36 protein-coding genes (1 of these 36 running past the window's edge) are annotated in these 57671 nt (G+C 58.8%); 10 read left to right on the forward strand and 26 right to left on the reverse strand.

All coding sequences use genetic code 11. From position 1 onward, the window contains the following. Together V9K67_RS23700 and V9K67_RS23705 are read left to right on the forward strand one after the other, a co-directional pair. Window positions 1–244 (forward strand): hypothetical protein (locus tag V9K67_RS23700; RefSeq protein WP_336726974.1); only part of this gene is annotated, 244 nt, incomplete at its 5' end. 314 nt (window positions 245–558) lie between these two features. Then, window positions 559–1149 carry a hypothetical protein gene (locus V9K67_RS23705; protein WP_336726976.1) on the forward strand — a complete coding sequence of 197 codons (591 nt, stop codon included), beginning with the start codon at window positions 559–561 and terminating at the stop codon, window positions 1147–1149. 87 nt (window positions 1150–1236) lie between these two features. Here the strand turns inward: V9K67_RS23705 and V9K67_RS23710 are convergent, their stop codons facing one another. After that, window positions 1237–3063, reverse strand: coding sequence for an SBBP repeat-containing protein (locus tag V9K67_RS23710; RefSeq protein ID WP_336726978.1), 1827 nt, complete (start codon window positions 3061–3063; stop codon window positions 1237–1239). Window positions 3064–3246: 183 nt separating this feature from the next. Then, window positions 3247–4440, reverse strand: coding sequence for a glycoside hydrolase family 88 protein (locus tag V9K67_RS23715; RefSeq protein ID WP_336726981.1), 1194 nt, complete (start codon window positions 4438–4440; stop codon window positions 3247–3249). Window positions 4441–4781: 341 nt separating this feature from the next. On the opposite strand from V9K67_RS23715, the gene V9K67_RS23720 reads away from it, so the two are divergent. Beyond that, the gene (locus V9K67_RS23720) at window positions 4782–6326 is read left to right on the forward strand and encodes a family 43 glycosylhydrolase (protein WP_336726983.1); all 1545 of its coding nucleotides are present in this window, start codon (window positions 4782–4784) and stop codon (window positions 6324–6326) included. Window positions 6327–6369: 43 nt separating this feature from the next. Here the strand turns inward: V9K67_RS23720 and V9K67_RS23725 are convergent, their stop codons facing one another. The 3 genes from V9K67_RS23725 to rbp form a co-directional block, all read right to left on the reverse strand. Next, on the reverse strand, window positions 6370–7440 hold the full coding sequence (locus tag V9K67_RS23725) for a fatty acid desaturase family protein (protein WP_336726985.1): 1071 nt from the start codon (window positions 7438–7440) through the stop codon (window positions 6370–6372). Between the two features lie 215 nt (window positions 7441–7655). Continuing rightward, a complete protein-coding gene (locus tag V9K67_RS23730; protein WP_336726986.1) occupies window positions 7656–8114 on the reverse strand; it encodes a cold-shock protein in 459 nt (152 codons plus the stop codon). Between the two features lie 149 nt (window positions 8115–8263). Further along, complete coding sequence (gene rbp / locus V9K67_RS23735) at window positions 8264–8602, reverse strand: RNA-binding regulator (protein ID WP_336726989.1); 339 nt, start codon at window positions 8600–8602, stop codon at window positions 8264–8266. A 534-nt stretch (window positions 8603–9136) separates the two neighbouring features. On the opposite strand from rbp, the gene V9K67_RS23740 reads away from it, so the two are divergent. The 4 genes from V9K67_RS23740 (at window position 9137) to V9K67_RS23755 (ending at window position 13444) form a co-directional block, all read left to right on the forward strand. Beyond that, complete coding sequence (locus tag V9K67_RS23740; protein ID WP_336726991.1) at window positions 9137–9418, forward strand: short-chain dehydrogenase; 282 nt, start codon at window positions 9137–9139, stop codon at window positions 9416–9418. Between the two features lie 44 nt (window positions 9419–9462). Then, a complete protein-coding gene (locus V9K67_RS23745) occupies window positions 9463–9801 on the forward strand; it encodes an RNA recognition motif domain-containing protein (RefSeq protein ID WP_336726993.1) in 339 nt (112 codons plus the stop codon). 122 nt (window positions 9802–9923) lie between these two features. After that, entirely contained in the window at window positions 9924–10226 is a 303-nt protein-coding gene (locus tag V9K67_RS23750; RefSeq protein ID WP_336726995.1) for a hypothetical protein, read from the forward strand. An 80-nt stretch (window positions 10227–10306) separates the two neighbouring features. Further along, complete coding sequence (locus V9K67_RS23755; protein WP_336726998.1) at window positions 10307–13444, forward strand: DUF6298 domain-containing protein; 3138 nt, start codon at window positions 10307–10309, stop codon at window positions 13442–13444. 314 nt (window positions 13445–13758) lie between these two features. Here the strand turns inward: V9K67_RS23755 and V9K67_RS23760 are convergent, their stop codons facing one another. Together V9K67_RS23760 and V9K67_RS23765 are read right to left on the reverse strand one after the other, a co-directional pair. Next, a complete protein-coding gene (locus tag V9K67_RS23760; RefSeq protein ID WP_336727001.1) occupies window positions 13759–16542 on the reverse strand; it encodes a glycoside hydrolase family 127 protein in 2784 nt (927 codons plus the stop codon). A gap of 121 nt (window positions 16543–16663) precedes the next feature. Then, on the reverse strand, window positions 16664–17542 hold the full coding sequence (locus V9K67_RS23765; protein ID WP_336727003.1) for an AraC family transcriptional regulator: 879 nt from the start codon (window positions 17540–17542) through the stop codon (window positions 16664–16666). Window positions 17543–17827: 285 nt separating this feature from the next. On the opposite strand from V9K67_RS23765, the gene V9K67_RS23770 reads away from it, so the two are divergent. Further along, complete coding sequence (locus V9K67_RS23770) at window positions 17828–19267, forward strand: APC family permease (RefSeq protein ID WP_336727005.1); 1440 nt, start codon at window positions 17828–17830, stop codon at window positions 19265–19267. 158 nt (window positions 19268–19425) lie between these two features. Here the strand turns inward: V9K67_RS23770 and V9K67_RS23775 are convergent, their stop codons facing one another. The 18 genes from V9K67_RS23775 to V9K67_RS23860 all read right to left on the reverse strand — a co-directional run bounded on the left by V9K67_RS23775 (window position 19426) and on the right by V9K67_RS23860 (window position 53782). Then, complete coding sequence (locus V9K67_RS23775) at window positions 19426–21762, reverse strand: S9 family peptidase (protein WP_336727007.1); 2337 nt, start codon at window positions 21760–21762, stop codon at window positions 19426–19428. Between the two features lie 199 nt (window positions 21763–21961). Continuing rightward, entirely contained in the window at window positions 21962–24541 is a 2580-nt protein-coding gene (locus V9K67_RS23780; RefSeq protein WP_336727009.1) for an alpha-L-arabinofuranosidase C-terminal domain-containing protein, read from the reverse strand. A 101-nt stretch (window positions 24542–24642) separates the two neighbouring features. After that, window positions 24643–27051, reverse strand: coding sequence for a glycoside hydrolase family 127 protein (locus V9K67_RS23785; protein ID WP_336727011.1), 2409 nt, complete (start codon window positions 27049–27051; stop codon window positions 24643–24645). Between the two features lie 21 nt (window positions 27052–27072). Continuing rightward, window positions 27073–28044, reverse strand: a complete 972-nt coding sequence (locus tag V9K67_RS23790; RefSeq protein WP_336727013.1) for a hypothetical protein — start codon at window positions 28042–28044, stop codon at window positions 27073–27075. Window positions 28045–28083: 39 nt separating this feature from the next. Further along, complete coding sequence (locus V9K67_RS23795; protein ID WP_336727016.1) at window positions 28084–28755, reverse strand: hypothetical protein; 672 nt, start codon at window positions 28753–28755, stop codon at window positions 28084–28086. Window positions 28756–28773: 18 nt separating this feature from the next. Continuing rightward, complete coding sequence (locus V9K67_RS23800; protein WP_336727019.1) at window positions 28774–30312, reverse strand: RagB/SusD family nutrient uptake outer membrane protein; 1539 nt, start codon at window positions 30310–30312, stop codon at window positions 28774–28776. Between the two features lie 11 nt (window positions 30313–30323). Continuing rightward, entirely contained in the window at window positions 30324–33473 is a 3150-nt protein-coding gene (locus V9K67_RS23805; protein ID WP_336727020.1) for a SusC/RagA family TonB-linked outer membrane protein, read from the reverse strand. A gap of 330 nt (window positions 33474–33803) precedes the next feature. Next, complete coding sequence (locus V9K67_RS23810) at window positions 33804–34733, reverse strand: hypothetical protein (protein ID WP_336727021.1); 930 nt, start codon at window positions 34731–34733, stop codon at window positions 33804–33806. A 101-nt stretch (window positions 34734–34834) separates the two neighbouring features. Beyond that, a complete protein-coding gene (locus tag V9K67_RS23815) occupies window positions 34835–36427 on the reverse strand; it encodes a RagB/SusD family nutrient uptake outer membrane protein (protein ID WP_336727023.1) in 1593 nt (530 codons plus the stop codon). A 20-nt stretch (window positions 36428–36447) separates the two neighbouring features. Beyond that, complete coding sequence (locus V9K67_RS23820; RefSeq protein WP_336727027.1) at window positions 36448–39495, reverse strand: SusC/RagA family TonB-linked outer membrane protein; 3048 nt, start codon at window positions 39493–39495, stop codon at window positions 36448–36450. Window positions 39496–39786: 291 nt separating this feature from the next. Continuing rightward, entirely contained in the window at window positions 39787–41001 is a 1215-nt protein-coding gene (locus V9K67_RS23825) for a cytochrome c3 family protein (RefSeq protein WP_336727030.1), read from the reverse strand. 138 nt (window positions 41002–41139) lie between these two features. Next, the gene (locus V9K67_RS23830) at window positions 41140–42918 is read right to left on the reverse strand and encodes a DUF885 family protein (protein WP_336727033.1); all 1779 of its coding nucleotides are present in this window, start codon (window positions 42916–42918) and stop codon (window positions 41140–41142) included. Window positions 42919–42967: 49 nt separating this feature from the next. Further along, the gene (locus V9K67_RS23835; RefSeq protein WP_336727034.1) at window positions 42968–44212 is read right to left on the reverse strand and encodes an NAD(P)/FAD-dependent oxidoreductase; all 1245 of its coding nucleotides are present in this window, start codon (window positions 44210–44212) and stop codon (window positions 42968–42970) included. A 19-nt stretch (window positions 44213–44231) separates the two neighbouring features. Then, window positions 44232–45233 (reverse strand): 4-hydroxyproline epimerase, encoded by a 1002-nt coding sequence (locus V9K67_RS23840; RefSeq protein WP_336727037.1) that lies wholly within the window; start codon window positions 45231–45233, stop codon window positions 44232–44234. A gap of 152 nt (window positions 45234–45385) precedes the next feature. After that, on the reverse strand, window positions 45386–47005 hold the full coding sequence (locus tag V9K67_RS23845) for an aldehyde dehydrogenase (NADP(+)) (RefSeq protein WP_336727039.1): 1620 nt from the start codon (window positions 47003–47005) through the stop codon (window positions 45386–45388). Continuing rightward, window positions 46989–47933, reverse strand: coding sequence for a dihydrodipicolinate synthase family protein (locus V9K67_RS23850; protein ID WP_336727041.1), 945 nt, complete (start codon window positions 47931–47933; stop codon window positions 46989–46991). The genes V9K67_RS23845 and V9K67_RS23850 overlap by 17 nt, the downstream gene beginning before the upstream one ends. Window positions 47934–48256: 323 nt before the next feature. Continuing rightward, complete coding sequence (locus V9K67_RS23855; protein ID WP_336727044.1) at window positions 48257–50353, reverse strand: RagB/SusD family nutrient uptake outer membrane protein; 2097 nt, start codon at window positions 50351–50353, stop codon at window positions 48257–48259. A gap of 24 nt (window positions 50354–50377) precedes the next feature. Then, the gene (locus V9K67_RS23860) at window positions 50378–53782 is read right to left on the reverse strand and encodes a SusC/RagA family TonB-linked outer membrane protein (protein WP_336727047.1); all 3405 of its coding nucleotides are present in this window, start codon (window positions 53780–53782) and stop codon (window positions 50378–50380) included. Between the two features lie 635 nt (window positions 53783–54417). Between V9K67_RS23860 and V9K67_RS23865 the strand changes: the two genes are divergently transcribed. Further along, the gene (locus V9K67_RS23865) at window positions 54418–54954 is read left to right on the forward strand and encodes a peptidase associated/transthyretin-like domain-containing protein (RefSeq protein WP_336727049.1); all 537 of its coding nucleotides are present in this window, start codon (window positions 54418–54420) and stop codon (window positions 54952–54954) included. 221 nt (window positions 54955–55175) lie between these two features. Here V9K67_RS23865 and V9K67_RS23870 read toward each other — a convergent pair whose 3' ends face one another. Then, on the reverse strand, window positions 55176–56282 hold the full coding sequence (locus V9K67_RS23870; protein WP_336727051.1) for a glycoside hydrolase family 43 protein: 1107 nt from the start codon (window positions 56280–56282) through the stop codon (window positions 55176–55178). Between the two features lie 279 nt (window positions 56283–56561). On the opposite strand from V9K67_RS23870, the gene V9K67_RS23875 reads away from it, so the two are divergent. Continuing rightward, a protein-coding gene (locus tag V9K67_RS23875; RefSeq protein ID WP_336727053.1) for a sialate O-acetylesterase crosses the window boundary here: on the forward strand, window positions 56562–57671 show its 5' portion. It continues 840 nt past the right edge of the window; 1110 of the gene's 1950 nt are visible here — the first part of the coding sequence; it begins with the start codon at window positions 56562–56564; its stop codon lies off the right edge, out of view.

Below are 57671 nucleotides of genomic sequence, written 5' to 3' on the forward strand. Positions count from 1 at the left end.
CAACATGGCCAATGGTACTTCCTGCGTGGTGAAGATGGTACTGAGCGGTTCCAAGAGCCAGACCCGTTACGACGATGTGGTTCCTTACGCCCTCTTTGGCGATAACCGCAGCGGCGACTACTACTCCTGGAGCGCCGGCACCGGAAGCTATACCCTGAAGTCCACCCCTTACTCGGGCACCAAGGACAAAATGGGTGCGGCCATCGGTTCGACCTACTCGGTAAGCTTCACTATCGTGAAATAACTACCCACAGCGGGAAACCGCCCAAACAGATAAAGCAAAGCAGCCCCGCAACGGGCTGCTTTTTTTATGCCGGGCAGGCGCCGGAGGGCCAAAAAATATTATAATTTGATTATCAACCAGTTAACAAAATAACAGGCTTTCAAATGGTTGAGTTCGCTTATAACCGTCCTGCTCTATCCGGCGTAGCTCAGGGGGAATTTAACCCCAACAATGACGGCTTCACCGATTCCCACGGGTGAGGTTACCGCCTCCATAGTAGCTTTGATCCATCAATCAAACACACCCCTTCTGCTAACGAAAAGCGCTGACACCACATGAAAAACAATTTCTTCTCCCCCGCCAAAAACCTCTTCGCCGCCGCCCTCCTTGCCCTTTCCCTGTTTTCCTGCAGCAAAAAAGATTACCTGGAGCCCGCCCCCGGCGCTGACGACAATGCCGTTATTTCCGAACGCGCCATTGCACCCGAAGACACCATGTGGGTCACCCCGGGCCTGCCCATCCCCCAGCCCGTCGACACGAACAGATATATCCACCCTTCGAAGCAGCAGGTGACCAGCTTTACCCTGGTGAATGCCGCTACCCAGAAAGACATTATGACCCTCTCTCCCGATGCCACCATCAGCCTGAGCGAGATCAGGGCCAGCCGGGTAAACTTCCGCGTCAACCTGGCCAATGGCACCGCCACCGTGGTAAAGATCAACCTGATCAGCGGTACCGATAACCGGGAGCGTTACGAAGACAGCCGCCCCTACGCCGTATTCGGCGACGAGTCGGGCCGGTACAATGGCTGGTACGCAAAGCCCGGCCGCTATAACCTGAAAGCTACGCCCCATGCCGGCACCCGCAACAAGGTAGGCGACGCCCTGGGAGCGGAATACAGCCTCTACTTCACTATTGTCAGATAAAGTTGCGCTCCTCCGCAGAAAGCGGGAACGACACCACAAAAAAAGCAGCTCCTTACGGTGCTGCTTTTTTTGTTCCCTGATCCCCCCTTACCGGGCCACGAACAGTTTGCCGGTTTGCACCTGCACCGCCTGCACGGCGCTCCACTTTACCCGGTAATAATAAAGGCCGTTGGCCAGGCCGCCCGCATCGAAGACGGCGGTGTACGTGCCGGCTTTCTGCCCGGCCTGTACCAGGGTGGCCACCTCGCGGCCCACCGCGTCAAAGATCTTTACCGATACCTGCCCGTCCACCGGCAGTGTATAGCCGATGCGGGTAGCGGCAGCAAAGGGGTTGGGTGCGGCAAATGCCCGGAAGCGGCCTGGGGCACCGCCAACGCCCTGGCAGGCTTCGGCCGCCGGGGCCAGGAGGGCAAGGGAAGGTGCGGGGCAGGGGCCCGGCAGGTCGCCGTGGTTCAAATGTTCCGCCAGCGCACTGGCATTGATACAGAGCTCGGTTTTGCCGTTATGGCATACCAGCACCCTGTCGCTCTTAGGGCCGCAGGCCACCACCTGGGCATACTTGATGGTTGCGTAGTCGGCATCGGAAGTGACTCCTTGGCTGAAGCCGGTGATATAGACAAACCCCTGCGCATCCACGGCAATGGCCTGGGCGATATCGGTGCTGCCTCCCGGTCCCCCGTAGCGGACTGCCCACTGCTGCACGCCGCTGTTATTGTACTTAACGGTGGCATAGTCGCCCTCGGCCGAAGATTCGAGCACATTGGCGCTGGTGCCCGTAACATACACGTTGCCCAGGGCATCCAGGGCCAGGGCGTTTGCCTGGTCCACATCCTGGTCGGGCCCGTCATAGCGCGCATCCCACTGCTGCAGGCCGGCAGCATTATATTTTACGGTAGTGAAATCGTCGCCAAAGTCCGAATCGGTGAGGTTGCTGGTGCCGGTAACGTATACATTGCCCGAGGCATCTACGGCAATGTCGGAGGCCCGGTCCGGACCCGTACCCGGGTGGTAGCGCCGCACCCACTGCTCCGCGCCGTCGGCGGCACCATATTTTACAGTAGCATAGGCCGTGCCGCTGCCGCTTTCAAAGCTCTGGCCGGTGACGTACACATACGCATCGTCCAGGGCAAGGGCAAAGGCCTGGTCCTGCGAATTGGCGGCGCTGTTATTGTACCGCATCGTCCACTGCACTACGCCCGCGGTGGAATACTTCAGGGTGGCGTAATCGCCGTCGGTGCCCGTACCGTTGCTGTAGCCGGTCACGTACACGTTGCCCGCATTGTCTACGGCCAGGTCATTGGCGCCGTCGTTGCTGCCGGTGCCGTCATAGACCCGGACCCATTGTTCTGTTCCGGCCGCATCATACTTCACGGTGGCGTAGTCGGAATGGTCAGCGCTCGTGCTGAAGGCGGCTCCTGTCACGTATACGTTGCCGGCGCCATCCACTCCTATGGCCGTAGCCCTGTCGGCGGAACTGCCGGCGCTGCTATACCGGCGTACCCACAGTTCATTTCCGGCGGCATCGTACTTGATGGTGGCATAATCGAAGTTAAAGAAGCCAAGGCCCTGGCTCGACCCGGTCACATATACGTTGCCGGCCGCGTCCACCGCAATGGCGGTAGCCCCGTCGCTGGCGTTGCCGGTGCCGTTGTAGAATTTCACCCACTGCTGCACGCCGGCCGCATTGTATTTAATGGTGGCATAATCCCTGGTGGAAACACTGACGCTGCTGCTGCCGGTCACATACACATTGCCGGCCGCGTCCACGGCAATATCGTTGGCCAGGTCGGCGCCATTGCCCGCGCCGTTAAACCGCTGCACCCAATGGGGCACCACCTGGGCGTGGAGGAAAGACGAAAAAGAAAGAAGGAAAACCAAAAACAGGAGCTTCCTGTGAAAGTACATGCTGCTCATAAAATATACTTTAAGGTGAAAGAAGATCCGTTTATAGGGGGGAAGGCATTCAGGAGGGGAAGGAGGCATTGGGATTTCGGATTTCGGATGTCGGATTTCGGATCCCCTTGACAGTTGAAAGTGTCTTACTCATACGTAAAACTCATTCTGCAGTCAAGGGGATCCGAAATCCCAAATCCGAAATCACCAGGGTTTCTTTTCGTTCAGCTTTTTGCGGCGCAGCAAGGCTTCGAGGTAGTAATAATCGGCATAGCTCAGCGGGGCGTCCACTTCGCTTTCGTTCGGCTTGTGGCCGGTACTGTGCACCAGCAAAAAGCCTTTGGCCTGCCCAATCGGCGCCCGGTAGTGACGCGTCAGGCTTTTGATCATCTTGTCGGCGGCAGCCCGGTAGCGCTTGCCCTGCTGGCTGTAGCGGCTCAGCTCGTACAGGCCCGAAGCGATCACGGCGGCCGCCGAGGCATCGCGGGGCGCTTTGGGAATATCGGGCGCATTGAAGTCCCAGTACGGCACCTTGTCCTTCGGCAGGTGGGGGTGGCCCAGGATAAAGTCGGCGATATGTTCCGCCTGCCGCAGGTAGGCGGAATCGTGGGTTTCGCGGAAGCACATGGTAAAGCCGTAAACGCCCCAGCCCTGCCCGCGGGCCCAGGCCGACTCATGGGCATAGCCCTGGTGGGTGGTGCGCTTCACCACCTTGCCGGTGAGGGTATCGTAGTCTACCACGTGGTACGAGCTGTAGTCGGGGCGGAAGTGGTTCTTCATGGTGGTGGTGGCATGGCTGACGGCGATCCGGTAAAAAGAGGAATCCCCGCTCAGGCGGGTAGCGGCAAACAGCAGCTCGAGGTTCAGCATGTTGTCGATGATCACCGGGAAGCCCCATTTATCGCGGCGGTCCCAGGAGCGCAGCGTGCCCACCACGGGATGGAAGCGGCTGGCCAGGGTGCGGGCCGACTGCACCAGTACCTCCTTGTAGTGCGGGTCGCCGGTGAGGCGGTAGCCGTTGCCCACGCTGCAGTACACCTTGAAGCCCATGTCGTGCGTGGCGCCGTTCCATTGCTCCTGCTCGATGGGAGCGGTAAAGCTGCGGGCCTGCTGCTGCCAGCGGTCCTTGCCGGTGTACTCGTAGAGGTACCACAGCACACCGGGGAAAAAGCCGCTGGTCCAGTCGCGTGAAGGCACCAGCTTCAGCTCCCCGTTTTCCAGCGACCGGGGGGAGACCAGGCCGGCGCTGCCCGGCTTTGCCTTGGCTTTTTGGATCTCGTCCAGCATGACCGCCGTCTGCTTTTCCGCAGCGGCAAACACCCGGGGCAACTTTACTTTTTGGGCCTGCAGCCAGAGGGCTGAGCACAACAAGGCACTGCAGAGAACGTTCCTTTTCATCTATAAGGATTTAGAGCGTTGACGATTCTGAGGTCCGCGTTCAGGAATCCATAGGCGCACGGGTTCACTTGTTCCTTTGTTGACCAACCGGGTACGGGAAGGGATGTTTCTTTTGAGGGGACGGAGTTTTCGGTTACGGCATCTTGTTGGGCCGGGAGAAGAGAGCGCTGCCAGCTCAGGCATTCACCCTTGCCGGTCCAATTTTACACAAAGTAACGATTGCTTTTCCCTTCTCCAAAGACAAAAGCGTTGCCCTGCGCCGGGCGGGGGGTGCAGGGCCGGCTCAACAGGAGCGGGTGGTTTAGCCCGCATTGCCTAAATTGGCCTTCCAACAACAAACGATGAACGCAACGAAAACCCTCCAACGTGCGGCCTGCCTGCTGTTCCTGCTGCACGCGTCCCAGGCGCCCGCCCTGGCCCAGAAAAAGCCCGCAAACGCTTCCGCCCCGGCGGCCCGGGCGGCCGCCTCGTATACCAACCCCGTCCTGGGAGGCGACTATCCCGACCCCTCCATCTTCCGCGACGGGAAGGACTATTACATGACCCACTCCTCCTTCGAGTACTACCCGGGACTGCTGGTATGGCATTCCACCGACCTGGTGCACTGGAAGCGGCTGGCCTTTGCCCTCCAGCGCAATGTCGGCTCGGTCTGGGCCCCCGACCTTATTAAACACAAAGACACCTGGTACATTTATTTCCCAGCCAACAAAACCAACTGGGTGGTGACGGCCCCCTCGCCCCAGGGCCCCTGGTCGGAGCCGGTGGACTTGAAGCTGACCGGCTTTATCGACCCCGGCCACGTGGTGGATAAGGACGGCAAGCGCTACCTGTACCTGTCCAAAGGCTATATCGTCCAGCTGTCCGAGGACGGGCGGTCCACCGTGGGCGAACCCCGCCCGGGCTACCAGGGATGGCAGTACCCGAAGGAATGGAGCACGGAATGCTATTGCCTGGAATCGCCCAAGTCGACGGTGAAGGACGGCTGGTTTTACCAGACGGTGGCCGAAGGCGGCACTGCCGGTCCCGCCACGGCGCACATGGTGGTATCGGGGCGCTCCCGCTCGCCTTTCGGCCCCTGGGAAAACTCGCCCTATAACCCTATTGTACACACGAAAAGCAGGGCCGAGCGCTGGTGGAACCAGGGCCATGGCACGCTGGTGGACGATGTCAACGGCAAGTGGTGGATCTTGTACCATGGTTATGAAAAATACTTCCAGACGCTGGGCCGCCAGACCCTGATGCTGCCCATCGAATGGACGAAGGACGGCTGGTTCCGCGTGCCGGCGGGCGCATCGGCCGAAGCCCCGCTTCCACGACCGGCAGGCGCCGCTTCGCCACAGGCCACGGGCCTGTCGGACGACTTTTCCGGCCCCAGCCTGGGACTGCAGTGGCAGTCATTTAAAAGCCTGCCTGCCGAACGGGTGCAGCTGAAGGACGGCCGCCTGGAAATGACCGCCCGGGGCGCTTCCTTCGACGACAGTCCGCCGCTGCTGGTGAACGCCGCCGACCGCCGCTACGAGGTGCAGGTGGAATATACGTTGGAAGAGGGTGCTACCGCCGGCCTTACGCTTTTTTACAACGAGCAGGGCAACATGCGCATTTCCGTGGATGCGCAGCAGTTCTCCGTTTACAACCAGAAGGCCCGCAAGATCAGCGAAAAGAACGGCCTGGGGAATCATGGTTTTTTGAAGATCCGGAACGACGAGAACGAGATCAGCTTTTATTTCAGCGCCAACGGCACCGACTGGACGCGGGTGGAGCGCTCCATCGACGCCACGGGCTTCAACCACAACATCTTCGGCGGCTTCATGAGCCTGCGTGCCGGCCTCTTTGCCTTTGGTAAGGGCAGGGTACTGTTCGATAATTTCGTGTACAGGAAATTTTGAGGAAGTGCCCGCTCCTTCGATAGCGCGTTGGGGCGGGCGCCTTTTAATTCTTCTGGCCCAGCAGCTTCATGGTACGCACATGCGAAGCAACCGCCGTGGCCAGGCTGGGAAAACAATGATAAGGAAGCTGGAATTTTTGGCAGTGCTCCTCCACGATCTTGCTCAGGGCAGGGTAGTGAATATGGCTGATGCGGGGAAACAGGTGGTGCTCTACCTGGAAGTTCAACCCGCCGGCCAGCCAGGTAATGACCTTGTTGCGGGGTGCAAAATTGGCGGTGGTCCTGATCTGGTGGATAGCCCACTCGGTCTGGATCGTGCGGTCGTCCATGCCTACCGAATCAAACTCAGGCCCTTCCACGGCATGGGCCAGCTGGAATACATACGTGGTGACGATACCGGTGGTAACCCCCATCACCAGGTAACCGGCCAGCCAGGCCAGCGGGCCTACGCTAAGAATGGGCAGGAGGATATAAAAGACCACGTACAGCAGCTTGCTGACCCAAAAGGTGATATGCTCGCTGCGGTCCATGGACTGAAGGGGCGTATTGTGAATTTTGCGGGAAAAATATTTTCGAAAGTCCCCGACGCTGACCCACGTAAAAAGGGTCAAGGCATACAGCAAGGGCAGGTAGCGGTGCTGGTAGCGGTGGATCGGCCGCCACTGCTGGGTGGGACTCTGGCGCAACAGCTTGCTTTGGGCAATGTCGTCATCGGCTCCTTCGATATTGGTATAGGTATGGTGCAGGATATTGTGTTTCTGTTTCCAGAAAAAGGCGTTTCCTCCCATGGCATTCATGGTAAGCCCCAGCAGGTGGTTGATCCATTTGCGGCTGCAGTAACTGCCGTGGCAGGCATCATGCATGACGTTAAAGCCGATACAGGCGATGGCAAAACCCAGCAGGGCACAACCCGGGAGGCGGAGGACGGGGGGCAGGAAACCGGCCAGCAGGGTAATGTACAGGCCGAGGGCCAGCGGCACCAGGATGAGTGTCTTGAGGTACAACCGCCAGTTGCCGGTCTTTTTCAAACCCGTAGTCTTGAAATAGCGCTCTACGGATTGCTTCAGCGACTGGAAAAACTGGTTGTTGGTATTGTTAAAGGTGACTTTTGCCATAGTAAAAGAGTGATAGCCGGCAGTGCTTGCCGACAGCTATGGCATAGCGGCAGGATGCAGGCAGTAGGTAATGGAGAAGGGTGGGAAAATAAGAGGGGTGCCTGCTATTGCCGGGAAAAAACGCGCCGCCAGGAACAGGGCAGGGAACTGCAGGTCCGTTTACCGGGCGAGGGACCGCCCGGCAGCGCGCCTGCCTGCCGGTGCCGCCCGAACCTTTAGCTTGTCTTTTTCTTTACGTTGATCGCATTTGGTCCCCGGGGTCCTTTTTCGGTTTCAAAGGTCACCTGGTCATTTTCCGAAATGCGCTCCTGCAGGTTGTTGACATGAAAAAACACCCGCTCGCCGGTAGCCTGGTCGCTGATGAATCCAAAGCCCTTGGATTCGTTAAAATAGCTGACCACCCCTTTGCGTCCGGGCTCATCCGACTCTTCCTCGGTGTGTTTGGGCACGCCGATTTCGATGTCTTCTACATTGAACACCTTCTTTTTACTTTCATCGGGCGGGGTAGAACTGATGTTGCCGTTCTCATCAATATAGGCCATCATGTCCTCCAGTGATTTGCCCTTGGAGGCGTTGGCTTTGCGCTGTTCTTTTTTTTCTTTTTTTTCTTCCTGCTGCTTCAGCCGTTGTTTTTCTTTTTCCCTTTTGGAATAGGATTCTTTTGATTTTGCCATGCTTGTTTTTTAATCATAAAAAGCTTTCACATAAAGCTCTTCCGGCAGGTTTGCCGGGAATGCCCGCTGCCGCTGCGGTCGCTGCCGGTCCGCGTTGCGGGAAACAAAAAAAGACCTCCGGCTGCCGGAGGTCCCTTCTCAATACGATATTACCAGCGGTTTTTGTTGAAGCCACCGCCGCTTTTGAAGCCGCCGCCGCCGTTGCCGCGGAAGCCACCGCCACCGCCGCTGCGGGCAGGACGATCTTCTTTGGGACGAGCTTCGGTCACCTTGATGTTGCGGCCGTCCAGTGTGCCGTTGTCCAGCTCGGAAATGGCTTTCCGGGCGGCCTCGTCATCACTCATTTCCACGAAGCCGAAGCCGCGGGATTTGCCGGTAAGTTTGTCCGTGATCACTTTAGCGGAGCTAACTTCACCGAATTCTGCGAAAATTTCTCTTAAGTCTTCATCCTGGATATTGAAGCTTAAGTTCGATACATAAATGTTCATGCTTGCTGTTTAAGATATAAATAGATATGAGGAAGGCACGAGTAAGTAAACTACGATGCCGGAAAGCAGAATAATTAACATTTTACTGATGCGAAGCTCAATTTAGCCGGATGAAGATAGGAAATAAACCTAGAACCACAGCCAACAAATTGATAAATTGCCGAACAGGGCCTTGTACTGCAGAGCTTTAAGGTCATTCCCCTACCGGCCCCGCCTGACCGAAAACGGGGAACAGGCCGGCGGCGGGGCCTTGTCCCCGGGGCTTTTGAAGGGGGCAAATAGATGAGTTCGCTTACATTTTATTTGTCCCCCCCGATATTTAAGCCTACCTTCCGGGAGTTTTCGTCTGAGTTTTAGCATCCTGCGCACTGGAGTTACGATCTGTTCCCTTGCACCTGTTTCCTTTTTTGCTGTTTGCTTTACCTCTTGCATTATGTTAGCTACGAAGCTGTTTGCCAGCCTTGTTCCCGGGGGCGTCACCGCCTGCTGTTGGAACAGGGAAACATTCGTTGAACAACCTCAATCATTTGATTTATGAATATTGAAGAAATTGAACAATTCCTGAGCAGGGAGGAGACCCCGGGATCCTTTTGCATCAAGATCTCTTTTAAAAAAAGGGACGCGGTATACGGGCTTTTCGTGAAGGATAATGATTACAACCACCTGAAGTCAAAAAACCTCTGGCGCATCGTTACCCGCACCCATTTTGACCAGTGGCACAAAACCAAGGATATCAACCTGGCCAAGATCTTCAGCGGTTCGGACTTCTCCCGGCTGCTCTTATATAAGGACGCCTTCGAAGAGGAAGTCTCCTGATCCGGCCCCCTTCCGCCCCTATTTTTCACCTGTAAACAGTAATAATGAATATTCGCATTTCCAACCTGGACCCTAAAGTTACCCATGAGCAACTAACAGCATTATTTCAACAGTACGGCCCGGTCAGTGCGGCCGAAGTGGTAACGGATGCGTTTACCGGCCAGCCCCGGGGGTTTGCCTTCGTAGAAATGCCCGACAGCACCGAAGCCCTGAACGCCATTGACCGGTTAAACGGCACCGAACTGGAAAGCCGGGCGCTGACCGTGGCAGAAGCCCCGACCACCGAACGCAAAGGCTCCTACCCCGTAGGCAACAGCCTGTATAAAAATTTCGGCTTTCCCGGCACCCGCCTGAAGAAAAAAGGCTCGAAAAAGAGGTATTAATCCCCGGCATCCGTATGTTCCTTTGCCCCTGGCACCCTGGCCGCACGGACGGCAACAACCACCCATCCGGTGGCCGGGGAGGAAAACGGTGGCGCAGGCGCACGTTCTTTAATTGACCGATCATGACCAACAGCATGGAATCCCTGAAGGTAGAATTTAACAACCGGGCCAGCAGCGTATTTTTTACAACATTCAGCAGTTTTCAAACGTCCATCGCCTCGCTGGACCGACAGGGCGATGAGAACGTTTTCCAGCAACTGCGCGGCCGGTACGCCACCCTGCTCCAACAGCAGCTGGAAGGTATTGCCCGGGAGCTGATCAGCAGAAGCCAGGCGGAGCCCGGCACCGCCCGCCTGAAGGAAGCCCTTCCTACCATGATCCTGGAGTACACCAACGATTTCTGCCGGAAAATAAACAGCCTGTAACGGCCGGGCGGCAGCCTGCACTCCCTACTTTACCCTTATTTTAGCGGGGCCATTACAGGCTTCTAAACCCCGCTGATAACATGATTGCACACCCTGCCAGAACCCTGGCGGCCGCTCTGCTGCTGGCCGCTTCCCCCGTCTTTTCCTTTGCCCAGCCCTCTTCGGATACAACAGCTCCTATCCGGATCGGACCGGGAGGCACCCTCAGCTACACCGCCACTACCAAAGGCGACCGGGTCCCCGACTTCTCCTTTTGCGGCTACCGCCTGTCCGAAGCGCCAATCCCCGACGTACCGGTGAAAGTAGTCGTGCCGGCCCTGAAGGGCGACGCCACCCAAAAAATTCAGGCCGCCCTCGACTATGTGGCCTCCCTGCCGCCGGGCAAAGACGGCTTCCGCGGGGCGGTGCTGCTCCAAAAAGGCACCTTCGAGCTGGAAGGCTCGCTCTACCTCCGCACTTCCGGCGTGGTGCTCCGGGGCAGCGGCTCCCAAAAGGACGGAACGGTGCTGGTGGCTACGGGCACGGACCGCGAAACCCTGATCCGCATCACCGGTACGGACGACCGCAAAACGGAAGCGCCAATACCGGTGGCGCACACTTATTTTCCCGTAAACACCATCCAGCTCACCTTTACCAACGCCCATACCTTCAAGGTGGGCGATGCCGTGCTGGTGACCCGGCCCTCCACCAAAGAATGGATCGAAAAGCTGGGCGCCGACAAGATCGGCACTTTTGTAGATTACCCCCTGACCAAATGGGAACCCGGCGACGCCGACCTGCGGTGGTACCGCACCGTAACGGCCGTCAGCCCCACCGCCATCACGCTCGACGCCCCGCTCACCAATGCCCTGGATGGGGCCTATGGCGGCGGCACGGTGGCCCGCTACGCCTGGCCCGGCCAGCTCCGCAATGTAGGAGTGGAAAACCTGCGGTGCACCTCCGCCTTCGATGCGGCCCACCCCAGGGACGAGAACCACCGCTGGATGGCCATCACCCTCGACAATGTTCGCGACGCCTGGGTGCGCCGGGTAGTGGCGGAGCACTTCGTCAGTTCGGCCGTAGCGGTTTGGGAAACCGCCCACCGCATTACGGTGGAGGACTGCAAGTCCCTGGCCCCCGTAGGGGAAGCGGGCGCCTACCGCCGCATGTCGTTTCACAGCCTGGGCCAGCAGGTGCTGTTCCAGCGCTGTTTTTCCCAATACGGCTACCACCCTTTTTCCACAGGGTTTACAGCGGCCGGTCCCAATGCCTTTGTGCAGTGCTATGCCTCCCTGCCCCTGAACTTCAGCGGCGCCCTGGGCGGCTGGGCCACCGGTGTGCTGTTCGACAAGGTGACGGTAGACGGCGGCAACATCAGCTTTGCCTACCGCGACGTGGACGGGCAGGGTGGCGGCTGGACGGCAGCCAACTCCATGGCCTGGCAGTGCCGGGCCGCCCAGCTGCACCTGGCGGCCCCGCCCACGGCGCAAAACTGGGCCTACGGCAGCTGGGCGCAGGGCTACGGCAACGGCCGCCACGAGCAGCCCCGCTCCTTCCTGAAGCCCGAAAGCCTTTTTTATGCCCAGCTGGAAGCCCGCACCGGCCGGAAGTCGCCCGAAGCGGAAAAAATCCTCGTCTACGAAACGGACCGCACCGCCGCCCCCTCCCCTGCCCTGGCAGCCGAACTGAGCCGCCGCTCGCGCCTGCCCGACCTGACGATGGACGCCTGGATCGACAGCATGATCGCCCAATACCCGATCCACAACAATGTATCGGGAGCAAAACCCCTGGAAGCCATCGGTGGGAAACCAGCGCCTGACCAAGCGCCAACGGCGCCAGCGGTAGCGCTTGCTAACGGCTGGATCGTCAGCGGCAAGGGCGTGCTGGCCGGCCGCAAGGGACGCACCTCGCTCTGGCGCGGCAACACCCGCCCCAAAGAGGTGGCCACGGCCGCCCCCAACCTGGTGCGGTTCGTGCCGGGCCGCACCGGCAGGGGCCTGACCGACGACCTGGATACGGTGGTCGCCGACATGATCCGCTCCCACACCGTTGCCTTCCAAAGCTTTCCCGCCCTCTGGTACGAGCGCCGCCGCGACGACCATGCCCGCACCCGCCGGGCGGATGCCGACGTATGGGCGCCTTTTTACGAACAGCCCTTCAGCCGCAGCGGCCAGGGCGAGGCCTTCGACCGCCTGAGCCGCTACGACCTGACCCAATGGAACTCCTGGTACTGGCTGCGCCTGCAGCGCTTTGCCGGCCTGGCCGACCAGAAAGGACTGCTCTACATACAGGAGCATTACCTGCAGCACAACATCATCGAGGAAGGCGCCCACTGGGCCGACTATCCCTGGCGCTCGGCCAACAACATCAACAACACGGGCTTTGCCGAGAACACCGCCTATGCCGGGGACAAACGGGTATACATGGCCGAAGAATTTTACGACACCTCCCACCCGGTACGCCGGCAGCTGCACCGGGCCTATATCCGCAAAAGTCTCGACAACTTTAAAGGCAATACCAACATCATCCACCACCTCGGGCTGGAGTATACCGGCCCGCTGCACTTTGTCCAGTTCTGGCTGGACGTGATCGGCGAATGGGAACGGGAGCACGGGCAGGACGTGAAGGTGCTGCTGCCGGGCACCAAAGATGTGCAGGACGCCATCCTGGCCGACCCCCTGCGCGCCGCCCTGGTGGACGGCATCGACGTGCTGCAGTGGCAGTACCGCAGGGACGGCAGCCTGTTTGCCCCGGCAGGCGGGCAAAGCCTGGCCACCCGCCAGATCGCCCGCATCATGGAGGTGGGCGAAACTTCCTGGGAACAGATCTACCGGGCGGTCAGCGAGTTCCGCAACAAATACCCCGGTAAAGCCATCGTGTACTCCCGCGGGGGCGCCCCCCTGTCCGAATGGGCCGCCTTCATGGGCGGCGGCTCGCTGGCCCACCTGCCGCCCATTGCGGACAAAGCTTTTTACGCGGCGGCCGCCCAAATGGCCCCGCTGCCGGTAACGAACGCTGCCGCCCCGCAATACGTGCTGGGCAAGCCAGGTACCGGCTACATCCTCTTCAGCCCTTCCGGCAAGGTGCAACTAACTATAACAGGTGATAAAAACACCTACCGCATCCAATGGATCAACCCCGCAACAGGGGCCCTCATTCCTGCCGCAAAAAAGAAAGTTTCCGGCGGCGAAGTGACCGCCCCGTTCAACGGGCCGGCCGTAGCCTGGCTGGTGAAGTAGACCCTATAAGTAGTGCGATCATTCTGGCCGCTGAAATACAGGCGGCCACACAATAATCAGACTGTCATGCCGAACGCAGTGAGGCATCTCCCCGGGGCACGAAATGCTTTTTCCAGATACAGGAAAGCCCGCCTGCGAATAGATGCAGCTTTTCTATCCCGGGGAGATGCCTCACTGCGTTCGGCATGACAGTTTTAAAGGTGGTCGCCAGCTTTATAATTGTTGCCCAAAAAGCTTTCCTAAAAACAAAAGCGCCCTGTAGAAACAGGGCGCGGCGATTGCTTGTCTGAAAGTATGCTTGTACGTTTTGCTTTTTATTTTTCCTTGATCCATACGGCGGAAGCTGGCCCCCGGTTGATCACCGGCTGTGGCGGCTCATTGGGCCGCGTGGGCTGCGTAGCTCTTTCGGATTGCGGGTAAGGCGTGGGCTGCAGGCGGTTGAGGCGGGCGAAGTTGGGAATGGCCAGCAGCGGCGTGCCGTCATACCAGGTGCCCTTGATCACCATCACCCCCCTCAGGAAGTCGGGCCGCCATTCGGCCTTCAGCGGCGCGGAGCCGATGGCCTGGTCGATATTGGGCTGGTCGGCCTTTTCCACGTTGTACACCAGGGGCCCGTAGCGCAGCGCCACCCGGTCGCGGTCGGCTTCAATACGATCGTCGGCTTTCACCTTCTGGATCTCCATGGGCAGCTCCAGCTCGATCTTATCGCCCTTCTTCCACACCCGGCGGATCAGGGCATAGCCGTTGACGATCTTCGGCGACACGGACTTGCCGTTTACCGACAGCGATTTCAGTCCCTGCACCTGCGGCGTGGGCGTATACAGCTCGCTGGTGGTGCGGTTGGGCACCCGTACATACACCGTAAATTCTTTGGAAGCTTCGGGGTTCACCACCATGGATACCTTGCCGCTCCAGGGATAGTCGGTCTTCTGCACCATTTCCACGTTGGTGCCCACCACTCTTTCTACTTTGATGGTGCTGCCCACGAACATATTCACGTACAGGCCGTCGTTGCCGGTGACATAGGTCCAGGTGGGGATCATCAGCAGCGTACGGGGGATGTTGCCCACGCAGCAGGGACATACGTGCCACTCGTAGCGGGCCTGCGAGGAAGAAAGCGGGTTGGTATAGGTAAAATGCTTTCCTTCCAGGTCCAGGGAACCCAGCAGGGCATTGTACATCGTTTCTTCATAAAGGTCGGCATACTTGGCGTCGTGGTAGGCCAGGTTCATCTTGTACTGGAAGAAGATCAGGCCGGCGCTGGAGCAGGACTCGCAATAGGCGCTGTTGCGCAGCGAATAGTTGCCGCCAAAGCCTTCCGAGGTCTCACCGCTGCCGATGCCGCCGGTGAGGTAATATTTTTTGTTGACCATGTTGCTCCACAGCGACATCACGGCGCTCTGGTAGTCCACGTCGCCGGTTTCGGCGGCCACGTCGGCCATGGCCGAATAGTTATAGGTGGCCCGTACGGCATGGCCCACGGCCTCGTACTGCTGCTGCACCGGCACATGGCTCTGGTCGTACTCGCTGCCGTCGCGGCGGCTGTCGAGCAGGAACTTCGCCAGGCTGATGTAGCTGTCGCCGTGGCTGCCCTTGCCTTCCATGTCGTTCACGAAGCGGCCGAAGCGTACCAGGGCCTGCTCCATTTCCTGGTGGCCGTCGTACCAGTCTTTTTTACCCGGGCCGATGTTGGCCACCCAGCAGTCGGCCAGCTTTTTGGCCGCATTGTACAGGCGTTTGTCCCTGCCTTCGGTAAGGGTGTAGTGGTTGATGGCCGATTCGATGAAGTAGCCGGCTACATACCCTTCGTGGTCGCCGCGGTTGCGGGGCGACCAGCGCTGCTGCCAGCGGGCGGTATCGCGGAGCGTAAAGGCGGTTTGCAAATAACCGTCCGGCTCCTGGGCCGCCAGGATGATGGGGATCCATTTGTCCAGGGTCTTTTTCATCTTTTCCTGGGCGGCGATGATCTCCTTGTCGCCCTGCGGATCGACCATCAGGGCAATGCACATCGACTCCACGGTCTGGTGCACCCAGGCGTTGGAGAATACATAACCCTTGTGGCGGGCGTGGGCTTCACCGCGGTTGGCCTTGGCGGCTTCAATGAAGTTGTCGATGCCGCCTTCGCCGGAAGTGAGGTCGGTGCGCTCGCACTGGTCGATGCAGAAGGGGATCCAGTTGGTGATCATGGCCTTGGCCCGGTCGTTCCACAGCTTCGAGTCAATTTTATAGCGTTTGGTGTACACCACGTCCAGGCGTTTTTCTTTGGGCGGCTGGTGCACTTTTACTTTGAGGGTAGAGGCGGCATTGAGCTTGCCTTCGGCGGCTTTCAGCTGCAGCACGTATTCGCCGGGGGCGGAAAACGTAGCCGTGGCTTCTTTCGAGCCGGTATTGCTGAAGGATACATTGCCGGGGCCGGACAGCTTGCTCCAGGCCAGCTTTTCCACGGGGGTCACGGACTTCACCATTCCCGACAGGTAGGTCTTGCCGCCCGTCATCACGTCGCGGTCGCCGCCGGCGGTCACCACGGGCGGGTGGGCGGGCGAGTTGGCGGAAGGAAATACGATCCACTCCAGCAGGGTGGCGGTGCTGCGGTCGGCCGAATCCAGCTCCACGCGCAGGCGGGTAGTAGTCACCTCGTCGAAGGTGGTGGCATTGAGCTGGTTGTTGGTCCGTCCCAGGCCCGAGGCATTTTTCACCGGCACAAAGCTGTTGCCGTCCCAGTACTGGATGCGGTAGGCTTCGGGCAGGCGCAGGTTACTGTTATAGTTCCACCAGAAAAGAGCCACCTCTTTTGTGCTGACGGGCTGGCTCCATTCGTACTGCACCCACATGTTCGAGCGGGGCATGACGCGGTTGCCGCCGCCCCGGCGGTTGCCGGTATTGGTGGGCGCCAGGCCGTCGTTGAGGCCGTTGAGGGGGGCGCCATAGCGGACCGAGCTGGAGGTATTGGCCACCACTGCCAGGTTGGGACGGGTGGTCAGCGGCGGGGTGCCGCCTGCCTGGGCCGGGCCGGAAGGCATTTGGGCCCCTGCAGGCAGGGACGCGGCGGCCGCCAGCAGGGAGACGGCGCCCATACGTAAGAATCGTATAGCTTTCATGCGGTTCATTTAAAGGGACAATGAAATAGTGACGTGAGCAGAGATTAAAGCTACACGGGAACAGGAAAACACACTGCTCATTTCTTTGCTGATAGTTACCGGATTTTACCTCACCCCCGGCCTAATTCAAATTACTCATATACGAAGCAATGTATTCGCGGGGCGACTTGCCGGTGGCGGATTTGAACACCCGGTTGAAGTTGGTGATGCTATTGAAACCGCAGTCGTAGGCCACGGAGGAAACGCTGTCGTAGCCGCCTTCAATGAGCTTTTTACAGGCTTCGTTGATGCGGACCTCGTTCAGGAACGACACAAAGGTCAGCTGGGTGTGCTTTTTAAAGTAGCGGCAGAAAGCCTGGGGCGTCATGTAGGCCGCCTCGGCCACTTCTTCCAGCGTCAGGTCGCGGTTGTAATTCTGCAAAATGTAATTATAGACGTTGCTGATCCGCATGCCTTCGTAGTCGCTGAGCGACTTGCGCTCCGTTCCCGGCGTCAGGGGGTTGACGTTCTCCAGGGTGCTGAGGGATTTCAGCAGCTGGAAAAACTGCATCAGCTGGTCCAGGCCGCTGGCGTATTTCATGCTCAGGATCTTGGCGGAAATGTCGGCGAAGGAGGAGGGCGGGATCTTGAACCCGTTGTAAAAACTGGAGAAAAAAGCGTGCACGTTTTTCAGCTCGGGCAGCTCGAACAGGGAGGCCAGCTTACCCTTGGTGCTGAAGAAAATGGTCAGCGACTCCACCCTTTTGTTGCCCTTGGCCGAAAAATAGGACGGGTCGCTTTTGAATACATGGGGCACATTGGCGCCGATCAGGTAGATCTCGTTGGCCCCGAAGGCATGCATGTGGTTCCCCACCAGCAGGGTACCCTCTCCTTTCTGGATCAGGGTGATCTGGATCTCCTCATGGCGGTGCAAATGGGGGTAAAAATACTCCAGCACTTCGTCTTTAACGATGACAGTTTTGTCGTGCGATACAGGGATGGTGAATGGCAATACTTTCATTAGTCGATGGTTTTCAATGGTAAAACGGGAAGGCATCCAATTTACTTAAATTAACCTTAATAAACGTTAAAGCCTTGCAGAGATGCGAAAATATGCGTAGTAGTGGGCAAAATCCGGTTAAAATGCGGCTCCGAAACCTGTTTTGGGTTAAAATACGGGCATCCTCCCGGGGGCCTGCCGGTTAAAATCCGGCCGAAAATCCTCTCCAACCGGTTAATGGACGGTCAATGGGGCTCCGCCGGATTGGCTACCTTCCGGCCCTAACGAAAACTTTGGAATTGCCTTATGTCTACCTCCTCCTTCAAACCTTCCTTGAAACTGCTGGATGCGACCATGATCGTCGCCGGCTCCATGATCGGCTCGGGCATCTTTATCGTCAGCGCCGACATCACCCGCAACGTGGGCAGCAGCGGCTGGCTGATCGCCGTATGGCTCCTTACCGGGTTCATGACCTTAACGGCGGCCCTGAGCTATGGCGAACTAAGTGCCCTATTCCCCCGCGCCGGCGGCCAGTATGTTTACTTAAAAGAAGCCTATAATCCCCTCATCGGCTTTTTGTACGGCTGGAGCTTTTTCACCGTCATCCAGACGGCCACCATCGCCGCCGTGGGGGTGGCGTTTGCCAAGTTCACCGCCTACCTCCTGCCCTTCCTCAGCGAGGATCGGGTGGCCCTGCGCATCGGCTCTTTGGCGGTATCGCCGGCCCAACTGCTCTCAATCGGGGTCATTACGTTGCTTACCTACATCAATACCCGCGGCATCAAAAGCGGCAAGATGATCCAGACCACCTTTACGCTGGCCAAGCTCCTGAGCATCTTCGCCCTGCTGGCTTTCGGGCTGACCGCCTTCAATGCCGACGTATGGCAGGCCAACTGGAGCCGCCCCTGGAGCCTGCAGCCCCTGAACCCCGGCGGCGGCACGTCGGCCTACACCACCATGGCCGCCCTGGGCGCCATCGCCGCCGCCATGGTGGGCACCATCTTCAGCAGCGACTCGTGGAACAACGTCACCTTCATTGCCGGGGAGGTGCGCAACCCCAAACGCAACATCGGCCTCAGCCTGTTTCTCGGCACCCTGGTGGTGACCCTGCTCTATATCGCTACCAATATGGTGTATACGGCGGTGCTGCCCCTGCACGAAATTGCCACTGCCGACAAGGACCGCGTGGCGGTAACGGCCGCCCGGAATATTTTCGGCAATGCCGGCACCATCACCATCGCCCTGATGATCATGGTCTCCACCTTCGGCTGCAACAACGGCATTATCCTGGCCGGCGCCCGGGTGTATTATACCATGGCCACCGACGGCCTGTTCTTCAGAAAGGTGGGCACACTGAATAAAAATGCGGTTCCCGGCTATGCCCTCTGGATGCAGTGCCTCATTGCCTGCGGCTGGTGCCTGAGCGGCCGCTATGGCGACCTGCTCGACATGATCTCCTTCGTGGTGGTGGGCTTTTACATGCTGACCATCGCGGGCATCTTCGTCCTGCGCAAAAAGCGCCCCCATGCCGACCGGCCCTACAAGGCGTTTGGCTACCCCGTGCTGCCCATCCTGTACATCCTTATGGGTCTGGCCTTCTGCAGCCTGCTGATCGTGTACAAGCCCAAATTCACCTGGCCGGGCCTGATCATCACGCTCCTCGGCATCCCGGTCTATTACCTGGCAGTAGCCACCTCACCCCCGGCCCCTCTCCATCTGGAGAGGGGTGCCCAAACCAGCAGCTGATCCTACTGGTGGGGACAAATAAGTAATCCTAAAAGCAGAAAAGCCTTTTCCAGATCGGAAAAGGCTTTTCTGCTTTTAGTTATTTCCTACTACAAACCAGTAGAAAAAGATTCAAGTTCGGGCACCCCTCTCCAGATGGAGAGGGGCCGGGGGTGAGGCTATAACTCATTGCTGTTGCGGTTGGGCGGATCTACGGCCAGCAGGTTTTTGACGAAGAAATCCCGCTTCTTCTTGCGGCCATAAGGGCCGCCGTCGCCATGGCCCATGCCGGGGACGGTCAGGAAGTCGAAGGATTTACCTGATTGGATCAGGGCATCAGCCAGGCGGTAGGTCGATTCGGGCGGCACGTTGGTATCGGCCTCGCCCACGATCAGCAGCACCTGGCCCTGCAGCTTGTGCGCATTGGTGATGTTCGATTGCTCGTCGTAATGGCTGGCCACGGGGTAGCCCATCCACTGCTCGTTCCACCACTGCTTGTCGATGCGGTTGTCGTGGCAGCCGCAGGCCGACACGGCGGCCTTGTAAAATTCCGGGTGGAACAGCAGGCCGCCCATGGCATTCTGTCCGCCGGCGGAGGTGCCGTACAGGCCTACGCGGGAAGTATCTACATAGGGATATTTATCCGCCAGTGCCCTGATCCAGGCGATGCGGTCGGGGAAGCCCGCGTCGGCCAGGTTCTTCCAGCACACGTCATGAAAAGCCTTGGAGCGGTTGGCCGTGCCCATGCCGTCGCTTTGCACCACGATAAATCCCAGCTCGGCCAGGCTTTGCATCTCGCCGTAGCTCATAAAGCTTTTGGGCACGAAGGCATCCTGCGGACCGGCATAGATGTTTTCAATGACAGGGTAGCGCTTTTGCGGGTCGAAGTTGCGGGGGCGGCAGACCACGCCCCAGATGTCGGTCTGGCCGTCGCGGCCCTTGGCACGAAACACCTCGGGCAGGCGGATGCCGGTAGCCAGGTAAGCCGAGATGTCGGCCTTTTCCAGCTGCATCACCAGCTTGCCGTCGGCCGTGCGGCGCAGTTCGGTCACCGGCGCCACGTGGGGCTGCGAGTAGGTATCGACAAAATATTTGCGGTCGGGCGAAAACGTTACCTGGTGGTGGCCTTCGGCGGGGGTCAGCTCCACCAGTCCTTTGCCGTCCAGCCCAACGCGGTAGTAATGGACATTGTACGGGTCTTCGCCTGGGTTGCGGCCGCTGGCGGAGAACCAGACCTCGCGTTTCTTTTCGTCCACGCTGTCGACGTTGCGCACCACCCATTCGCCTTTGGTAATAGGCTTTATGGCGGCCGACAGGCCGTCCACCAGGTACAGCTGGCGCCAGCCGTCCTTTTCGGTCAGCCAGACGATCTCGTTGGTGTTTTGCAGGTAATGGGTAAAGATGCGCTGCTCGTAAATGAAGGTGTTGGTCTTTTCCTCCACGATGTTGCGGGTGGCGCCGGTGAGGGCGTCCACTTCGATGATGCGGAAGCGCTGGTGGCCACGGTCGGCCTTTTCGTACGTAAAGTAGCGGTTGTCGCTTGGACGCCAGCGGGGGTAGGGCATGCCCAGAAAATCGTGCTTTTCGGTCTGCACCTTCAGGGGCTTGCCGCCCTGCAACGAAAACACGAACATTTCGTAAGAAGTGAATTCATCGCCCGGCTGCGCATACCGCTGCGACTTCAACTGCCCCCGGGTGGTGTTGGCCACGGAGCTCAGGACGTAGTACACCTCCTTTTGCTCGCGGGGATCGATGCGGTAGCCGAGAAAGTATTTGCTGTCGGGCGACCAGATGATGGAGCCATAGGGCCGCTCTTTGGTGCCGTCGGTGGTGAAGCGCTGTTCGGCGCCGCCCGCCTTCGGGCGCAGGTATACGTCGTGGTCTTTGATGAAGGCCACCCACTGCTGGTTGGGCGAAACGCTGTCGCCTTTGATGTAATTGAGGTTCCAGCGGCTGTAGGGCCTAAAGCCGCTGCCGTAGGCTCCTCTCCTGCCCGGGCGGTCGTCATCGGCTTCCACGGGACGGTCCAGGGCAGAACAGGCATAGGTGGTGAGGTCGCACTTCCAGTATTGGTCGTTCAGGCGGAAGGTGATGGCTTTCCCTTCGAACGCCAAATCTGACAGGCGCAGCCTGCTGCCGTCCACCGGTTTGCCGGAGGCCTTGGCAAGAGCGCCCGCCAGACGGGTGGCGTCGAAGGCCGGCTGCTTTTTGCCGGTGGCGGCATCCACGTAGATGTATTCGGCGGTGCTGTCCTTCAAAAAGTTGCGGTACCAGAAGCTTCTGCCGCCGGCCTGCCAGTGGGCCTGCACGCCGGTCTTGAATACGGTATTTTTGGCCACGCTGTCCATCAGGGCGGCCTGGCGGTAGCGGTCCAATATCTCGGCATGCGAGGGGCGGTAAGCGGCCATGGCGGCCGGTGCCGGCGCCTGGTCGGCCAGGGGGCCGGACTGCGCCTCCGCAGCGCCCGCCAGGGCGGTAAAGAAACTGAGGGTGAGTGCTAACTTTTTATGATGCATGGTTCGAACGGTTTATAGATGATCCAGGTAACAATTTTTTGAAATTACCCTCATTGCGCCAAGGGCAATTTACCTTTTTTAACTCCTGTTGGTTAAGATTTGACTTTTTCACCGTAAGAAAATAAAAATGGGCGTACGCCATTCCCGTGCCCGGGAGATGACATACGCCCATTCATAAAAAAGCATTTTCTCTTTTAGCTTACTTCGACGCTACGCCTTTCCAGCTTTTGTCTTTTACCCGCAGTACCGATATGGACAGGGGTTTGAACTCCATTTCATATTTTTCCGAAATACCGGTAAGGGCGGATTGCTGCGGCACGTACTTCTGCGGCTCGTCGAGCGAATTCTCGGCCTCGTCCGATTCGGCGGAGAGCGTGTACAGCCGGGCGGAAGCGCCGGGCTGCAGGCCGTTGAACTGCAGGGTGGTCTTGTACGGCTGCTGCGAGGCATTCACCACCTTTACGATCACGTCGCCGGTCTGCTGGTCGCGGCCGGCAATGCTGAAGAACTGCTGCGGCTCTGTATAGGTCATGAGCAGCTGGCCATCGAGGTAGCAATCCACCTTGTCGAGGCCCACCTCCAGGGTAATGTCGTACCAGCGGCCCGTTTCGATGGGCGCAGGCAGCCGTTTCTGGGCGTTCAGGTCGGCCACGTTCATGCCGCCGCTTACCGATTCGAAGACCGCGTTGGCATTCACATACGAGCCGATATGGGCCCGCAGCATGCTGTTGTCGTCCTTCACGGCAAAGGGAATGATAAAGGCATTGGTGGCCTTGCTGGTTTTCCGGGCCTTTACCTTCAGGGTGTAGGTATCGAACTTTTTGCCGGCCAGCCAGGCAAAGCGCTGCGCTCCCATGGCCGTCTGCGCCAGGGCGCTGTCCTTCACCACCCAGGTGCCCCTCACCTTTTTCCATTCGTCGGAGCGGTTGATGAAGTCGCTGGCGTACACCACCTTACCGTCCTGGATGATTTGCAGGTCCTTGAATTCCGATTCGGTATCCCAGGTAGCCAGGCCCACGCTGCCGCCGAACAGGGGCACCTTTTTGGCGGGCGGCGCCACCCTGGTTTCGGTGCGGAAGTTCCGGTCGGAGCGGTGGTCGTTGAATAATTTGATGGTGTAGTACGAAATACGGCCGAAGCTGCGGGAGGCGTCAAAGTTGATCAGGTTCACCGGCCAGTCCACGTCGTTGACGTTCACGAACAGGGGCGCATAACTGGACATCTTCACCAGGTCGCCGTTGCGCTCCATGGCCATGATGTAGACCGCGTCGCTCAGGGCGGCCCGCATGTTGCCGCGGCCCACGCCGGAGTTGGTGGCGTATTCGCCTACGTACATGTCCCAGTCGCCTCTTTTGTATTTGTCAAAATGGTCGTAGTTGCGCATCGACCAGTTGGCGGCCTTGTAGGCGTGTTCGTCGGCAAAGTCCACGTGCTGCATGCTGTCGAGGGTGCGTTTGTTCACATCGCCGATGCCCATGCTGGCCAGGATCTTCAGCTGCGGGTATTTCTTCTTGATGGCATCATAGAACCAGTTGTAACGGCGGGCATAGCGGGGGCCCGACTGCTCGTTGCCGATCTCGATGTATTTCAGCGGAAAGGGCTGCGGATGACCGTTGGCGGCGCGCACCCTGCCCCATTTGGAGGTGGCGGGCCCGATGGCGTACTCGATGCCGTCGAGGATGTCGGTGATGATGGAGTCCACGCCTTCGTCGGGGATAAAGGTGCCGCTGCGCATCTCGCAGCCCACGCCGGCATTGAACACGTAGAGGGCGTCGGACTTGATGTCCTCGCAAAATTGCAGGAACTCGTGGTAGCCAAAGCCGTCGCTGGACCAGTAACCCCAGGGGCTGTAGGTGCCGGGGCGCTTTTCCACGGGGCCGATGCTGCGCTTCCAGTTGGGCGCGCTTTCGACGTTGATGCCTTCGACGAAACAGCCGCCCGGCCAGCGGATGAAGGAGGGCTTCAGGTCGGCCAGGTACTGGGCCAGGTCGGCCCGCATGCCGTTGGGCCGGTTCTTAAAGGTTTTGGCGGGGAAGAGCGACACGTGGTCCAGCCAGACGGTGCCGGTGCCGCCGAAGTTCACCAGGAACTTCGCCTTCGCCTCGTCGGCTGTGGCTTTGAGGGCGCAAGTGTATTTCTTCCAGTCCGCGCCGCCGAGGGAGGCGAATTTGTAACTGCCCAGGACGGCGCCGTCGGGGCCTTGCAGCGAAACGGTCAGCGGTCCTTTGTAGCCCGCGGTACGGGCATAAAAGGTCAGGTTGTAGGTATCGCCTTTGGTGGTGCGGATACCCCAGAAGCCGTCGTTCACCAGGTTGTTCTTCCCGGCTGCGTCGAGGCGGTTGACGGATACTTTCAAAGAATTGGGCGTGGCTGCGTTGAGGGGCTTTTCCTGCGTCAGCGCCAACTGGATATCGGCCCCTTCGCCGGCCTGCAGCGACCAGGCGGGCCAGGGGTTGCTGATGCCCCAGCGCATGCGCCAGCCGTTGGGACTGTTATCGCGGGAAGCGAAATGCGGGCTGCGGTTGGGAATCAGGAAGCCGTTTTCCAGGCTGGTGGCCGGCGGCAGGCGCGACTCCTCGAAGCCGCGGTTCTGAATGAGTTCGGCGTACAGACCGCCTTCGCCGCCATGGCTGATCTCTTCGAAAAAGATGCCGTGGAGCGTGGGTTCCACCCGGGCGCCCAGCTGGCCGGCATCGATGGTGATGGTGGCTTGTTGCTGGCTGTGCGCCGCGGCAAAGGACAGCAGGCAGGCAGCAGCCAAAGAAGATATTTTTTTCATCGGGAAAAATATTAGGGTCAATAGACAATGTTTTACGTTGGCCTGCGTAAAACCTCTCCCCCGGTCTCTCCTTTGGCGAGACCGGGGGAGAGGTTTTATACCTACTTCACTACCCATTCGTGCACGCCGGTCGAATGCTTTTCGGGCAGCTGCACTTCCAGGCGCAGGGCGGTGGTTTTAACGGGCTCGAAGGAAACAGAGTTGAATTTGTCTTTGGCAGTTTCATAAGCGGTGGTGGGAGTTACGGGCACCCACTCGCTGTCTTTTTTATACAATATTCTCCAGGAGGACGGCAGGCGGCAGCCGCCGAAGGGACTGTCGTCGTACCAGTACACCTGCGCCTGGGAAACGGTCTGTTCCCGGGCGAAGTCGTACTGCATCCACTCCTTCGTATTGTTCTTCGGCCACCAGTGCTGGTAGGTGTTGTTCTGGTCGGCCGAGTTCATGGGCTCCACCTGGTCGTTCACCCCCATGTTGGCGCGGGCATTGGGCGAAGAGGACGTCACCTTGCTGGTGGCGGCAATGGTGGGCGCCGGCTTGGGCTTGGCGGCAGACTCCTCGTAGGGGATCCATACCATCATCTCGCCCGGTCCGCGGTTGTTCCAGGTGTAGTACGGGATGGCCGTCACCTCCTGTTCGGACTTTAGAAGGGCATCGGTATTCAGCTGGCGTTTGGCGCTGGAGCCACGGGCGGTAAGCACCAGGGCGCCATTCATAAAGTCTTTTTTATAAGCGGCGGTGAAGGGGGCGTCCCTGGCGACCATAATGTTCTGCACCAGGCTGTCCTTGTTGTCAAAGCCTTCGAGGCAGAACATCAGCGGTCCGCGCTGCAGGGCAAAGCGGCCGTTGTCGTCCTTTACGTTCTCATGGGCCAGCACTTTCTCCACTTCCATCGGCAGGTCCAAAACGACCTTGTCACCTTTGGACCATTTGCGGTTCAGCACGGCATAGCCTTTTTCCATTTTATAGGCTACGGGCTTGCCGTTCAGCAACAGGGTTACCGGGCGCTTGCCGGCGTCCAGGAAGCGGTACAGGTCGCCGGTCAGGGGCTGCTGCTGCGCCCAGCCGGGAATGCGGATGCGCAGGGTGAAGGCGCTGCTTTTGGCGGGCTCCAGCGCCAGGGCCACCTTGCCTTCCCAGGGATACTCGGTTTCCTGCTTGATCTTCACGTCGCCGCCGGGCAGCTGGACGGTGGAGGTATTGCTCATGAACAGGTTGACGTACAGGTCGTTCTTATTTTTCGCATATACATAGCCGGGAACCGACGGCAAAAAGCGGGTCATGTTGGAGATGCAGCAGGCGCAGCCAAACCAGGCGCTGCGCTGGTGCTGCCCCATGGAGGCCAGCGGGTTGGGATAAAAGAAGCGGTTGCCGCTCAGGGAAATGCCCGACAGCAGACCGTTGTACAGCGTGCGCTCCAGCACGTCGATGTACCGGGCATCCCCGTGCAGCAGGAACATGCGGCTGTTCCAGTACACGTTGGCAATGGAAGCGCAGGTTTCGGCATAGGCCGACATATTGGGCAGCTGGTAGGCTTTGCCAAAGGCTTCGCCCGCCCCGGTGGCGCCGATGCCGCCGGTGACGTACAGTTTTTTGCCCACCACATCGCCCCAGATGGCGTCGATGGCTTTCAGGTAACGCTGGTCGCCGGTGAGGGCGGCAATGTCCGCCATGCCGGTGTACATGTAGGTGGCCCGGACGGCATGGCCGACGGCCTCGTTCTGCTCCACTACTTTCTTGTTGCCCTGGTGATAAGCCGCCCCTTTGGGCCCGCGCACGTCCAGGAAAAACTTGGCCAGGTCGAGGTATTCTTTTTTACCGGTGGCCCGGTACATCTTGGCCAGGCCCAGTTCCACGATCTGGTGGCCGGGATAGTGTTCCACCTTGCCCCAGCCAAAGTCTTTTACCAGCAGGTCGGCGTTTTTGATGGCCACGTCGAGCAGGCTGCGCTTGCCGGTGGCCTTGTGGTGGGCCACGGCGGCTTCGAACAGGTGGCCCGAGTTATACAGCTCGTGGCTCAGGTCCTCTTCCTTTTCCCAGCGTTGGGCGCCCAGCCAAGGGTGCGGCCTGGCGGCCTTGACCGAGCGGAAGGTGTACAGGTAGCCGTCGGGCTCCTGGGCCGCCGCGATGTGGGAAATCAACGTATCGAGGTAGGCCGCAAGCCGCGGATTCGGCTTTACCTGCAGGGCATAGGAAGCGCCTTCGATGACCTTGTAAATGTCGGTATCGTCAAAAGGGTATTCGGTCAGCTTGTCCCCGGAAAGCTGGTGGGCCGCCCGCAGGAAGTTGTCGATGCGGCCGGTGGTACGGCATTTGTCCAGCACGTAGGGGATGGTGACGCTGGCATTCATTTCCATCTTGGGCGTCCAGAAATGATCATGCACGTGCACCTGGGTAAAATCCACGGGCTGAATGGGGTAGTCGGCGCCTTTCTGGGCCAGGGCCACGCCGCCGGAGAGCAGCACGGACGCCAGGCCCAGGGCGGCCTTCTTGGTTCTATGTAAAAGCATATTTATAGGATCGTTTGTCAATTACTTTTTCGCGGCAATATTGATCTTGTTCGTAATGATCCAGGTACCGCTGACGAAGGGCACGCCGTCGCTGGGGTACAGGCGCACGCCGAACTCGGGGTTGAGGTTCAGGTTCATGTCATTTTTGGTATCCGGGATCCGGTACGAACAGGTGTAGGCGTTGTTCAGAGTGAACAGCGGGAAGGTAGGCGTTTTGGCCGGGTATTCCTGCACAAAGGCCGTATCGGTCTTCACCACCGGGTAGTAGGGATCGAACTGGCCGAAGTGGTAGCGCAGGTTGGTGGGCAGGCTTACGCGGGGGAGCACCTCTCCTGCATTGGGGTTGAAGACCATGCCGTTCTTGTCCACGAACTTGATGATCACCCGGTTGGGACCGTCCAGGCGCTGGGCCGTCACCGTAATGGCGGCGGCGGGCTGGTTGGCAAAAGTCAGCTCCTGGTTGGGCGTGGAGGTGCTCAGGAACTGGCGGGTGATGGAGGAAGGCACCGAAGGCGTAATGCGCACCTTGGCGATGTTGTTCATGACGATCTTGCTGCGCACGTTCGACACTTCGATGTCGAAGTCGTAGGTGCCGGTATCCACGAAGGCCGAGGCGGGGGTTACCTCCAGGCGGCCGCCGACGGCATTCACGTTAAAGGGTTTGTACAGGGCGGTTCCCAGCTTGGTTTTCAGCTGGTCGAGGGTGGTGTCGGTGGAACGCACTTCCGCTTTGTACACGGCGATCTCGTATTCTTTGGTCAGGGCCTCCACCGACTTGCCCGACAGGCTGCGGATGGCCAGCAGCTTTACCTGTAGGGGCTGGGAGGAGCCGTCGGCCTCCAGCGGGGCCGAGGTGGTCACCCTGCCTTTGACGGCCGTAAAGGGATTGGCCCGGTAAAAGAGCTTGTTGCTTAAAAAGCCTTCGTGCACTTTGGAGCAGCCGGCAAAAGCCGTTGCCATCAGGCTTCCGAAAAGTATATAGCGAAATTTCATGTGACAAGTTTTAAGAATGAAGGAAGGATACGGGGCCGCTTAGAACCGTACAAACGGATGGGTGTTGGCCAGCACGTGCAGGGTTTTGGCGCCGTTGGCCGTTTGAATGCCCGTGGTCTGGCACAGCACTTTTATATCGATCTCGCTGGCCGGCGGCACGGTTCCGGGCTCGTCCAGCGTGCCCCGCACTTTTACCAGGTACAGCAGGTAGGTGGGCGCATTGGTGCGCTCGGTGTAGGTATTGGCGGTTTGCAGCTCTTTAAAAACGCCCATGGCAGTCTTGCCCAGGCTGCTGTATGCCTGCGGCAGTTGCGCGGGCAGCTCCTGCAGGGAGAGCTTTTCCGAGAACATATACTGGCGTACCGAATCGGCCGTGATGTACTTGTACAGGCTGTCGAGGGAATAGTCGGCGGCAGCGTTGGTGGCCTGCCGTTCCAACCTCCGGTCATCCAGGTACCTTTTGATGGAATAATCGGTGGGGGCGAAAAAGGTAGCCGAATTATTCACTTCCTCTTTCAGGTTGTATTTGTCGATCACCTGCACCAGGGTGTCGAACAGTTGCCAGGGATGCTGCTTCAGGTAGTCGTACGTGCTCAGGGGCGTTTTCGGATCGTGCACGCCGCTGTCGGTGAGGTAGTCGGCCTTTTTGCAGGAAACTGTCAGCAGCAGCGCTCCGATAAAGGGCAGGATCAGTCGGGAATATCTTTTCATAAAGAAGTTTTGCGGTGGTTACATTTTATCACTCCAGAAAGGGGTTTGGGCCAGCCCGGGATTGACCTGGATCAGGATGGGGTCGATAGGCCAGTAATACTTGCCGGCCTGGAACTGGGCGTCGTCCATGCGGTTGATGCCGGTGCTGCCGTTGAATTTCAGGATGCCGGTCTTGCGGCCCAGGCGCACCAGATCGTAAAAGCGGTGGCCTTCCAGGAACAGCTCGCGTCCTCTTTCGTCGATAATGGCCTCGAACAGGTTGTTGTCGGCGGCGGCGGAGGCGGATACGTTGTTCAGTGCCCGGATTTCGTCCAGGATGGTGCGGGCCTCGCCGAAAGCGCCCGTGGCGGCCAGGGCTTCGGCCTTCAGCAGCTTGATGTCCGGCAGGCGGAAGATGATCATGTTGTTCAGGCTGATGGGCGAGGTATTGTTCGGACCCGTGTATACGATATTGGAATACTTGATGGTGATGGGATCGGAAGTACCCCAGAAAGCGAAACCGTTCTTGCGGCGGTAGTCGTTGCTGTCGGCATTTTCGGGGAAAAAGCCGCCCAGGGTTACGCGGTCCAGCGGGAAGTGCACATTGTTGTTCTGTCCCACCAGGTAGGGCGCCTTCAGGGTACGGAAAGCCACGTTGTTGATGATGGTGCCGTAAGCGGTGCTGCCGCCGGCGCCTTCGTTGTTGGCGTTCTGGGCGATCTCGAAAATGCCTTCCGAAGAATTGCCTTTGAAGATGCCCAGGTAGCCGGTGCCGGTGCTGCGGTTGGCATAGGAGTAGCCGCCTTTGGCGATCACGGAGTCAGCGGCCGGGATCACTTTGGCATAATCGCCCTTCCAGGCCTGCACATGGGCCAGCAGCGCATAGGCGGCGCCGCGGCTGACGCGGATGGCACGGCTGCTGGTAGCGCCGGGCTTCCAGGTCATTTTGGCAATGGCCGCTTCCAGGTCCCTGATTACCAGGTTCAGCACCTCGGCCTGGGGGCGGCGGGGCAGTTGCTCGGCCTTGGCCGCGTCTTCCACCGACTCGGTCACCAGGGGCACGTCGCCCCATACGCGGGCCATGTAGAAGTAGGTGAAAGCGCGCAGGAAGTACGCTTCACCCAGCAGCGCATCCCTGGCCTCGGCCTTGTTGGCCGAAGTGAATTTGTCCACGGGAACCTCCGGGATATATTTCAGGCAACGGTTGGCCTGGTCGATGGCGCGGTAGAAGTTGTCCCAGCGGCGCAGGCGGATCATGGCCCGGTGCAGTTCGGTGGGGGCTACGAAATAGTTCCACTCCATGCGGTTCAGTTGCTGGTAATCTTCCCCGGCAGCCGGCACCACGAATTCATCGGTGGCAAAGTCGCCGTAGTAGTAATGGGCAAAACCCATTTCGTTCAGGGCGGTACGCACCAGGGCGTACGTACCGGCGATGGAATTGTTGGCCTCACCCTCGGTGGTCCAGAAGTTCTGGTCGGTGGCCTGGTTGATGGGTTTGCGGTCGAGGAATTTCTGGCAGGAACTGAACACGCCTGCCACCGCAAAGGAAAGTATGGTAGCGAAGAAAATTCTTTTCATGATGCTTGTTTTTAAAATTGAACATCTAAGCCAAAAGTGAATTTTTTCGGCAGGGGATAATCGTTGCCGTTGGTATATCCGTCGGGGGAAACCAGCTCGGGATCCGGCACGGTGGCATTGTAAAACACACGCAGGTTATCCATGACGCTGTACACGCTGAGGCCTTTGAGTCTTAATCTTTTCGCCACTTTTTCGGGGAACGCATAACTGAGGTTTACGTTCTTGATCCGGAAGAAGGAGGCATCCTCGATAAACATGCTCTGGGCGATATGCCATTTGTCGATGTTGTTACCGAACAGGGAAGGGAAATAGGCCTTATCGCCGGTGTTGCGCCAGAAATCCAGCCCGCCGAAATCTGCTGCCGGCCCGGAGTTGGGGCCCCAGTTGGTGAAGGGGGCGCTCGCAGATCCGTTCAACTTATCGGACAGGTAGCCGTTCCACAACTTCCGGCCCTGGATAAAGGTGCAGAGCACGCTTACATTGAAACCTTTGTAGCCCAATTGGTTGATGATACCGCCGTATACCCTTGTTTGGGGGTCGCCCATGTTGATCTTGTCGATGTTCTCGATGTTGTAATCGCCGTTCACATCACGCTTGGCGCCATCGCCGGCGCCGAACATATTGCCGCCGAACCATTTGACGCGCTGACCGGTCAGCGGATCCACCGGCACATCGTCAACGCTCGGATAGATCTGCGGAATATCCCAGGCCAGGAAGCCGTACAGGGGCTGGCCGATGGTGAGGGTGCGCTGCAGCCAGGGTTGGCCGAAGACAAAATCGCGGTTGCCGGCCGGCAGCTTGGTCACCATGTTCTGGTTGAAGGCAATGTTGAAGGTTGTATTCCAGCGGAAGGACGACTTCGGCGCCAGGTTGCGGGTGGTCAGGGTCAGCTCCACGCCCTGGTTGCGCACATCCACGTAGTTGTTCTTGGCGGTGGTGTAGCCGGTGGTGGTGGGCACGGGGATATTGAACACCAGCTCGCGGGAGTCTTTGATGTAATAATCCGCGGCCAGGGTGATGCGGTCCTTGAAGAAGCCGGCATCCAGGCCGAAGTTCGACTGCGGCGTTTTTTCCCAACTGATGTTGGCGGCGGGAGCGGCAGCACCATAATTCGGAGTTACGGCCGTCGTACCGTTGTAGGTAATGACGTTGCCGGCGGCACCTGAACCCAAAGACGAACCGGCATAACGCACGTCGGTGATCAACTGGCGGTATTGCTCGTAGTAGCCGCCCGGGTCGCGGCCGGTGAGGCCGTAGCTGGCACGCAACTTCAGGAAGGAAACAAGGGAACGGAAGCGGTCGAAGAAAGGCTCCTCGGACACGTTCCAGCGGGCCGACACGGCCGGGAAGGAGCCCCAGCGGCTGTCTTTGGAATAGCGTGAAGAAGCGTCCCGGCGGTAACTTCCGTCCACACCGTACTTTCCTTTATAATCGTAGCCCACGCGGGCGAAGGCCGATACGCGGCTGCGGTCTTCAAAGAAGGTGGAAGCACTGAGCGAAGGGCCGGCAGGAACACCCTGCACCATCTGGATGGCGTCGAAGGGAATGCCGTTCGCCTGGATGTTCGTGCTGTTGATGGTATTTTCCTCCACGCCCTGACCAATGAGACCTGTAAACGTATGGTCGTTGATTTCTTTGGTATACGTCAGGTAGTTCTCGATCTCCCACCGCCGGCTGTTGGAAGAAGAATGAATAGCGTCGGACCGGTTGTTGGTAGTGACGCTGCGGTGCCGCAGGTAATCGCGGCGGCCGAAGTTATAGTTATAGGAAAGCGAGGAAGTAAAGGTCAGTTTCGGAAGAAGTGTGGCGATCAGCCGTGTATTTCCGTTCACCGAGGTGGTGCGGTCGTCGTCGCGCACGCCTTCGTTCCTGCCTTCGTAGTTCTTTTTCACTTCGTCGGTGATCTGCCAGAAAGAGGAAGGGAAGTTGGAAACGGTAAAGGGGTAAATGTTGCCGTTGCCGGGTCCGTGCGTCGCCTTGGTCAGACCGACATACAGGTCGGAAGTCACTTCAATGCCTTTATAGGGCTTCACCGATAAAAACAGGCGGGGCGTGGAGCGGGTGAGCGAGTAGCCGCGCATGATGCCGTCTTCCTGGTAGCGGTTCAGCGAAATGCGGTAGGCAAAGCGCTCTTCGGCGGCGCCGATGTTCAGGTCCACGTTTTTGATCAGGGCGTTGCGCAGGAACAGGCCCTGCCAGTCCACGTTGTTGTTGAAGGCGGGGTTAAGACTGTCGGTCAAAAACTGGCTGATGCCCCCCAGTTGCGTATAAGTGCCGCCGGCTTTCAACAGGTCCATCTTTTTCCTTCTTTCATCGGCACCTACCAGCACCGGCTTCATAGCCGGCTTGGTGGACAGGCCCGCATAGGCCGACACGCGGAACTGGGGACGGCCGCCCTTGGGGCGCTTGGTTTTGATGATGATCACGCCGTTGGCCGCACGGGCGCCGTAGATGGCGGCCGCGGAAGCGTCCTTCAGCACGTCTACCGACTCGATATCATTGGGGTTGATAGCCTGCAGGGGGTTGGCGTTGCCGTAGGCCGAGCGCACATCGCTCACATCGAACACCACGCCGTCGATCACGTAAAGCGGGGTGCTGATGCCGTTGCCGGAAGCGGCGTCCACGCTGGTATTGCCGCGGATGTTGACGATATTGTTGGCCCCGGGTTCGCCGGAGATGCTCAATATATTCAGACCGGCCACCCGGCCCTGCAGCATCTGGTCGAAGGTGGGATAAGGCACGTTCTCAAAATCTTTTCCTTTAACGGTGGAGATGGCGGCGGTGGCGTTGCGGCGCTGCACCGACTGGTAGCCGATCACCACCACGTCGTCCATGGCGCGGGAGCCTTCCTCGAGGTACACGGCCACATTGCCCTGGCTGTTGATCCGGATCTCCTGTTTGGCAAAGCCTACATAGGAGATTTCCAGGGTGGCATTTTTGTTGGCGACTTTCAGGGTGAAGTTCCCGTTTTCGTCGGTCATGGCGGCCTCGGGGGAGTTTTTCACCTGCACGGTGGCGCCTACAACGGGTTTATTGTCTTTTTTGTCCAGCACTTTGCCGGTGATGGCGGTCTGCCCGTACGCCGCCATGCCCAGGCCAATGTAAAGAAGGGAGGAGACCAGCATTTTTGCCGGCTTTTTAAACGCCCATTTACGCTTCATATCGTTCGATTGTAAGTTGGAGAATCGGTTTCGGAAAGGGCAATAAAGGGCCGGCTCTCCTTTTGGAAAAGGAAAGGCCGGAACAGCATATGCCCCGCATGGTTTGCGTGGTCAGGAACCGATCAAAAGAAAGCGAGCAGGCTCAGCGAGGTAAGCAGGTAGTTCATACGGCAATCGTTGTTTTACTTGTTAAGAATTGATAAGAGGGAGAGAGCGGCGCGTCACCGCGGGTAATTTTCCTATGGCTTTTGTCAAATTTATTCTTAACTAAATAAATTCTCTTACCGCGATTTAGCTGATTCTTACCATATTTTAACCAGCGATAGCGGTTTAGGCGGAACCGTTTTTCGGGCGGGCTGCCGGCCGGATGTTGCGGCCATGGTAGACGTCGGCGGGAATATGGTGCCCGATATACACGCGTTCGAGCAACTGATAGAGCGTGGGGTCGTAGGCGTTCAGGTCATCGGGCGATTGCACCCGGGTGGCGCCGTCATAAAACTCATAGTTGGACCAGAACCACCATTGCGTTCCTTCGGCCCAGTATTCGGCCACGGTATTGATGGCATATTGCCCTTTATAGAGCCCTTTTGATTTGGCAGCCTGATAAGCGGTCTCGATCTCTTTATGCAGCGCCGGATCGGCCGTACGCAGGGCGCCCATGATGTTGTGGCTGAACTCGTGCACCAGGATGTTCTCGCCGTAATAACGGGTGCCGGCGTACCCCAAAAGATTTTCTTCGGCGCAGGAGGTCACGGTGCCGCCCATGCCCCTTGCCCGCCGGTTCCAGTACTCCCGGTCCGAGAGGGAAGCAATGCCGCCGGGTTTGTCATAGTTTTCCCGTTCGCCGGGCGTCAGCCTCGGATCGTTGCGTTCGGGCTTTTTCCAGTGGCGCCGCTCGGGCAGGTCCGTCTCCATTTCGGTTTGGGCCATCACCAGCACCCGGGCCTTGCGGCGCACCAGCTCCTGCCGCACATCCGGCCGTTTTGCCAGCATATAGTTCACAATGTCGCGGGCCATCAGCAGGGCGCCGCCGGGCACCTTCCGCGACGATACAATCGGGATGCCGAAGGCATCGGCATGTTTTTGATAAAACGTATCCAGCCCCAGGGCTGCCGGCGGCGCGGCGACCATGGCCTGCTCGTAAGCCGCTACCAGCGGTGCAGCGGCAGCTGTTTCCGTTACCGGCGCAGCCGCCTGCTTTACCCCGGAACACGACACCAGGAATAGAAAAGGAAGGGCCAGAACTTGCGCGTGTTTCATGCTTGTTTTCATTGAATGGAAGTTACAATTAGGTCTTATAAAAAAAAGCTCCCGCATGCCACAGCAAGCGGGAGAGCGAAATCCGACATCCGAAATGATCATCAGTTATATCCCTGGTTTTGTTTCAGGTTGGGGTTTTTGACCAACTCGGCTTCCGGAAGCGGGAACAGGGCTTTGTAGGCGGCGGAAGGACGGTGGTTGAACCAGGTTTTGGTATGGAACACCCCAAAGCGGATCAGGTCCTGGCGGCGGCGGCCTTCGGCGGCAAACTCCCATCCCAGTTCATCGAGGAAGCGTCCGTATTGGATGTCCGCCCCGCCCTGCTGCTCGGTGATGGTGCCGTTGGCGTTCCAGTAGCCATACTGGTAGGAGCTGCCCTGCGCCAGCTGGGCGCCGGTAACGGTGGCCTTGGCGGGGTTGGACTTGAAGGCCCGCTGCCGCACCTGGGTTACGATCTGGGCGGCTTCGTCGGCCCTGCCGGTCCGCAACAGGCATTCGGCTTTCATCATCAGCACGTCGGCAAAGCGCACCAGCGGATAGTCTACGCTCAGGGCACCGTTAGCACCCGGCTTGATCTCGTATTTGCCGATGCGGAAGCCCTGGTTGCTGGCAGCCAGCGCCAGGCCGTCCACATGCTTCGTATAGTCGATGACCAGCGCACCGGTGGTAGCGTTCATCTGCGGTCCCTGGATCCAGGTATCCTTCAGGCGGCTGTCATCCGGGTCGTAGGTGTTGATGAATTGCGGAACGGCGCAGTTGCCGCCCCAGGGCTGGGCCGCCATGCTGTAGACGAAACGCTGCACGGGGTCCAGGGTTTTCATGTGCAGGTTGAACTGGGTGGCCTGGATCTCATCGTACGGTACCGCCAGCACCAGTTCTTTGGAATTCTGGTTCTCGGTGCGGAAAGGTGCCTTGTAATCCCCTTCCAGCACGTAGCGGTTGGGAGCGGCGGCAATGATGTCGTTGCACTCCTGGAGGCATCTTTCCCATTGCGGCGCGCCGGTATAGACGCCTGCATTCAGAAAAACCTTGGCCAGGATGGCCTTGGCCGCCCACTTGTTAAAACGGCCATAGGTGGTCTTGTCGGCCTCCTCGCTTAACAGGGGAATGCTCTCCGTCAGCTCCTTGACCACGAAGTCGTATACCTGCTGCCGGGTGCTTTGTTTGGGCACCGTAGCGTCCTTGAAGTTGGTGACAATGGGCACGTTGCCGTGGTTATCGAGCAGGTTGTAATAATAGTAGGCCCGTGCCGCTTTCATTTCGGCAATGATGTTTTCCTTGCCGGCCACAACGGGCACCTCGCCGGACTCGATCTGGTAGATCACCCGGTTGGCGTTGTTGATCCCGTTATAGCTGTTGTTCCAAAGGTTGTTGGGCTGGCTCTGCACCTGGTTCCAGGAATGCTGGTGCATGCGCTGGTAGGTACCCCCGTCGTACCAGCCGTTGGGACGGGCAGGGGTTACGATCTCATCGGCCGATTCTTCCTGCAGATCAAAGTTGCCGTGCCAGGAAGCATGCATGGGGCGCAGCACCGTGTACACCGGGGCAATGACGGCGGGTATGTCTTTTTCGGTAGGCTGGAATTCCTCCGCCAGCACGCGGTCGTAAACCGTTTCATCTAATTTGGTGCATCCTCCCAGCGTTGCTGTCACACCCAACAGGGCTATAAAGAAATGAGCTGTTTTCTTTTTCATGATGGCATCAGTTAAAAGTCTTAGAATGTAAAGTTTCCTCCCAGGGTAAACATGCGGGTAGTGGGGTATTTATCGCGGTCGTCGATACCCGGCGACAGGCCCAGGCGGTTTACCTCGGGGTCAATGCCGGAATAACCGGTAATGGTCAGCAGGTTCAGGCCGGCAACGTACACCCGGGCGTTTTTGAGGATCTTGCTGCCCTTTGTATTCAGGGTATATCCCAGGCTGACGTTGTCGATTTTCAGGTGGTCGCCCTGCTCGATGTAGTACGACACATAAGCCAGATCGGCGAAGATGGGCGTTTTGCCGTAAACCGGGTCAAAGGCCGACTTCAGCATGTTGTACTGGTTGATCTTGGGGTTGGCGTAAAACATTTTCTGGAAGTTCAGGATCTGGTAGCCGAAGGCGCCGCGCATGTTGATGTTCAGGTCCCACTGCTTGAACCGGAAGCTGTTGTTCCAGCCCAGGATATGCTTCGGCACGCCGTTACCCAGGACTTTCTTGTCCAGCGGAGTGGAATTCTTCATGGATTTCGGCTTGCCGTCCTCTCCTTCAATGATCCAGGTGGAATCGGCAGCGATATCGACCGACTTATAGCCAAAGAACGTTCCGATGGGGCCGCCCACAAAGTTGCGGTGCGTGCTTTCCTGGATGGGTTCGCCGGTACCGCCTGCGTTCAGGTAGTCGATGGCTTTGGGCGAGATATCCGCCTTCAGCGACAGCAGCGTATTGCGGTTGGTCGAGTACGTGATATTGGAGCTCCATTCGAAGTCTTTCTTTTTCACGGGCAGCACGTTCACCAGCACTTCCAGGCCACGGTTGCGCATCTCCGCCGCGTTGTACAGCATTGAGCCGGACAGGTAGGGCGGCGTGGGCACCGAGTAGTTGTACAGCATGTCACGGGTATCGCGCTGGTAGGCGTCGACGCTGCCGCTGATACGATTGTTCAGCACGGCAAAGTCCAACCCGAAGTTCCATTCCAGTTTCTTCTCCCAGCGCAGGTTGGGGTTGGGGTTGGAGGTGGGAGCGATCTGCTGGATCCAGTTGCCGTTGTACAGGAAACGGGAACCGTAGGTGAGGGTGATCAGCGACAGGTAAGGCGAATTGGGAATGGTACCGGTAATGCCGTAGCCGGCGCGCAGCTTCAGGTCGTTAACGGCCTTCACGTTTTCCATAAATGCTTCCCGGTTGATGCGCCAGCCCAGGGACACGGCCGGGAAGTTGCCCCACTGGTAGTTCTTCCCGAACTTGGAGGAGCCTTCGTGCCGCAGGCTGGCCATAGCCATGTAGCGGTCGTTAAAGGCATAGTTCAGGCGTCCGAAAAAGCCGATCAGCTTCCAATCTTCCTTATTGCTGCTCATGCCGGTGGCGCCCAGCGGCGATACCCGGCCCCTCAGGGCAAAGGCATCGCCGGCGCCCAGGTTGTTGTAGGTAAACAGGTCGGAAGGGAAGTTGGAGTTCTGTGCGGAAAACCCTTCTTCCGCGGCATACTGGTAGCTGTAGCCCCCCAGTGCGGTAATGCGGTGGTCGCCGATCGTGCGGGCATAATCGGTGGTGAATTCCAGCAGCTCGTCGCGGTTAAGGCCGGTGCTGCGGGAAGCACTTCCCGGACGGTTTCCGTCCACGGAGGCCCGGTGGTTCCAGGTTTCGTAATAACCGCTCAGGGCGTTGGTTTTGTTGCCCGACACCAGCAGCTTCATGTTCAGGTCCTTGATGGGCGAAAAGGTCACGCTCCCGTTCAGGCGCAGTTCCGAGATCCGGTTTTCGCCTTGTGTTTCCTCGATGGAGCGCAGGGGGTTGTCGTAGAAATAAACGTTGCGCTCGTACCAGTCGCCGGTGGTGGTATAGATCGGCTCCGTCGGGTTGCGGATCAGGGCCTGGCGGTAGATATAGCTATAGTTAGCACCGGAATAGCTTTTACGCGACCGGTTAATGAGGTTGGCGTTGAATTTCAGCTTGTTGTTGAACATCGAGTGGCTGATGTCCACGCGGGCCACCAGCTGCCGGTTGTCGGACTTTAGGAAGAGTCCCTCCATGTCGCGGTAGTTCAGCGAGGCGGTATAGCTGGTTTGCGCATTGCCGCCCTGGAGCGACAGGTTGTGGGTATGGCTGATGGGGGTGCGGGTGATGACATCGAGCCAGTCGGTGCTGGAGCCGAATTCGTCATTAGTACCGGCCAGGTTGCTGTAGCCCGGCGCGTTGGGGTCTTTGTCCTGGTTAAAGCCGGCTACCCCCTGGGAGGTGAGGCGGCGGTAATCCTCGGCATTCAGGAACTCCATCTTCCGGGCAATGGACTGTACACTGACGTTGCCGTTGTAGGTAAGCACCGGGGCCCGGTTGCCGCCCTTCCTTTTCACGGTAGTGATAAGGATCACACCGTTGGTGCCGCGGGTACCATAGATGGCGGCGGCCGACCCGTCCTTCAATACATCGATGGACTCGATATCTTCCGGTGCTACGGTGTTCAGGCTGCCGGGAATGCCATCGATCAGCACCAGGGGCGTGGAACCGCCAATAAGGCTGTTGGTGCCCCGCAGCTGGATCTGGCTGGCAGCAGTGGGGTCACCGCTGGTAGTGGCCACCGATACGCCCGCCACTTTTCCCTGGATCAGCTGGCCCGCGTCCCGGGCAACGCCCTGGGTAAAATCGTCGGCTTTTACCGTGGCTACGGCGCTGGTCACTTCTTTTCGTTTTTGCGTTCCATAACCGATGACGACCACCTCGTTTAAGTTGGATGCTTCCTTGTTCAACTGGATGCTGATGGAGGTGCGGTTCTTTACGGCGATCTCCTGGGCCGCATAACCGGCATAAGAAACGAGCAGGGTACCGTTGTCGGAGACGCTGAGGCTGAACTTACCGCTGTCGTCGGTAGTGGCGCCCTGTTTCGTGCCCTTCACCAGGATGGTGGCGCCGGATAAGGGTTCATTGGTTTTGGCATCGGTAATGAGACCATTTACCGTGATTACTTTTTTATGATAAGCGGCACCTGGAGTGCGGTAACGGGCATACGCCTGGGACTGTCCCAGCAAGACCCCGGCGGCCAAAAATCGGACAAAGACTTTTTTCATATGCAAGAATCCGTTGTTTAAAAAATGTTTGTTAGACATTTAAAGTTAGAAACAAGGCATTCCTGCGGTGATAAGCATTTTATCAAAGTCTTCCCGGATTTTAACCCTTCCGGGTCTTCTATTTTACTGGCGCAGAATCGCTTAGAAGAAACACTTATTTAAGGCTAAATATGTGGCTACGTACAAGGCCTGACGTAAAACCTCTCCCCCGGTTTCGCCTTGGCGAAACCGGGGGAGAGGTTTTACGCCAGACTGAACAGGAAATGAATATTTACAATTCCTTGCACCTGACTAGTGGCTACGGGGTGAGGTCTCCGGGTAAACCGAAATATAATGCGTGCGCACTTTGTTGGGCGTGGGACTGGCCTGCCCGTTGGAGAGGAGTGTAATTAATTTGGAGGGCCGGGCCGGCATATGGCAGTCGATGCAGTTTTGGGTAATGGAAGCACCCAGGGCGGGTGCCATCTTGCAGAAGTTGTGCGCCGCCTCGCTGTGGCAGGTCATGCAGCGCTGCGAAAAAGCAGCCAGGTTGTCCCGCTCCTTTACGTGCGGATCGTGGCAGGTGGCGCAATCCATCGTTTTACTTTTTATAAAACATTGACTGGCCGTCAGCAGCTGGTACTGGTTGCCGTGCACGTCTATATCGGCCACATTCACCGGGGCGGCCGGCGGGAAAAACCGGTTGGCCAGCGTGTCACCGGGGCGGAAGGCGAAGGTGGACCGGCGGGTGGCCTGCAGGCCCGAATGGCAGACAGCGCACCCATCGAGCTTCATCTGCCTCGATAAGGAAGCATAGGTTTTGATGAACTTCGCCTGCTTTTCCTGCGGATGCTCCTCATGGTAATCCACGTGCCGGGCCGCGGGCCCGTGGCAGCGCTCGCAGTCGATGCCGTATACGATTTTCTGCCGGTCGAAATGATCGATATAAAATTCACCGGCCGGCTCCATTGTGGTCCGCTTGATATAGGAGCTGTGGCACTCGAAGCAGCCGATGGGAATGTTGCGGTCGAACCGCACCTGGCGGGGCGGGTAATTGGGACTGTTGGCCCAGCTGTGCGCCGGCACGAAATAAGAGACCGGGAGTTGGAACACCTTGTCGTCGTACCAGTACAAAAAGGTCTGGGCCTTGCGTCCCGAGCCCACGACGATATCGAAGCGGCTGGCCTGCTGTTCCTGCCCCTGGCTGTAGGCCACCTGGTACAGGGCGCTGTCGCGTTCCTCCATCGCCACCTTTACGCCGGGCCGGTAAACATATTCATTGTGCGGGGCGGCAAAACTGCCGCCGATGGCGCTCTTCGAAGCGATGGCGGAGGTCTTGTTGTGGGCGGCATCTAAATAAGAAGTATGAATATCCTTATGGCAGCGGGCGCAGGCGGCGGCGCCCGCAAAGGCAGAGCCCCGGGGGTCGGTACCGGCCCTCTTTTTCTGCATGCACTGCGAAAACAGGAGGATGAGGCCGAATAAAAGAAAACCGGCAAAGAAGATGCGTCTGTTGGTGTGAAACATAGGGGGCAAGCGATGGATGAAAGATAGGAGAATTAAAGGGCCAAAAAAAGGATTGATCCCGGGGGACCAATCCTTTACCATAAAACCCAACGAATGAAAAAAACAATGAATGAAAAAAAGCAATGGGGCTAATGGCCCTTAATTTTTTGCGAGCTGTTCCTGCTTGTAAAATTTCCAGGCCGTTTTGTGCTCCTCCTGCAGGGGCTGGTTAGTGAGGATGGCCCGGATCATTTCCACCGGCATGGCGTTGAGGCGCATGACGGCGTCGTGGTATTGCTTGTAGGTCATCTTGCCGCTGTCGACCAGCTCCTTTTTGAGGGCATAGAACTGGCGGCCGCCGGTGAGGTAGGCCAGTTGGTAGAGGGGCGGGTAGCGGCCCTCGAACGAACGGCGCACCTCTCCTTCCGCATTGGCGCGCTCGTGGCCGACACGGTCTACCAGGAAGTCGATGCATTGCTGCGGCGTCCACTTGCCCATATGGTAGTTGAGCGAAAAGATGATGCGGGCGCAGCGGTGCATGTGCCAGAACAGCATGCCGATGCGGTCCTCGGGTCCCTGGGGAAACTTCATGTCCCACAGCAGCAGCTCCCAGTACAGGGCCCAGCCTTCGGTCCAGAAGGGTGTGCCGAAGTTGCGGTAAGTGCGGTAGCGGCTGTTCATGAAGGCCTGCAGGTTGTGGCCGGCGATCAGCTCGTGGTGCACCGTGGCACGGGAGAAGTGGGGGTTGTTGCCCCGCATGCTCATAAGCCGGTCTTCCTCGCTCATGGTGTTGGTGGGATACGAGATGCTGATCTCGTTGCCGCCGGTAAAGAACGGATTCACCAGCTGGCGCTCGGGCGTCATCATGATCATGCCCCAGGTTTCCTCGGCCAGCGGCGGAATGGTAATGAGGTCGTGCTTTTTTAAAAAGCCCACCGATTCGTTATACAGCTTCAATATGGCTTCGGGCTGCTTGCCGGCGGGCACATAGGTATTTTTGACCTTTTCCAGGGCCGCCTTCCAGTCGTTGCCAAAACCCATTTCTTTGGAAGCTTTGAGCATTTCGGCATCGCACCAGGCAAACTCCCGGTTGGCCTCTTCGATGAGTTCCTCGGGGCTGTAAGGAATCATCTCGTACTGCAGCTGGCGTACCAGCTCCTCGCGGCCCACCGGCTGGCCCACGATGCCGCTTTTGTCGGCGGGACTGATGCCTTTGATCTTGCCTTTGAACAGGCCGGCATAGGCCGTCAGGGCGCTATCGAGCTGCCTGTACGACTGGGGAACCCACCAGGTGAACATCGGGTCGTAGCCGTTGTAGAATTCGTATACGCTTCCCAGTGACTTTTTGATACTGGCCAGGGCGTCGCCGGCCGCGTAGATGGACGGCAGCCCGAGGTTCTTTTCCTCTTTCAGTTTGGCCGAAAGGGCGCCGATCTCTTTGACGGCGGCAAACCATTCCCGCGCCACTTTCTCGGCTTCGGGCTGGGCGCCGCGCCGGCGGCCTTTTTCCAGCGCGTAGATGGAGGGGGCAAAGGGCATCCAGGATTTTATCTTATCGTATTCTTTGGCGTCCTCCGCCGATTGCCGCAGCTTTTCTTTTACGTCGCGGCGGAACAGGATGTAGTCGGCCTTGCATTCCTGCGACAGGGAGGAAAAACGGATGGCGTCCAGCTTTTTGAGGTAATCCTGGTGCAGCTGGTCTAGGCGCTCCCTTTTTTCGGGCGAGCCGCCCTCCTGCCCGCCGCCGCCACGGAAGCTGTTGCTGGCAGGCGAATAAAAGCGCACCAGGGCGCGGTAGTCGGCATTGTAATGCTGTATCAGCTGGGGCACCTCCTGGCAGGGCACGTAGTCGCCGGCCGGTGCCTGCGCCCTGGCCGCGAGGCCGAAGACGGCACCGCAAAGCAGCGTGAATAGTTTTGGATGATTCCGCTTGGTCATAGTATTGTTTTACCGGAATTAAAAATATTAAAGGGCAGAATGCCCCGCCCTAGGAAAAGCGTTCGGGGTCGAAGCGGGAGATGTCTACCGCGGGGCGCTGGCCGTTGGCCAGGGAGGCCACCACCTTGCCCGTGGCGGGACCGAGGCTCATGCCCATCATGGAGTGGCCGCCGGCGATCACCAGGTTGTTGATCTTCCGCGACATGCCCAGGTAGGGCAGGCCGTCCGGCGAACAGGGACGGAAGCCGTACCAGACATCCTTTTCCTGCGGCCGCTCCAGGCGCATGGAGGGGAAGTATTTAGGTACCGACTCGAGGATGCCCTGCACGCGGCGGGGGTTGACCCGGTCGTTTACCGGCCCGATCTCCATGGTACCGCCGTAGCGCATCTGCCCGTTCATGGGCGTGATGGCCACCCGGGCTTCGCAGAGGATGGCCGGGATATTCAGTTTCTGCAACGGACGGCTGTAGGTAAACGAATAGCCTTTGCCCGGCATCAGGGGGATGCCCAGCTTCGCCATTTTCGCCAGCTGCGGCAGCCACGAGCCGCCGGCCATCACCACCAGGTCGGCCTCGTACGACCAGTGCGGGGTCACCACTTTTTTGATTTCACCCCTGCCCATCTCCAGGGCTTTTACGGGGCTGTTCCCGATGATCTTCACGCCGGCGGCCCTCAGGTAGCGCATCAGCTGCGGAATCAGCTGGTTGGGATGCAGGTGGGCATCGCAGCGGTAGTGCACGGCGCCCAGGATATCGAGCTCCGTGTCGGGCTCCAGCTGCTGCACCTGCTGGCGGTCCAGCACGGCCACGTCCAGTCCCATGCCCCGGGCCTTGTGCGCCAGGTGGGCTTCCTCCTCGGCTACCTTGGGCGTTTTGTAATACATCAGGATGCCCTTTTTTTCCAGGGCGAAGTCGAAGCCCGCCTCCTGCTGCCACTCCTCGTACAGGCTTTTGCTATAGAGGTTGAGTGCCAGCAGGGGCGCCGCCGACCCTTCCACGTGGCGGGGGGTGGCGCTGCGCATGAACTTCCATCCCCACGACAGCAGTTCGGGGTTCAGGGAAGGGCGTACGTAAAAGGGGCTTTTGCTGTCGAACATCCAGCGGATGCCCTGGGCCACCATGCCGGGGGCTGCCAGGGGCACAAAATGGCTGGGCACGATCATACCCAGGTTGCCGTAGGAACAGCTGTCGGACAGGTCGTTGCGGTCGAAGACCGTCACTTCCCAGCCGCTTTGCTGCAGGTAGTAGGCGGTACTCAGTCCAATGATGCCGCCACCGATAACGATTGCTTTCATAGAGGGCCTTGGGGTTTGGTTAAAGTACCTGGAATCCGTGTGCGTAGGGATCGTCGTCGTCGATGATGATGGTATTGTAACCGGTGATCATCGCCCATCCTTCAATGCTCGGAACGATAGCGGGTTTGCCGCCGACAGTGGTCTCCTCCTCGATGCGCCCGATGAACTGCGAGCCGATGATGCTTTCGTGCACAAATTGGTCGCCCTTTTTCAGCTTGCCTTTGGCATACCACTGGGCCATGCGGGCCGAGGTGCCGGTGCCGCAGGGCGAGCGGTCGATGGCCTTGTCGCCGTAGAACACCGCGTTGCGGGCATGGGCGCCTTCGTTGATCGTAGCGCCGGTCCACAGCATGTGGCTCAGGCCGTTGATATGTTCGTTCTCGGGATGTACAAAGCTGTATTTTTCGTTCAGGCGCTTGCGGCAAACGCGGCTCCACGAGATCAGCTGGTCGGCGGTAAAATGCTCCATGCCGGGAAAGGCCTCCTGCGGGTCCACAATCGCGTAAAAGTTGCCGCCATAGGCCACGTCCACTTTGATGGTGCCGAGCCCGGGGCAGTCCACCTCCAGGCCTTCGGCTGCCAGGAAGGATTTGACGTTGGTGAGCTTTACGGATTTTACCTTTTTGCCTTCCTGTTTGTATTCGATCAGCACCAGTCCCGCCGGGGCCTCCATGCGCAGCAGGCCGGGGGTTTTGGGGGTCACCAGCCCTTCTTCGATGGCGATGGTGATGGTGCCGATGGTGCCGTGCCCGCACATGGGCAGGCAGCCGCTGGTTTCGATAAACAATACCGCCACATCATTCTGGGGGTCGTGCGGGGGATAAAGAATGCTGCCGCTCATCATGTCGTGGCCGCGGGGCTCGAACATCAGGCCTTTGCGGATCCAGTCGAATTCCTGTAGAAAATGCAGCCGTTTTTCCATCATGGTGTCGCCCTTCAGCAGGGGACCGCCGCCGGCTACCAGCCGCACGGGGTTGCCACAGGTATGCGCATCCACGCAGAAGAATTTTTTAGAAGCCATACTCGGTTTTCATATAGTCGGTGAAACAATCGTGTTGGTGGCAAAATAATGATTTTCACTGAATTATAATGGCGCTGAGGAATTGGCTCATTAGTTAATTGGTTAATTAGGGGGCAGTACTTAGGAGCGACACGCCAACCGTCAGGGCCCAATTAACCAATTAACGAATTAACTAATTCCTCCTGTCCCAGGGCTTCTCTTGTCCAGCGTCCATTCACTTTCCTCAGGAGACCCAACGGATTGCTGTTCTTCAGGGCATCGGGCAGGAGGGCTTCGGGACAGTCCTGGTAACAAACCGGGCGCACGAACCGCCGGATGGCCTCGGCCCCGACGGAGGTGCTGCGGGCATCGGTAGTGGCCGGGAAGGGGCCGCCATGCACCATGGCATGACACACTTCCACCCCGGTAGGCACCCCGTTGAACAGGAGGCGACCCACCTTGCCGGTGAGCGCATCGATGCAGCCGGCGTATTCCTCCAGGTCCGCAGGCGTACCCATGACGGTGCCGGTCAGCTGGCCGCCCAGGGCTTGCAGCACCTGCAGCAGCTCGGACCGGTCGCGGCAGGTGACCACCAGCGAGCTGGGTCCGAAGACCTCGTGCTGCAGCACGGGGTTGGCGATAAAGTCCGCGGCCCGCACCTGCAATAAGGCAGCCGTTGCTTTATAGGAGGCCCGGGCATCCCCGCCCGGCACCAGGGAGGTGACGCCCGGTTGCTGTTGCAGCTCCTCCCGCCCTGTATAGTAGCTGTTGCAGATGCCGGCATGGAGCATGGTGGTTTCGGGCGCCGCTTCCAGCAGCCCTGCCAGGGTATGCAGGAAGGTTTGCGCAGCCGCGCTTTCGGGCAGCAGCAGCAGGCCCGGGTTGGTGCAGAACTGGCCCGCGCCCAGGGTGATGGAGCCGGCCAGCTGGCGGGCTACCTGCTCGCCCGCTTCCGCCAGCTTTTGGGGCAGCAGCAACACGGGGTTGATGCTGCTCATTTCCGCATAAACGGGAATGGGTTCGCTGCGGTCCGAGGTGGCCGTTTTATAGAGGGCCATGCCCGCGCGGAACGAACCGGTAAAGCCGATGGCTTTGATGCCGGGATGCCTGGCCAGGGCCTGCCCCAGCTCCGCCCCCTCCCCTACCAGGGAGGCAAAAACGCCTTCGGGCATGCCGCACTTTTGGACAGCGCGCAGCACGGCCCGGGTCACCAGCTCGTTGGTGCCCAGGTGGGCCTCATGCGCCTTGACGATCACCGGGCAGCCGGCTGCCAGGGCCGAAGCCGTATCGCCGCCGGCGGTGGAAAAGGCCAGCGGGAAGTTGCTGGCCCCGAACACCGCCACCGGTCCCAGGGGCAGGAGCGTTTTGCGCAGGTCGGCCCGCGGCAGCGGCTGGCGATCGGGCAGGGCGGTATCGATGACCGCTTCGGTCCAGGAGCCTTCGCGCAGCAGGTCGGCAAACAGGCGCAGCTGGCCCATGGTGCGGGCCCGCTCGCCGGTAAGCCGCGCCTCGGGCAGGCCGCTTTCCAGCGCCGCCCGCTGCACCAGTACCGCCCCGATGGCCCAGATCTCCTCGGCGATGGTTTCCAGGAAAACCGCCCGCTGCTCGAAGGTCGTGTGCCGGTAGGGTTCGAAGGCAGCGGTAGCCTTCGCCACGGCGGCTTCTATTTCTTCAGCGGTGGCCACCGGATAGGTTTCGGGCAGCAGCTGCTGCGTGGCCGTACTGAAGACCTGCAGCCGGCGGGTGCTTTCCGTGCCGGCTGCAGCGCCTGTTAAATTATGCCCACTGTACATGTTCCAGGGGTTGAAGGTTGAGGTAATCGGGTAATGCGGGCCGGTTTTCGAGGGCGGCGGCCACGGTGGCCAGCACGCGTTCGCGCTCCTTGCCCTCTATGGTCAGGCGGGGCGCCCGCACCGTTTCGGTGCCGATGCCGGTCAGGGAGGCGGCCAGCTTGATGTACTGTACCAGCTTGGGGTGGATATCGAGTTCCAGCACGGGCAGGAACCAGCGGTAAATTTTGAGGGCTTCCTGGTGGTAGCCGGCCTTTACGAGGCGGTAGATGGCCACGGTTTCGCGGGGAAAGGCATCCACCAGCCCGGCTACCCAGCCGTCGGCGCCCATGCACAGGCTTTCCATGGCCAGCGGATCCACGCCGCAAAGGATGCGGAAGCGGTTGCCGAAGCGGTTGATCATCCGCGTTACATTCGACACGTCGCGGGTAGATTCCTTCACGGCCCGGATGTTGGGGATTTTGGCCAGCTCCTCGAACATGTCCAGGGTGACCATAATTTTATAATCCACGGGGTTGTTGTAGATCATGATGGGCAGGGAGGTGCTGGCGGCCACGGCTTTAAAGAATTCGAGGGTTTCGCGGCTGTCGGCGTTGTAGCGCATGGGGGGCAGCAGCATGAGGCCGTCGGCGCCATAGCTTTCGGCTTCCCTGGCGGCCTGTACGGCGCCTTTGGTGGTTTGCTCCGCAATGTTCATGATCACCGAAATATGTTCGGGTACCAGCTCCTTGGTATACAGCAGCAGGTCGTTCTTTTCCTTGTGCGACAGGCTGCTGGCTTCGCCCAGCGAGCCGCCCAGGATGATGCCGTCCACGCCGGCTTCCAGCTGCGCCTGCAGGTTCAGTTTATAGGTCGGGAAGTCGATGGAATCATCACTTTTGAAGGGAGTAAGGATGGCGGGATAGACGCCTTTCCAGGTCACGTTGCCCATATCTTATTTTTTTAATTTTTTCAATAAACCAAAAATAGCCGGGCAGGCGGGCAAGCGGTTTTCAGCAATTAATGCATAGTAAACATATTTTAACCAGTTTACCTCACCCCCGAGCCTCACCCCCGTCCCCTCTCCATGTGGAGAGGGGTGCCCCATCTACAGTCTTTTCCTACGGGTTGGAAGTAGGGCATAATAAAAGCAGAAAAGCCTTTTCCTGAACGGAAAAGGCTTTTCTGTTTAAGATGTACCTATATTTCAAACCAGCAGGAAAAGCTACTGATTTGGGCACCCCTCTCCACATGGAGAGGGGCCGGGAGGGGGCTTTACTGCTGTGCGAAGCCGTAGCCGTTGGAAATGCGACCGTTGGATTTGGCAATGGTTTCGGCCGACAGGGGCAGCAGGTAGCGCGGCGGCACGCCGGAAGCTACATAGGCATCGGAATATCCCTTGAAGATGCTGGTGGTGTACTGGGCTTCGTTGGCCACGATAGCGGCGCCCCAGGCAGTTTTCACATAACCGTCCTTAACCAGGTCGGCAGCTTCCTGGCTCCGGTGGTCGATGCGCCGGAAAAGCCCCTTGATGGCCAGGCTGCGGTTGCCCGAAGCGGCCGTACCGATAGAGGTCCACTGGTCGCAGTTGCCGCGCCAGCTGGGGAAGCGCACCGGGTAGGTGGCGTCGGTTTCGGCCACGTTGCACTGGGTGGTCAGCATCTTGGTCATACCCAGGCTGGAAACGTTTACCTTTTTCACATAAATGGAATCAGGGATGGTATTGCCATTAGCAAAGGTATAAGAGCCTTTGGACCGCAGGTCGGCCACCATGGCTTTTTGCAGGTCGCGCAGGGCCTTGATCTTGGCCGGCAGCTTGCCGGTGCGGATCAGGTCGTCGCGGCGCAGGCCTTCGCCGGCGAATTCCAGCTTGCGTTCCTGCAGGATCGCTTCCTTCAGGGCATCACCCGACAGGGGATTGATGTAGCCGTCTACCTTGGCGGTTTGGTCGGCGGCGGCAAAGGCGCGGGTCCTTACCTTTTTCAGCTCCGCCTTGGCCGAAGACTCGTCGCCCAGCTCGGCATAGGCTTCCGCCAGCATCAGGATCACATCGGCCATCCGCATCTGGGTCCAGTTCACGCCCGAGGCACGCTGGGCGGCGGTCCAGGGTTTGGTCATGCGGCTTTCGTCCCATTTGTTGTTGGAAAGACCGCCCTTCTCCCGCGAGCCGGGGGCAAAGTCGATCATCGTTTCCGAGGCGTTGCCGCTGTTGGAGGTAACGGTGACGGTCACATCGCGGCGCAGGTCTTTGGGATCATAATCGCCGTAGTAAAAAGCGGGGTGCATGCGGCTCTGGCCATACGACTTACAGGGATAGGCGTTGGAGCCGCCACCACCCGAAGGACGGCCAAAGGCATAGGGGCGCTCGGAGAACTGGCCCTGGGTTTCGCCGACCTCGAACAGCGATTCGGGGCTTACCAGCAGGTCCATGTTGTACTGGAAGTTGCGCTGGAAGGGGTTGTTGTAGTCCGCGCCGCGGCCGTCGGTAACGATCAGGTAAGCCGAGCCGGGAGCGTCCACGCAGGCCTTCAGGTAGGTCTTAGCGGTCTCATAGAATTTTTTGTAGTCGGTGCGGCGCACGTATTTCGACTTCCACATTTCGGTGCCGAGCTGGGTAAACTGCACGCTGCCATAATCGAAATCGGTGCGGCGGGTGCTGTAACCACCGGCAAACAGGGCGATCTTACCAATCAGGGCCTGGGCGAAGGTGCGGGAGAAGCGTTCGGCGGTGATGCTGCCCTCGCCCAGGCGGTACATCAGGGGCTCCACCTTTTTGAGGTTCTCGATCTCACCTTCGTAGATCAGGTCCCGCGACACCAGCTTGGCGCTGTCGGCTTCCGCCGGCGTGGCGAAGGCTTTGGAGAAGTAGGGCACGTCGCCGAAATAACGGATCAGGTTATGGTACGCAAAGGCGCGGAATACGGCCGCCTCGCCGTACAGCTGGGTCCAGTCGTTGGGCTTGCCCGCCGTCACGGCACTTTTATAATCTTCCTTTTGGGCAATGGCGTCCATGATAATGTTGGCACGGGTCACCACCTTGTACAGGTTTGCCCAGCCGTCCACCGAGGAGGCGTAGTTAATGGATATTTCGGAAGCGTACAGGCCCTCGGGGATGTGCCGCGTCTGGGCGTCGTAGCCCTCGGGGTGGGTTTCGGCGTCGGAGCCCACTACGTCCAGGTCGTAAAACAGGCCGTTGTTGCCGCCGCGCCAGATCTCGTAACCGCCGGCCAGCACCTTGAAGGTTTCGCTGGGCGAAGAGAAGACGAAGTCCTGGTCCACGGACGAAGGCGACTGCACGTCCAAAAAGCTTTTTTTGCAGGAGGCGCCGGTCAGCAGGACCGTGCCCAAACATATATAGAGGAGATTTTTCATGACAAGAAGAGTGTTCGTTATGTTTTAGAATTCAATGTTGAGGCCGGCAGTGAAGGAACGGGCACGGGGATAAGCGCCCCAGTCCAGGCCGGGGGTCGGGTAGCCGGTACCGCCCTGGTTCATGTTGGTGTTCACTTCCGGATCGAGGCCTGGGTAGTTGGTAAACGTCAGGGCGTTGTAGATGGCACCGTAGACGCGCAGGCGGTTGATCCGCATTTTCTTCACCACGCCTTCGGGCAGGTTGTAGCCCAGGGTCACGGTGTTCAGGCGCAGGAAGGAGCCGTCCTGGATACCCATGGTCGACACTACGGGGTTCTCGTGGTAAGGCAGGAAGGTGGTGGCGCCGGCGTTCAGGGCGTCCAGGGCCGCCGGGTCGAGCACTTTCTGGATCTGGCCGTTCTGCACGTCGAAGATCTTATAGGCGGTGGACAGGTAGTTCAGGCGGTTGCGGTACAGGCCGTCTTCCTTGCTGCCGTAGAAGGCGGCGAGGTAGTTGGCGTTGTAAATCTGGTTGCCGTACACCCAGTTGAAGTTCAGGGCCAGGTCGAAGCTCTTGTAGGTAGCATTCACGCTGAGGCCGCCGGTGTGCTTCGGGTTCATGTCGCCGATGACGGTGGCATCCTTGTCGTCGATCACGCCGTCGTTGTTGCGGTCCTTGAACTTCACCACGCCGGGGTAGGCCACCTGTCCGCCGGGTTTGTTGGCGGTGGTGCCGTACACGGTGCCGATGATGCCCGAGCCGATGTCGGCCACGCCCTTTTTGAGGGTATACACGCCGTTGGCATAGGTGAAGTCGGCAGTGGTATACCAGCCGTCATACACAAAGCCGCGCACCTGGCCTACCGGCTTGCCCACTTCCAGGATATAGTCGCCGGTATTGGGCTGCTGGCCGGAGGAGCCCCAGCCGGTTTTGTACAGGCCGGTCACGCCGGGGCTCAGCTCGTCGATGCGGCCGCGGTTCACGTTGACGTTGACGTTGGCGGTCAGGGTGAAGTCTTTCGTATGGATGAGGTCGGATCCCAGCGACAGCTCGACGCCGCGATTGCTGGTGCTGCTGACGTTTTGGAACTGGTAGTCGAAGCCGGTGGTCGGGCTGATCTTGGCCTTCATCAGCAGGTTCTTGCTGGAGTTCTGGTACACGTCCAGAGTACCGTAGAGGCGGCGTTTAAAGAACGAAAAGTCGAGGCCCAGGTTGCGGGTAACGGTGGTTTCCCAGATCAGGTCGGGGTTGGGCATGATGCTGCCGGGGACATAGGAGGCCTGCTGCTGTTCGCCGGTGGAGAAGCGGGTGAGGCCGCTGGACGACCATTGCGCCTTCCACTGGGTGGCATCGATGGCGTCGTTGCCCACGGCGCCGTAGGAGGCCCGAAGCTTCAGGTTGTCCAGCCAGCGCACGTCCTTCAAAAAGTCTTCGTTGCTCATGCGCCAGGCAACGGCGCCGGCCGGGAAATAACCCCTGCGGTGGTTGGACGAAAACTTCGAGGAAGCGTCGGCCCGGAAGGTACCGGAAACCAGGTACTTGTCCATCAGGCTATAGTTCAGCCGGCCGAATAAGGAATTCAGGCGGACGGCGGGCGATACGCTGGAGCCGATGCCGAAGTTAATGGGGTTGGTACCGGTCAGGTACTGGTTCATCATGGCAAAGGCACGTTCCGAATCGAAGGATACGGGGTAGCGGTTGCCATACATATTGATGCCTTCGCCATAGGAGTTCATCAATTCCTGGCCGGCGGTCATGCTCAGGCTATGGTCTTCGCCCAGGCCGGTTACCTGGTAGTTCAGGGTGTTCACCCAGCGCAGGCTCCAGCCGGCATCGCTGGAAATAGAGGCGTTACCCGAAAAGGTTTTGTTGCCCGCGTTGTCGAGGTAGTCGTTGTAGACAGCGCCCGACCAGGTTTTGTTGCGGTGCCAGTAGCGGTTCAGGCCCAGTTCGGAGCGGGCGGAAAGGCCCTTGATAATGGTCCAGGTAAGGGCGGTATTGGCGCGCATGGACTGTTGGTTCACCCAGGGCTGGTAGTCTTTCATGCGCTCTACGGGGTTGTAGCGGTCCTGCAGCACCACATCGTACAGGCCCAGCTGCGTATTCTTTGTATCGTCCAGTTCGCCCAGGACGTCCTGGCGGGCGATGGGGCGGAACAGGTAAGCCGACGACAGGATAGAGCCGCGGCCGGTGGTGGTGCCTTCGTCGCTCATCTTGCGGATGTCGGTATAACGGGTATCCAGCGAGAGGCTCAGCTTCTCGGTCAGCTTCTGGTCCAGCTTAAAAGCTACGTTGGCCCTTTTGAACCACGAGTTGATCTTCATCCCGTCGTTGTCGGTATAGTTCAGCGCCAGCAGGTACTTGGTTTTGGCGTTGCCGTTGGAGATGGTGAGGTTGTGGTTGTGCGAATAAGAGGGGCCGTAGGCATCGCGGGAGTAGTTTTTCGCCTCCACGTTTTTATAGTGGTTGATGCCGTCGGCATTGTTGTAGGTGGCGGCATAGCTGCCGATGCCCCACAGCCGTTCCCAGGCGCCGGCATAGCTGTCGCTGATAGCCTTGGCATACGCCCAGTTGTAGGAGACGTAGTCATAGGCGTTCATGGTTTCGAGGTACTTCGTCGGCTTGTTGTATTGGATGTAGTTGTCGTAGGCGACGGTGAGCTTGCCGCTTTTGCCGCTCTTGGTGGTCACGATGATCACGCCGTTGGCGCCGCGGGCACCGTAGATGGCGGTGGAGGCGGCATCCTTCAGCACGTCGATGCTTTCGATCTGGGTGGGCGGAATGTCGTTGATGGAGGAAACGGGGAACCCGTCCACGATAAAGAGGGGGTCGTTGGTCTGGGAGATGGAGCCGCCGCCGCGTACGCGAATGGATACGCCGGCATCCGGACGGCCGTCCTGGGTGGTCACGTTCACGCCGGGCATCTTTCCCTGGAGGGCCTGGGCGGCATTGGCCACGGGGGTGGCGGCGATCTGCTTACCTGATACCGAGGCTACCGAGCCGGTCAGGTCTTTGCGTTTGGAGGTACCATAACCGATCACCACCACTTCGTCCATGCTGCCGGTGGCGGGCTGCAGGGTGATGGTCAGGGCCCCATCGCCGGTGGCTTTCCGGTCCAGGGCGGTATAGCCCACGTAGGAAATCGACAGCATCGCATCCTTGCGGGACACGTCGAGGGTAAAGGTGCCGTCGGGTTGGGTGGTTACGCTTTTGGTAGATCCTTTTTCGGAAATGGTGGCACCGACCAGGGGCTCGCCCGAGGGTTGCACCACCTTACCGGTGAGGCGGACGGCGGGGGCCGATTGGGCCGAAACGGAAGTACAGGCAGCATTTAACAGCAAAGCAAGCATGAAGGTGCGGGAAATGGCCTGCGCATAACCCGGCACTTTGGCAAAGGAAGCGGCCCACCGTCTTGAGGACGATGTCCTTCCGGAAGCAATCGTTAGCATTCTTTCTTGAGGTTTTGTTTATAAAAAACTTGAGTCGACAGTCTTTTCCCTTTTCCCGGGGCGCGATGCGCTCCGGAAGCGGGTGAACCCACTTCGGGCCTTGGTTACTATGATTCAGGGTTGGTGCACGCCCGCCGGATGTTCCGGCCGGGGCCATGTGCGGGTGCCGGCAGTACTTCTATGAAATCGATTCCACTCTTGCACGGGCCGTTCTCCCCCACGATTTCTTTCTCAGCTTCTTATAAATTGCCTGCGCATTCTTTAACCGGGCCTTTTTGATTCCTTAAAAGAAGCCGGCAGCCGGTCAATGAATGTTAATGAACGTTAAAGATAGCCTTTAACATCTCTTTTTGATTTCACCGCAGCGAAATTTTTTACGCAATCGTTCCCGGAAAAAAAGGCCCATAAATCGGAAGATCCCCGGAGGCACCCCCCCGGAAAAAGTGTCCCCTAAACACCTAAAGGCCCGCCAAAGGCCGTTTAACGCACTTAAGGCCAGGCGCCAGGAAGTACAAAATTCATTTGCCCGAAACGGCAGGGCGGGTTAAATTGCAGTATGCAGATCCGGGAACAACGGCACCCGCAAGCCGGACCTGCGCCCGGACCCTGCGAAAAAACAACCAAAACCAACCATCATGAAGAAAGCATTCCTGCAACTGACGGCCGCAGCGCTGGTCATTGCCCTCACCGCCCCTTCCTGCGCTTCCATCGTCAGCAAAAGCGCTTATCCCGTTTCCATCGATACCCGGCCCTCCGGTGCCCAGGTAAGCATTACCGACAAGAAAGGAAAGGAAATTTACAAAGGCACCAGTCCTGCTGCCGTGCGGCTGAAATCCGGCGCCGGCTTTTTTTCGCGGGCCGAATACCAGGTACGCCTTTCCGCGAAGGGGTATTCCGAAAAGGTGATCCCCGTGACCTTCAAGCTCAATGGCTGGTACTTTGGCAACCTGCTCATCGGCGGCCTGCTGGGCATGCTGATCATCGACCCGGCCACCGGCGCCATGTGGCGGATCGATAAATATTCCGACGACATCAACGAAGTACTCCAGAAAGATGCCGGCGCCACCGCCACCACTTCCACCACGACGGCTACTTCCACCCCCACCCTTAAGGTCATCGACATCAAGGACGTACCGGCCCACCTGAAGAACCAGCTGGTGAAGATCAAATAGACCCAGCCTCACCCCCGGCCCCTCTCCATGTGGAGAGGGGTGCCCAAATCACAGTCTTTTCCTACTGGCAGGAACCATAGGACTTCTTTAAAGCAGAAAAGCCTTTTCCGATTGGAAAAGGCTTTTCTGCTTTAGTTAACCACTCTTTTCCCTACCCGTAAACAATGATGCTGGTTTGGGCACCCCTCTCCACATGGAGAGGGGCCGGGGGTGAGGCGTGCTTATTTCTCGCTATAGGCGGTAATGGTTTCGATGGTGCCGTCGGGGCGGTGTTTCAGTTCCGTCACCTTCACGTTGCGCAGGTGGTTCTTGCCCGAAAGTTCGGTATCGTGGTAAAAGAGGTACCACTTGCCGTTCTGCTCCACGATGGAGTGGTGGTTGGTCCAGCCCAGCACGGGGTTCAGCAGCACGCCCTGGTAAGTGAAGGGGCCGTACGGGCTGTCACCGGTGGCGTAGGCAATAAAGTGGGTATCGCCGGTGGAATAAGAGAAATAGTACTTGCCGTTGTACTTATGCAGCCAGGCCGCCTCGAAGAAGCGTTTCTCGCGGTTGCCCGACAGCAGCGGCTTGCCGTCCTTGTCCAGGATCTTTACTTCCTTCACAGGGCCGTCGAACTGCAGCATATTGCCGGTCAGCTTGGCCACTCTCGGTCCCAGGGCCGGTTCGTTGTCGGCCGGCTCCTGCCCGTAGGTGGAGTCGAAGGCGCCCTTTTGCCATTTCTGCAGCTGTCCGCCCCAGATGCCCCCGAAGTACAGGTATGAGCTGCCGTCGGTATCGGTGAACACGGCCGGGTCGATGCTGTAGCTGCCTTTTATGGGCTGGGGTTCGGCCTTGAACGGCCCGGTGGGCGATTTGCTGGTGGCGACGCCGATATGAAACACGCCGTTGGCGTCCTTACCGGGGAAGTACAGGTAGTAGGTGCCATTCTTATAAGCGGCATCGGGCGCCCAGAGCTGCTTTTTGGCCCAGGGCACATCCTTCAGGCTGAGGGCCACGCCGTTATCCGTTACGGGGCCGCCGATGCTGTCCATGGACAGTACATGGTAGTCCTGCATATCATACTGGTCGCCGAAATCGTTATCGGGAATACCCGAATCCACATCGTGGGAGGGATACACGTACACCTTGCCGTTGAACACGTGGGCCGAGGGGTCGGCGGTGTACATGTCGGTGACCAGGGGCTTGGAGATAAAGCTGCGGTTGGCGGCGGTGGCGGCACCGGCGGTTGAATCGGCGGCACCGGGCTGGCCGGACGTATTGGACTGGCAACCGGTAACCAGGGTAGCGGTGAGTGCCGCTGCGGAGCAGAACAGGAGTGCTTTTTTCATATCTGGAACAATGCGTTTTAGAGCCGCTTCCGGGGAAGCGGGCAGGTGATTTCCTGCGCTAATATCCTATAAATTTTCAGAAATGCAACCGATTACACTAACTTTTCCATTAAAATTTCAAAATCCCGTCGGCCTGCAACTGCAGGGGGCGCCCAGCATAAGAATTCATTAACAGCACAGCTATTTAGGGCCCCACTTCAAAATGTAACCGATTTCAAAAGTTTTTTGGAAAAACAGCGCTGATCGCTTTATTTGCAGGGCACAAACGATTGCCCCCGCATGAAAAAGAAACTCTCCTTTCCACGAGCACTCTTTTCCGCCTTCGGCCTTTTTTTACTGGGCCAGCCGGCCTACAGCCAGGTACGGCTGCCCCGCCTGGTACGCGACAGCATGGTGCTGCAGCGCGACGCCCCCGTAACCCTCTGGGGCTGGGCCGCCCCCGGCGAAAAGGTGGCCGTCCGCTTCCGCGGCAAAAGTTACAAAACCACTACCAGCTCCCAGGGAAAATGGACCGTGCGGCTGGCACCCCTCAAAGCCGGCGGCCCCTACACCATGGACATCAGCGCCAGCAACCGCATACAACTGCACGACATCCTGGTGGGCGACGTCTGGCTCTGTGCCGGCCAGTCGAATATGGTGCACCAGCTGGAGCTGCACAAGGAACGCTACGCCGACGACATTGCCCGGGCCAATAACCCGAACATCCGCCAGTTCTGGATCCCCACCCTCACCAGCATGGGACAGCCCCAGGCCGACCTGCCCGCCGGCTCCTGGAAATCGGCTATCCCCGAAGACATACGGCAGTTTTCCGCCGTGGCCTACTTCTTTGCCCGCGACCTGTACGAACGCTACAAAGTACCCATTGGCTTGATCAACGCCAGTGTCGGCGGCACGCCCATAGAGGCCTGGACCAGCGAAGAGGGCCTGAAAGAATTTCCCCAGCTGCTGCAGACCGTACAAAAGAACAAGGACACGGCCTATGTGCAGGGCACCGCCCGGGCCGCCCTCGCCTATGCCAATGCACACCGGCGCAAAGAACAGGACAAGGGCCTGGCAGGCCCTGTCCGCTGGTACGATACCGCCTATACGCCCAAAGGCTGGCAACCTTTCCATCTCCCCGGCTACTGGGAGGACCAGGGCATCAGGGACCTGGACGGTGTCGTATGGTTCCGCCGGGAACTGAACGTACCCGCTTCCATAGCCGGCCAGCCGGCTAAGATCGCCCTGGGCCGCATTGTCGATGCCGACTTCCTGTACGTCAACGGCAAACCGGTAGGCAACACCACCTACCAGTACCCGCAAAGAAGGTATGCCGTTCCCGCCGGCCTGCTGCGGGCCGGGAAGAATATTATTACGGTGCGCGTTATCAACCAGTCGGGCAAGGGCGGC

Origin of the sequence: Huijunlia imazamoxiresistens (genome assembly GCF_037132455.1) — a bacterium.
Lineage (GTDB): Bacteria > Bacteroidota > Bacteroidia > Chitinophagales > Chitinophagaceae > Flavisolibacter > Flavisolibacter imazamoxiresistens.

Excerpts from the sequence above, each read along its gene's own strand:
- V9K67_RS23705 (WP_336726976.1), top strand. The coding sequence starts at position 559 with ATGAAAAACAATTTCTTCTCCCCCGCCAAAAACCTCTTCGCCGCCGCC.
- V9K67_RS23710 (WP_336726978.1), bottom strand. The coding sequence starts at position 3,063 with ATGAGCAGCATGTACTTTCACAGGAAGCTCCTGTTTTTGGTTTTCCTT.
- V9K67_RS23715 (WP_336726981.1), bottom strand. The coding sequence starts at position 4,440 with ATGAAAAGGAACGTTCTCTGCAGTGCCTTGTTGTGCTCAGCCCTCTGG.
- V9K67_RS23720 (WP_336726983.1), top strand. The coding sequence starts at position 4,782 with ATGAACGCAACGAAAACCCTCCAACGTGCGGCCTGCCTGCTGTTCCTG.
- V9K67_RS23725 (WP_336726985.1), bottom strand. The coding sequence starts at position 7,440 with ATGGCAAAAGTCACCTTTAACAATACCAACAACCAGTTTTTCCAGTCG.
- V9K67_RS23730 (WP_336726986.1), bottom strand. The coding sequence starts at position 8,114 with ATGGCAAAATCAAAAGAATCCTATTCCAAAAGGGAAAAAGAAAAACAA.
- rbp (WP_336726989.1), bottom strand. The coding sequence starts at position 8,602 with ATGAACATTTATGTATCGAACTTAAGCTTCAATATCCAGGATGAAGAC.
- V9K67_RS23740 (WP_336726991.1), top strand. The coding sequence starts at position 9,137 with ATGAATATTGAAGAAATTGAACAATTCCTGAGCAGGGAGGAGACCCCG.
- V9K67_RS23745 (WP_336726993.1), top strand. The coding sequence starts at position 9,463 with ATGAATATTCGCATTTCCAACCTGGACCCTAAAGTTACCCATGAGCAA.
- V9K67_RS23750 (WP_336726995.1), top strand. The coding sequence starts at position 9,924 with ATGACCAACAGCATGGAATCCCTGAAGGTAGAATTTAACAACCGGGCC.
- V9K67_RS23755 (WP_336726998.1), top strand. The coding sequence starts at position 10,307 with ATGATTGCACACCCTGCCAGAACCCTGGCGGCCGCTCTGCTGCTGGCC.
- V9K67_RS23760 (WP_336727001.1), bottom strand. The coding sequence starts at position 16,542 with ATGAAAGCTATACGATTCTTACGTATGGGCGCCGTCTCCCTGCTGGCG.
- V9K67_RS23765 (WP_336727003.1), bottom strand. The coding sequence starts at position 17,542 with ATGAAAGTATTGCCATTCACCATCCCTGTATCGCACGACAAAACTGTC.
- V9K67_RS23770 (WP_336727005.1), top strand. The coding sequence starts at position 17,828 with ATGTCTACCTCCTCCTTCAAACCTTCCTTGAAACTGCTGGATGCGACC.
- V9K67_RS23775 (WP_336727007.1), bottom strand. The coding sequence starts at position 21,762 with ATGCATCATAAAAAGTTAGCACTCACCCTCAGTTTCTTTACCGCCCTG.
- V9K67_RS23780 (WP_336727009.1), bottom strand. The coding sequence starts at position 24,541 with ATGAAAAAAATATCTTCTTTGGCTGCTGCCTGCCTGCTGTCCTTTGCC.
- V9K67_RS23785 (WP_336727011.1), bottom strand. The coding sequence starts at position 27,051 with ATGCTTTTACATAGAACCAAGAAGGCCGCCCTGGGCCTGGCGTCCGTG.
- V9K67_RS23790 (WP_336727013.1), bottom strand. The coding sequence starts at position 28,044 with ATGAAATTTCGCTATATACTTTTCGGAAGCCTGATGGCAACGGCTTTT.
- V9K67_RS23795 (WP_336727016.1), bottom strand. The coding sequence starts at position 28,755 with ATGAAAAGATATTCCCGACTGATCCTGCCCTTTATCGGAGCGCTGCTG.
- V9K67_RS23800 (WP_336727019.1), bottom strand. The coding sequence starts at position 30,312 with ATGAAAAGAATTTTCTTCGCTACCATACTTTCCTTTGCGGTGGCAGGC.
- V9K67_RS23805 (WP_336727020.1), bottom strand. The coding sequence starts at position 33,473 with ATGAAGCGTAAATGGGCGTTTAAAAAGCCGGCAAAAATGCTGGTCTCC.
- V9K67_RS23810 (WP_336727021.1), bottom strand. The coding sequence starts at position 34,733 with ATGAAACACGCGCAAGTTCTGGCCCTTCCTTTTCTATTCCTGGTGTCG.
- V9K67_RS23815 (WP_336727023.1), bottom strand. The coding sequence starts at position 36,427 with ATGAAAAAGAAAACAGCTCATTTCTTTATAGCCCTGTTGGGTGTGACA.
- V9K67_RS23820 (WP_336727027.1), bottom strand. The coding sequence starts at position 39,495 with ATGAAAAAAGTCTTTGTCCGATTTTTGGCCGCCGGGGTCTTGCTGGGA.
- V9K67_RS23825 (WP_336727030.1), bottom strand. The coding sequence starts at position 41,001 with ATGTTTCACACCAACAGACGCATCTTCTTTGCCGGTTTTCTTTTATTC.
- V9K67_RS23830 (WP_336727033.1), bottom strand. The coding sequence starts at position 42,918 with ATGACCAAGCGGAATCATCCAAAACTATTCACGCTGCTTTGCGGTGCC.
- V9K67_RS23835 (WP_336727034.1), bottom strand. The coding sequence starts at position 44,212 with ATGAAAGCAATCGTTATCGGTGGCGGCATCATTGGACTGAGTACCGCC.
- V9K67_RS23840 (WP_336727037.1), bottom strand. The coding sequence starts at position 45,233 with ATGGCTTCTAAAAAATTCTTCTGCGTGGATGCGCATACCTGTGGCAAC.
- V9K67_RS23845 (WP_336727039.1), bottom strand. The coding sequence starts at position 47,005 with ATGTACAGTGGGCATAATTTAACAGGCGCTGCAGCCGGCACGGAAAGC.
- V9K67_RS23850 (WP_336727041.1), bottom strand. The coding sequence starts at position 47,933 with ATGGGCAACGTGACCTGGAAAGGCGTCTATCCCGCCATCCTTACTCCC.
- V9K67_RS23855 (WP_336727044.1), bottom strand. The coding sequence starts at position 50,353 with ATGAAAAATCTCCTCTATATATGTTTGGGCACGGTCCTGCTGACCGGC.
- V9K67_RS23860 (WP_336727047.1), bottom strand. The coding sequence starts at position 53,782 with ATGCTAACGATTGCTTCCGGAAGGACATCGTCCTCAAGACGGTGGGCC.
- V9K67_RS23865 (WP_336727049.1), top strand. The coding sequence starts at position 54,418 with ATGAAGAAAGCATTCCTGCAACTGACGGCCGCAGCGCTGGTCATTGCC.
- V9K67_RS23870 (WP_336727051.1), bottom strand. The coding sequence starts at position 56,282 with ATGAAAAAAGCACTCCTGTTCTGCTCCGCAGCGGCACTCACCGCTACC.